Here is a 42,349-nt window from a genome sequence, read left to right as displayed (position 1 = left end):
CAAGCCGGCGCACCAGCAGCTCGCGGATCTTCCTGGCACCCCAGTGCGGTTTGTCCCGCTTCGTCTCCACGATCAGCCGCTCGATCTGCGCCGGCAACTGGTTGGCATAGCGGACTGGGCGCCGCGAGCGGTCGCAAAGCGCGTCCATTCCCTCCTGCCGGTACCGGTCCCAGATCTTGTAGCCGGTCTTGCGGGAGATGCCGAATTCCCGGCACACCCCGCTCATGCTGTCGCCCTCCAGAAGACGGCCGACAAAACGAACTCGCTCGTCCATAACCGAACACTCCTTCCACGGCATCAACACCTCCCGAAAAGCGAGAAGTGTTACCTATGTGTCCGGTACAAAACGTCACCTATCTCTCGGGTCGTTCAAGCCCGGTCGCTCAACGCGCCGGGCTTTTTTTGTTCGGTGCCAATCTCATTCGATACCAATCGTCAGCGCGTGTATGTTGAACAATGCGGCGCCCCGGTAGCTCGGCCAGTCTCAGAACCTGAAGGGTGAGGAGGATCAGGAATTGATCCAGTGGATCAATTCCCCGACGAACGGTTCACCTGCCCCCGCAACCAAAATATAAAGCGCCGCGGCACAAGCCCGGGCCGCGGCACAAGCCCGGCGCTTTTTTTGTTTGTCGCTTAGGATTTTTGCGTTGTTAGTTACGCGATCGCGCACAGCGGGCCGGTTGTTTTCGGGGAGAGTTGAACTATTCGAGTGCAGAGATCTTTCATCATCGACGAAAGCCTTGAGGAAGTCGCTGAACGCGTTGGCGGTACGACGAGCATCGGCAGGCAATTTGCCCCAGTCAATTCAAACTAGCGTTGGTTGCTGCAGCTATTGCTTCCTACGGTCCGGTGTAGACTACGGGCCTCTCAAAGATGCATAAGCTCGGGGTGTCCTCTACCTAACTCCGCAGGCAGGGCGAACAAGAACGAAGAGCCTGCGGTGCAATCCGGCTAAACTGCGAGGGCAGATCAGACGGCCCCCTCGCAGGGGCCGTTGCCAACATAGCGAAAGCCCATACGGCCATGCATGCACGATCAATCCTCCCGGGCGCCGCTGAAGGCGAGATACTCGCCTGTGAAGAAGCGCTGAGCTTCTGGGGTGGAGTCGACCCTGGAACCGGCACGGTGATAGACGTTCATCACCCGCTTCATGGACACATGATCAGCGGTACGATCCTGATGATGCCAGCGACGCGTGGATCCTGCTCAGGGTCCGGTGTTCTGCTGGATCTTGCGCTTTCGAGTCGAGCCCCCGCAGCTCTGATCTTTTCCGAACCCGAGGACGTCGCAACGCTCGGGGCCCTGGTTGCTGCGGAGATGTTCGACCGAAAACTCCCTGTGCTGAGGCTGTCGCGTGACGCCTTTGCAGCGGTAGCGCGGGAGAAGTCGGCTCGCATCACGAGAGAGGTGCTTATTGCCGGTGAGCTTGAGCTGAAGCTTACACCTCCGGCAGCCGCTGCCCTGGAACTGACGGATGCAGACGAGGCATTGCTTTCCTGCGCTAGAGGCGTTGCCGCGCAGCAGGCCATGCGCATCATCTGCGCGATGGCGATTCAACAGGGTGCGACGCGTCTGATCGATATTTCTCAGGCCCATATCGACGGCTGCATCTATGCCAGTCCGGCAAACCTGACCTTTGCTGAAGCCTTCGCTGAACTCGGGGCCAGGGTTTGCGTACCCACCACCATGAACGCGATCTCGGTGGACCGGGAAAACTGGCGCGCGCAGGGCGTTGCTCCGGCTTTCGGCAACCCCGCTCAACGATTAGCTGACGCCTACGTGCGTATGGGATGCGCGCCGAGCTTCACGTGTGCGCCTTACCTTCTGGAGAGTTCACCCAAGGCCGGCGAGGCCATCGCATGGGCGGAATCCAACGCCGTTGTCTATGCCAACAGCGTGTTAGGCGCTCGGACAGCCAAGCATCCGGATTTCCTTGATCTCTGCATCGCTTTGACCGGTCGGGCTCCTCTTTCAGGCGTCTATCTGGACGAACACCGGCAGGCGATGCGCATTCTCGACATCGAGCTGCCCGCCAATTTAGACGACGCCTTCTGGCCCTTGATCGGTTATCTCGCGGGCAAGGCATCGCCGGATCGTATTCCCGTTCTGCGGGGGCTTGAGGGGACACATCCGGGGCAGGCGGAGTTGAAGGCACTCTGCGGCGCCTTTGGCACCACCTCTGCGGCCCCGATGCTGCACATAGAAGGGGTTACGCCGGAAGCCGACGCCATCCATGGCGACGCTGATCATCTTCCCATCACGCTTGGAGATATGCAGGCAGCGTGGCGGATGCTCAACGAGGGTCCAGAGGACGTCGATCTGGTGGCTCTTGGAAGTCCGCACGCCTCTTTGGATGAATGCCGTGAGCTTGCAGCGAGGCTTGCTGGATCCAAGACGGTGATTTCGACGATTGTCGCCGTTGGACGCGACACTCTTCAAGCCATGCGCGAAGAAGGTGTTCTGGAGGCGTTGGAGCAGAGTGGCGTCCAGGTCATTTCAGACCTCTGCTGGTGCTCAATCTCTGAACCTGTCTTTCCGCCTGCAGCGCGAACCGTCATGACGAATTCCGGCAAATACGCCCACTACGGACCGGGACTGTCCGGCCGAGCCGTGCGATTTGGCAATCTGGCGCAATGCGTCAGTGCCGCGTTGACGGGCCGTGCAGCCAAGGAACTTCCGCAATGGGTATCCTGATTGATGCCGTCAGATGAAACGGGTTCCGACGGCACTTTCAGGAGCGGTGATTTTGAGGTTTATTCCAGATCAGCTCAGTTAACGGTGAACCGAATGATTGCTGTCCAGCTTGACCACCTGCATGTCAAATCCAGCGCCTCTGATGTCTCAGCCAGATTTTATGCGGACGCATTTGGAGCCAACATCGTCTCCACGACCGAAGTGAATGGCCGCACGCGCATAGTCCTTGAACTGGGCGGCGTTCGGCTGTTCATCGAGGACGCAGCCGCGGAGGCCGCCAGCGCATCGGCCATCCCTGCCAAGGGGCTGGAACATATTGGGCTGCAGGTGTCCGATCTGGACGAGGCCGTACGGCATCTCGACTCGATCGGAGTAGCGCTGGCCGTCGGTCCGACACAGGGAAAGCCTGGTATCCGGACAGCATTTCTCTACGGGCCGGATGGTGAGTATATCGAGCTGATTGAGCGGCGAAACATTCCGCAGTAGCGAAGCTCCGTAGAGCGGTTCCAGGAAGAGTGGGAACCGGCTTTCCGTCCGGAACCGGGAGAAAACAAAGAGTTGGAACAGTTCAGAGTTTCTGTGAAAGTCTGAACTGTTGTAGCCCTCTCAGGCTTCCTCTTCGATCGATTCCAGATAGCCCAGAAAGCGGCGGCCGCCTTCAATGAGGTCGGCCTTGAATGCCTCCGCCACGGCTGCTGCATCCCGGTTGCGCAAAGCGGAAATGACGTTCAGGTGCTGATGCGGCCCGTCGTAGGTCGGGGGGGCTGAGGGATAGAGAAGCGTCAGCAGCGGTCCGGTCTGCACCCATATCCTTTCGAGGATTTCGATGAGTTGCGGCATTCCCGATTGGCGATAGACCGAGAAGTGGAACTCGTAATTCGCCATGAGAGCGGTCGGATAGTCCTTCTCGTGCTCTGCGCGAATGAGGGACTCATGGCAGCGTTCCAGCCGGTCAATGAAGGCATCGTCGACGTGAGACAGCGCCTTGGCCGCGGCATGGGGTTCCAGCAGAAGCCGGATCTCACGTAGCTCCATATATTCACGCAGGGTCAGCCTGCGGACACGGATATAGTACCCCGGCTTCATTTCCAGCGCCCGGTCCTGAACCAGCTGCAGAAGCGCCTCTCTGACAGGGGTCTCGCTGGTGCCCAGCGATTGCGCCAGCTCCCGGATCTTCAGCCTGTCACCAGGATGGAGCTGGGCCGACATCAACTGGTTCTTCAGGTGAGTGTAGATCTGGGCCGAGAGGCTTCTGGTCTGGATACCAGTTTCTCCAATCATTGGCGGGGTTCCTTGGGCAGACGCAGTGCATTCCAGGCAGCTGGGTAAAGCGAAAAGTCAGGCGCGTCCAGTGCGCGGCCTCCTGACGATAACTCAACCCTTGCTCACTTTTGATACATGATATATCAAAAGTGAAGCTGAATCTGGAGGAGGGTGGTCCCGTGGATGGTGCGAACGATTACGACATGGAACTGCGTCGTCGTGCGCAGGCAGTCATACCTGGTGGCATGTGGGGGCATCAGCATGTCCAGCGGCTTCCCGAGGGATATCCTCAGTACTTCACGCGCGGCAAAGGCTGTCGTACCTGGGATGCAAACGGCCGGGGCTACATTGATTACATGTGCGCCTGGGGCCCGATGATCCTCGGCTACCAGGATCCCGATGTCGAGGCTGCAGCCGCAAGGCAGCGCGAAATGGGCGACGGGCTCAACGGACCCACACCAGCATTGGTCGACCTGGCCGAGCTGATGGTCGAGACCATCCCGCACGCGGACTGGGCCCTCTTCTCCAAGAATGGCACCGATGCCACGACGGCCTGCGTGACCATCGCGCGCGCCGGAACCGGACGGCGCAAGATCCTTGTTGCTCGCGGCGCGTATCATGGCGCAATCCCGTGGTGCACACCCTCCGTGGCCGGCGTTACGGAAGAGGATCGGGCGCACCTGATCCAATACGATTACAATGACATTGCCAGCCTTGAAGCCGCGGTCGACCAGGCCGGGCAGGACCTCGCGGGCATCATCGTTTCCGCTTTCAAGCATGATGTTGGCAAGGAGCATATATTGCCAACCCGCGCCTTCGCCGCACGTGCGCGCGAACTTGCAACGCAGGCGGATGCCGCGCTGATCGTTGACGATGTGCGCGCAGGTTTCCGACTTCACATCGGCGGTAGCTGGGAGCTTGTCGGTGTGCGGGCCGATCTTTCGGCCTGGAGCAAGGCGATCGCCAATGGCCACGCGCTTGCTGCCGTGACGGGCTCCGACCGTTTCCGCAAGGCTGCGACGGAGATCTACACGACCGGTTCCTTCTGGACTGCCGGCGTCTCGATGGCGGCTGCCATCGCAACCATCACCAAGCTGCGCGACACCAACGGCGTTGCCCACATGGAGGCCATGGGGCTCCGTCTGCGCGAAGGGCTGCAGAAACAGGCGGACAGCCTAGGCCTGAAGTTGCGGCAGAGCGGTCCGGTGCAGATGCCGGTGTTCCTGTTCGAAGGGGATGACGACCGGCGGATCGGCAATCGGTTCTGTCTGGAGGCGCTCGCAAGGGGCGTCTTCTTCCATCCCGTCCATACGATGTTCCTGTCGACCGCGCACACACCCGCAATCATCGATGAAACGCTTGAGATCAGTGCCGAGGCCCTGAGGGCGACCGCTAACGCGCTCTAGCGAAAGACTGCAGCGACGATTGACCCGTCCATCAGGACATATATCATGTATCGTGAAGGGAGCGACTGCGATGTCAGACTGGGAGGATCGCCGCAATCTGTCGGTGGAGTACCTGGCCGACCGCGCCAAGTTCGTGCGTCTTGAAACGCTTCGGCTGACGCGGATCGCCGGTGCCGGGCACTATTCCAGCACCTTCTCCTGCGCCGAACTTCTGTCGGCCCTCTATTACGGGCATCTGCGGATCGATCCGCAGAACCCGACATGGCCGGATCGCGACCGGTTCATCCTGTCCAAGGGGCATGCAGCGATCGGGCTGTATCCAATCCTTGCCGACCTCGGCTTCTTCCCACCGACGGAGCTCGACAACTTCACGCGTCTGGGCAGCGCCTTCGGCGATCATCCGGACATGAAGAAGATCACCGGCATCGATTTCTCCTCCGGATCGCTTGGGCATGGGCTTTCCGTCGCCGTGGGCATGGCGCTTGCCGGGCGGATCACCAGGCGAGACTACCGGACCTACTGCATGCTGGGCGACGGGGAGCTCAATGAAGGGCAGATCTGGGAAGCGGCTATGGCTGCCGGCCAGTTCAAGCTCCAGGGCCTTGTGGCAATTGTCGACCGAAACCAGCTGTCGATCGACGGACCGACCGAAAAGGTGATGTCTGTCGAACCGATCCACGAACGCTTTGCCGCCTTCGGATGGGATGTGCGTCGCATCGACGGGCACGACCTGCCTACGATCCTGCAGACACTGGACGACCTCAAACCGGCAGGCCGCGGCAAGCCGCAGATGATCGTCGCCGATACGATCAAGGGCCGCGGGGTGAAGTACATGGAGCTGTCGCTCGACTGGCACGTCGGCAATCTCGTCGGCCAGGACTATGACGATGCCTGGGCCGAGATCGAGGCCGGACTGCAGCCACGCAACAAGGAGAACGCATGATGGGCTCCAAGGGCAATGTCGGACAGGATCAGAGCACGCTCTTTCGCGGAGACGACACGGAACTGCGGCTGAAGGACGAGCGCTCCGTCAGGGGAACGCCGGCGAAAGCCATGCCGGCTTTCATCCTCGGTGAGGAGCTGGCAGACCTCGCGGATAGCGACCCCCGCATCGTGGTCGCCACCGCAGACCTCGCCAACTCCAGCCGGACGCGAGACTTCGCCAACCGGCATCCGGAGCGGTTCATCGATTTCGGTATCGCCGAGCGCAACATGATCACGGCTGCGGCCGGCATGGCTTCGTGCGGCCTCATCCCTTACGTTGCAACCTTCGCGTCCTTCTGCGCCATCCTCGGTGCCGAAGCGATCCGAACCGATTGCGCCTATCCCCGCATGAAGGTGCGCGTCGTCGGTCACCACTCAGGCATTTCGATGGGCTTCTACGGGACAAGCCATCATTCCACGGAGGATCTGGGAATGATGCGCACCATCGCCGACCTCACGGTGGTCTGCGCGGCGGACGCCAATCAGCTGCGCGCCATCCTGCGTGCATCGGTCGAACATCCGGGGGCCATGTACATCCGGCTTGGGCGCGGCCGCGATGCTCCCGTCTATGATGATGTTCCATCCGACTTTGCCTTCGGAAAGGCAATCCGTCTACGTGAAGGAACGGACCTGACGATCATCACCACGGGATCTCAGGTCCACGCCTCGCTGGCCGCAGCCGACCGCCTGGCAGAGGAGGGGATCAGCGTGCGGGTGGTCGACATGCACACGATCAAGCCTCTCGATGCCGAGGCGGTACGGTCCGCTGCGAGGGAGACCGGCGCGATCCTGACGGTCGAGGAGCACAACATCATCGGGGGACTGGGAAGTGCAGTGGCTGAGGTGCTTGTCGAAGAAGCCCGCATCCCATTCCGCCGGCACGGCATCATGGACGAATATTCGCTGATCGGCCCGCCTGCAGCGCTTTACGCGCACTATCGGCTGGACGCGGAGGGGGTAGCTGCGGTTGCCCGTGAGCTTCTGGAGGGAAAAGCCTAGCAACGCGATTTGGGGGCGCGGCCGAAACGACAAAAACAGACGGCAGGGTCTTCGATCATCACATGGGAGGAGTGAATGAAACCGCATTTCACCGGACTGCTAGCGGGGGTTGCGGCGCTTGCCGCGTCGTCGACCTTCATGCTGCCAGCCTTTGCGCAAGAGCAGCCGCTGGTCATCGCGCGCAATCTCGAGATCAACTCGCTCGATCCGCATCGCGCCTTCTGCGACACGTGCCAGATCTATCTCAGCGCCACATATCAGGGCCTGGTCAAGCTGGGGCCGGATGAGAAGTCGGTGGTTCCCGCACTGGCAACCGAATGGACGGCCAACGAGAACCAGACGCAATTCACCTTCAAGCTCGCTCCCGATGCAGTCTTCTCCGACGGCAGTCCGGTAGAGGCCAAGGACGTCAAATGGACGTTCGAGCGCCTGAAGAACGTCAAGGGCGATCCATCCTTCATGATGGCCGGCGTGCAATCCATCGAGACCCCGGACGACAAGACGGTGGTCATCAACATGGAGAGCCCCAACTCCGAATTCATGGGAATTCTGGCAGCACCCTACGTAGGCATCATCAATAGCGATGTGGCCATGGAGAATGGCGCCTCCGCAGGCGAGGACGCGGCAACGGCGGATCAGGCAGAAACCTGGTTCCTCGCCAATTCCGCCGGCAGCGGACCCTATGTGCTCCAGACCTACCGGCCTGACGATGAGCTGCGCTTCGTCCGCAACGAAAACTTCTGGCAGGATTCTCCTCCTATCGGGGAGATCGTGATCGATCAGGTCGCCGATGCCGTAAGCCAGGCGCAGATGCTGCAGAGCGGCCAGGCCGACATCGCCATGCAGGTTGACCCTGACACGGCGTCGACCATCAATTCGCCTGACATCGTCATCGAGACGGTGCCATCCTACAACTTCATCTACGTGGTCTTCTCGCCCGGCGCCGAAGCCAACCAGGTGCCGCTGGATCTCGAAGTCCGGCAGGCTCTGGCCTATGCCATCGATTATCAGGGCATCATCGACTTTACCGTTGGCGGTGAAGGCAAGATGCAGGCGTCGCCCATCCCGAATGGGTTCCCCGGCACCGAGGGTCTTCCCATGCCGGAGGAAAATCTTGAGAAGGCGAAGGAGCTGCTGGCGTCCAAGGGTCTCGACAAGGGCTTCTCGATCGACGCCACCGTCGCTTCGATGAATGTCTATGGGGTGGATCTGGCTCTGCTGATGCAGAAGGTTCAGCAGGACCTGTCGCGCATCAACGTGACGGTCAACATCCAGCCGGTTGCATCTGCCGTATGGCGCGAACAGATCGTCAAGCCGGGCATTCCCTTCTCCGCCCGTTTCTACGCTCCCGACTACTACGGCTCGGCCCAGTATGTGCAGTTCTTCGGTATGATCCCGGACTCCTGGTGGGAGCGCAATGCAGGCGGCCAGGGCAAGGTTGACGTTGTCAACCAGCGTGAGGTCGAGCTGCTTGAAAAGGCGCTTTCGTCTTCGGGTGAGGCGATGGAGCAGGCCTACCACGAGATCGCGCTGGAGATGATCAAGGACCGCATCATTGTGCCTGTGGTCAGCCCGAACCTCGTTCTGGCCTATAGGAACGACATCGAGGGTGTTCGCTACAGCGCGTGCTGCAACCTGCCGCTGGCAGAGATTAGCCGGAAATAAGGGACACCACAGCATAGGGGCATCGCGATGCTCAGTTACATTGCCAGACGCTTGATCGCGATGCCTTTTCTTCTGCTTGGTGTCATTACGGTCGCATTCCTTCTGACCCATTTCACCACGGCGGATCCGCTTACCTCCATCATCGGCGAACGCCAGATGAACAATCCGGCCGTGGTGGCCGCTGCGCGGGAGCGCTGGGGCCTCGACCGATCCCTGCCGGAGCAATACGTCGTCTACCTGAAGAACCTCCTGAGCGGCGACTTCGGCACCTCGTTTCGCACGCGCCAGCCGGTGGCTCAGGATCTTCTGGTAAGGCTGCCGGCCACGTTGGAACTGGTCATCGCCGCCATGATCATCGGCACGCTTTTCGGCATAGCGCTTGGCGTGATCGCTGCCCGTTTCCAGAACCGGGCGCCTGACAACCTGGCGCGCCTCGTTGCCCTCTTCGGCTCGTCCATTCCGGTCTTCTGGTTGGGCCTCGTGGTGCTCTTCATCTTTTCAGTTCAGCTGGGATGGCTTCCCGGTCCCGGACGCATCGACAGCCGCATGCCAGCGCCGCCCTTTGTCACCGGTTTCTATACGATCGACACGTTGCTCGACGGCAATTGGGCAGCGTTTCGGAGCGTCCTGGCGCAGATGATCCTGCCCGCATGTGTGCTGGGCTGGACCGTCACCGGCATCGTCTCGCGCATGGTGCGGGCCTCGATGCTGGATGTGCTGAGTCAGGAGTACATCTTGGCGGCGCGTGCGAAGGGGGCAGGGGAGCTACGCATTCTGCTCCATCACGCCCTGCGCAATGCCATGTTGCCGACGCTCACCATCCTCGGCTTCTCCTTCGCCTACCTGATTACTGGGGCGATCCTGACCGAGACCATCTTCGCCTGGCCCGGAATTGGCTCCTACGCCGTGGCGGCTGCGCGCGGGCTCGACCACCCGGCCATCATCGGCGTGACGATCGTTGGCGGCATGGCCTTCCTGATCTCCAACCTGGTCACCGACATCACCTATGCGCTTGTTGATCCGCGCGTGAAGATCGGCGCGAGGGCTGCGCAATGAGCGAAGTCGCCGGACGCCGTCACCAGATCTCGCTGCCCCAGTGGGCGACGCTCCCCGTTGTGGTTGGCGGGTTCATCGTGATGGCCTGGATCATCATCGGGCTTACGGTGCCGCTTTGGGCGCCCTACGACCCGACCATGCTGGCGGGACGACGGTTCGTGCCGCCGGGTGCCGAGCATTGGCTTGGAACGGATGCGCTCGGCCGTGACGTGTTCACCCGCACGCTCTACGGCGTCCGCCACTCGCTCCCGATCGCAGCTGCGGTCATCGCAAGCGCGGTGGTGATCGGCTGCACACTCGGTGCTATCGCGGGCTTCGTTGGCGGTATCGTCGACGAAGCGATCATGCGGCTGGTGGACGTCACATTGTCCTTCCCGGCCATCCTCCTTGCCATGGCGGTGACGGCAGCGCTCGGACCGGGCCTCGCAAATGCAGCCATCGCGATGATCATTGTCTGGTGGCCGATCTATGCCCGGTTGATGCGGGCTCAGGTGCTGGCCGTGCGTGAGCGCGAACATGTCGAGGCGGCCATTGCCTCAGGCGCAACGCCGTCCCGGGTTCTCTTCAAGCACATCCTGCCGCTTTGCTGGAGCCCGATCATCGTCAACGCGACCATGGATTTCGGTCAGGTCATCCTGCTTGCCGCTAGCCTCTCCTTCATCGGGCTCGGCGCCGTGCCGCCGACGCCCGAATGGGGACAGATGATTTCCGACGGCGCGCTGCACTTCTATCGATGGTGGATCGCTGCCGGTCCCGGCATCGCGATCCTGACGATCGTGCTGGGGTTCAATTTCCTTGGCGATGGCCTGCGCGACTACCTTGATCCGAGGTCGCCATGAGGGAGCCGTTGCTGGAGGTCCGGGACCTCAAGGTCGCGTTCCGCTCGCACGGCCGCGCGGAATTTCAGGCCGTCTGCGGCATCAACCTCGATGTCGAGAGGGGGCAGATGCACGCCGTCGTGGGCGAGTCAGGGTCGGGCAAGAGTGTGACGATGCTTGCGATCATGGGGCTACTGTCTCCATCGGCGCGCGTGTCAGGCTCGGTCCGGCTCGAAGGCGAGGAACTGATCGGCAAGCCTGAGCGGGCGATGCGCCGCATCCGGGGCGCGCGGATCGGCTACATCTTCCAGGACCCGATGTCGGCCCTCAATCCGCTGCTAACGATAGGCGATCAGATTGCCGAGGCAATCCGGCTGCACGATCGCAAGATCACACGACGGAGCGCGCAGGAGCGCGCCGTCGAACTGCTGCGGCTCGTCGCCATTCCCATGGCCGAACAGCGCGCATTGCAATATCCGCACGAATTCTCCGGTGGAATGCGCCAGCGCGTCGTCATCGCAATGTCTATGGCAAACGAGCCGTCGCTCCTGATTGCGGACGAGCCCACGACAGCGCTCGACGTCACCATCCAGGCGCAGATCATGGAACTTCTGGAACGGCTACGGGCCGAGAAGGGTGTTGGTATCGTGCTGGTGACACATGACCTGGGCGTTGTCGCCGGTGCCGCCAGTGCGGTGACGATCATGTATGCCGGCCGCGTCGTGGAGCAGGGATCGGTGGACGAAGTGTTCGCCTGGCCTCGCCATCCATACACGCGTGGGTTGCTTGGAAGCTTGCCGCATCCGGGCCGACCGAAACCTCGGCTTGATGCCATACCGGGTGCGCCGCCTCCCATCACGATGCGACCATCGGGATGCGCGTTTCACCCGCGCTGCGCCTTTGCCGTGGAGCGTTGTCTTACCGAAATTCCGCCGCTTCGTTCCGTCGGGCCTTCCTTGAGCGCCTGCCACCGCGCCGAGGAGCTGCCGCCCCTAACCAGCGCAATGGAAGCTGCCAATGCTGACCGGTAATCAGATCAGCCCAGTGCGGCCAGAAGCACAGGTCCGCCAGCCGCTGTTGTCAGTGAAGGGACTGGTCAAGGACTTCCCCGTCGGGAAGAGCTTCTTCGGTCGGGCTACCGGTCAAGTCCGGGCCGTGTCCGATGTTTCCTTCGATGTTCTGAAAGGTGAGACGCTGGGGCTGGTTGGTGAATCCGGCTGCGGCAAGTCAACGCTTGCCCGGTGTGTCGCGAGGCTGATGCGGCCGACCGCGGGGCAGGTCCTGTTTGACGGCACCGATCTGGCACCTCTTCGTGCGAGTGAGGTGCGGCCGCTGCGCCAGCGTCTGCAGTTCGTTTTCCAGGACCCGCATGCGTCACTGCACCCGCGCATGAGGGTCCGGGACATCATTGCAGAACCGCTCCGGCTTACCTCCATGACAAAGGCGGAGCGTTATGCGCGGGTCGAGGAGCTGCTGGACCTCGTGAAGCTCGACCGCGCGCACGCAGACCGCTACCCGCATGAGTTCTCCGGCGGGCAGCGTCAGCGCATCGGCATTGCCAGGGCGCTTGCCCTGAACCCCGAACTCGTCATCCTCGATGAGCCCGTGTCGGCGCTCGACGTTTCTATTCAGGCGGGCATCCTCAATCTCCTGAAGGACCTGCAGGAAGGAATGGGGCTGTCCTATCTTTTCATCGCACACGACCTCTCGGTCATTCACCACCTGTGCGATCGGATCGCGGTGATGTATCTGGGCAAGATCGTGGAAATCGGTACCCGCGATGGAATCTATGCCAATCCGCGCCACCCTTACACGCAGGCGCTACTGTCAGCTGTTCCGATTGCCGATCCCCAGCAGGAGCGCTCGAGGCGGCGCATCCTGATCTCCGGCGATGTACCGAGCCCCGCAAATCCGCCCTCCGGTTGCCGGTTTCGTACGCGATGCCCTCGTGCGCAGGCTATGTGTGCGCAGGTCATTCCGGAACTACGGCAGGAGGGGCAGGGCAGCCACTTTGCCTGCCATTTCCCCGTCGGGACTCCAGATGGGTAGTTACTCCTCCGCGAAGGGATTGTCCCGCATCTCGTCGAGCGAAATGTAGATCCGGTCGATCGCCTTCTGGGTCAGCGGCTTGCGTGGCAGGTATTCCGGCAGAAAACGCCGCAGATAGGTGATCGCGACCCCGGTGGCTTCCTTGCGAAACTCCTCAGTGATGGTGCCGTGCTTCCCGTAGGAAAGCGCCCACACACCGTCCATTGCCGCACCCCCCACTTCGAGGTGCCGAGCGAAATTGGGAACGTAGGGCATGTGGAAATAGGCCTCGAACATCCGCTCGCGGCTGCGGGCAATGCGTGCATTCCCGCCGAAATCTGCATTGCGGACGGCGACACTCACTCCGGCGCCGAGGAAAAGGCGCAGGGCCGCTGGCCGCGAGTTTTGAAAGGCGGCTGCGCGCGCGTGCTTCATGTCGAGCAGCTCCTGCCATGTCTGCGGCTCGGGATCGGTCAGCGGCTGGATCGACAGCTGATAGATTTCCTCGTTGAAGCGCAGCGCAAGCGCCACGAAGGCTGCATTGCGGTTCGGAAAGAAATGGTAGACGGAAGCGAGCGGCACGTCGGCAGCTTCGGCAATCTGGGCCAGGCTGATGTCTTCGTCGCCGTGCTCTTCCAGCAGCCGTTCGGTTGCATCAAGCAGGAGTTTGTAACGCTCTATTCCGCGCTTGCGCATTGGCCTCGCCGATTGAGCATTGGGTGTAGAGGTCATGCGATTGTCCATGCTTTCAGCTCGCTACGCCATAGCGTCAATGGCGCGAAGCAATATGTCATCGACGCCAAGCTTGCCAGGCTTCAGATAGAGCGAAAGCTCTCGGGGGCTGTCTGCGATGCAGAAGCCCGTGCCGAGCTCGTTTTCCGGAAGCGCGCGCACCTGACCAATCCCGAGCGCTTCCACCACCGCGCCGGATGTTTCTCCGCCAGACACAACGAAACGGGTAATCCCCAGTTCAGCCAGGCGGGCTGCCACGAGAGACAGAATGCGTTCCGCACGCCGGGCGGCCTTGAGCGGACCATGGGCTGCCTGGGCGCGCTCGACATCGTCCGGCCCGGTTGCGGTCGCCACCGCGAAGGGACGCACGTCGATCTCGTCGCGGATCTGTCCCACCAGATCGTTGGCGATGGCCTCTTCGGAACGCGGGTCCAGAAGGTCGATCCGATGGACGGGATAGCTTTCCCCAAAAACGGCGAGATGGGTCGTGGCCACCGGTCCCACGCTGCCAACGATCACTGCCGCAGGACCCTTTGCGTGATCAGGCAAGGGAGGCCGCGCGCCCTTCACATCGCGGGCTGCCAGCTTCGCCACTTCGATAATGTGCGCATCACTGCCGATGGTTGCGCGGTGTTCAACGGCCAGGGCAGCACCTGCGGCAGCATCGGCATCATCCGAACAGTCCATCAGGACGTAGCGCGTTCCCTGCGCGGCGAGCTCGGCCAGAACAGAGAGTGAAGCATCGCTACCGGCGAGCAGGGCGCCATGGTTGAGCAGCCCAACCTTTTCCCGGGTCTGCCGCGACAGGGTGCGAACCATGTCCGGATCGGACATGGGCGTAAGCGGATCAAAGCGCTTGATCGACTCCGAAACCAGGCGGCTCCTGTAGAACAGATACCCCTGATGCACGGTGGAATTGAAACGGGGGAAACCTGCGCTCAACAGAAGCTGCGAAAGGTTATAGCGTTCCGCAAGCAGATCAGCCACTGGCCCGATGTTGCCGTCATCGGTCGAGTCAAAGCTGGCGCAGACCTTGTAGGCGATGCGTTCGACGCCGCCCCGATCAAACAGGTCGGCAATCCTGCTTACTTCCGCGATGGCCTCAGCCGCTGGCGCAAGACGGGTCCTGGTCGCTACGATCACCACCGGCGCGTCCAGGGCATCGCCAAGGCAGTCGGTGTCGAACACCACCGGACATTCGATCCCCGCAGCTTCGATATAGCCCGCGATCATCAGCCCCCCGGTGAAGTCGTCCGCTATGATCCCCAACGCCGGCATGCGTCCTCCCCAAAAACGAGATTATTCGAATATACTTCTGACGATAGGCGCAACTTCCGTTGAACTCTAGCATAATGCGTGCAAGATCAGGATGACCTAATCGAAATCTTTTTCAACAGATGCGGATGTGGGAGGATTGGATGGATGCGGACCAGACGCGTGGCGCGATCGTGGATGCGGTGCGGTTCCTCGAGGAAAAGGGTCTGAACCAAGGTTCGACGGGCAATGTGAGCGTCCGCAACGGCGACGGCGCTCTCATCACGCCGACCGGAGGTCGGTCGAGCTGGCTGAAGCCCGATTCAATCGTGGATATTTCGCTTGAGGGCGAAGTGCGCGGCCCCGGCAAACCGTCGAGCGAATGGTGTTTCCACACGCAGATCCTGAAGACGAGACCGGAGGCCAATGCCGTCGTTCATACGCATGCCGACAGTTGCGTGGCGCTCTCGTGTCTGCGCAAGCCCATCCCGCCCTTCCACTACATGATCGCAAGCTTCGGCGGGAGCACGATCCCGTGCTCGCGTTACGAGCCTTTCGGATCGAGCCGCCTGGCGGATGCCGCGCTGGAGGCGCTGGAAGGTCATTTCGCCTGTCTCCTCGCCAACCACGGCATGATCGTCATGGGTAAGGATCTGCAGCATGCTTTGGACCTGGCAGTAAAGCTGGAGACGCTCGCGCGACAGTATCTATTGGCGCTGCAGGCCGGTGGACCGGTGCTGCTCAACGAAACCGAGATGGCCGAGGTGGCGGAGCGCTACCGCAACTACGGCCTCATTCCGCTGCCTGCCTGAGGAGCCGCCATGCGCATTACGGGTCAAACACGGATCATGTTCATCCTGGCCGATGCGGTGGGCCACATCGTCGGCTCCGATGTCCTCAACCAGGCATTTGAGCGCGAAGGACTCGACGTAGCGGTATCGCCGCTTTCGATCGCTCCGGAAGACCTGAAGATGGCGGTGCAGACGATACGATGCCTGAAAAACGTCATCGGCTTTGGCGTCACGATCCCGCACAAGACGGAGATCGCGCGGTACCTTGATGATGTCACGCCGGAAGCGCAGGCAATGGGCGCCGTGAACTTCGTGCGCCGCTTTCCGGATGGCCGGCTGCTCGGTCACAATGTCGATGGCGCAGGCTTCGTCGTCGGACTGCGCGCTGAGGGCATTGAGGCCAAGGGAAAGCGAATCTTGCAGGCTGGCGCCGGAGGCGTTGGCAAGGCCATTGCGCACGCGGTGGCAGCGGAGGGCTGTGCGTCCATCACGCTCGTCAATCGGGATCTTCAGAAAGCTGCAAGGCTTGGCGGCGAGTTGAGCAACCGCTTCCCCGGCGTCCGGGTCAATGCTCTTGCCGGTTTTGATGGCCTTCAAGCCGGCCAGTTCGACATGATTGTCAATGCAACGGCCCTCGGCATGGAGGAGGGTGACCCGCGTCCTGTCCCCGAACACCTCATCGTGCCAGAGGCGGTCGTTGCGGAAGTGGTGATGCAACCGGCGGTGACAAAGCTGCTGGAGACAGCCGCAACGAAGGGCTGCAAGACGATCCCCGGAAAGGCGATGATGGAACCGCAGCCGGCGCTCGTCGCAAAATTCCTCGAACTGCTATGAGCTGAAAAGGCTTCGGCCGGGCATTGCCCGGCCTGTAGCTTCGCTTACTGGGCGAGCCAGTTCGTCCAGCGCTCACGCAGCATGTCGCGGTTCTCGCCGATCCACTTGAAGTCGGGATCAACGAGAAGCTCGTAGTTTGGCGCGTAGGTTGCGTAGAGCTTCTGTTCCTCCTCGGGCAGCTGCGCCAGGCCCGACTTGGACGAGGTTGCGTAACCGACAGTGCTGATGAACGTCGGGTGCCCTTCAGAATTGCCGTAGAAGAAGTCGATGAAGGCGAGCGCACCTTCAGGATTGGGTGAATTCTTCAGAATGGCGAAGTAGCCCGTGTCGCGGATTGCGCCATCCCAGGCCATGGCAAATGGTGCACCGTCCTTGATGGTGGCGAGCGACCGGCCCGAATAGGACATGGTCATGACGACCTCGTTGTCGCGCATGATTTGCTGGACCTGATTGCCGGTCTTCCACCACACGGCGATATGCGGACGGATCTCGTCGAGCTTCTTGTAGGCGCGGTCGATATCCATCGGGAACAGCTGGTCCTTGGGAACGCCATCTGCAACGAGCGCAATCGCCGGAAGCCACCAGTCACGGTCGCCCGTATCCGGAAGGCCGCGCGGTCCGGGGAAGTTTTCGACATCCCAGAAGTCAGCCCAGGAAGCAGGCTGCTTGTCCTTGAACACTTCTGCGTTGTAGGTCAGCACCATGCCGCCGGTGGTGCGCGCCACGCCCTTCGGCTGGCAGGCGCCGGGTAGCGCTTCTTTGACGACGTTTTCAAGCTTGTCGCATGGGATGTCGAGCAGGATGTCAGCCTTGTCGACGAGGTCCGGGCCGGTTGCGGTGACAATGTCGAACTCGACATTGCCGGTGCGGACCATGCCTTCGGCACGCGCCCACTGGTCCGGAACCTCGATGTCGAAGGGGATCACCTCGGTGCCGGTTTTCTCCTTGAACGGGATGTACATCTGCTCTTCGAGCACGTTGCGCATCAGACCGCCGGTCGTCGCAATGACGATCTCGTCAGCCATTGAGGGCAGGGCAATGCCTGCCAATAGTGTGGCGCCGATCAGCGCCTGAATATGCTTTCGTCCACGCATGTTGTTCTCCTCTCTTGCATCCCCTGTTTGGTTTAGGTGTCCACCGTCACTGCATTTCGGGCAGCAATTCGTCGGAGGATGGCTGCCCCGAGCAGCACCGATATCGAAAGCACCGTCAGGAGCACGGCAATCGCCGGGATCACCGGCGTAAGGTTCTGCTCGATGTCATCGAACATCATCCGCGGCAGCGTCTTGTCGCGGATACCTGCCAGGAAGAAGGCGATGACGGGCTCATCGAACGAGATGATAAAGGCAAAAAGGGCTCCCGAAATCACATTCGGAAGGATGATGGGCAGCGTGATCAGGCGGAAGGCCGTGAACCGCGTTGCGCCGCAACTCATCGCGGCATCCTCAAGGGCCGGATCGACACTGCTCAGCGCCGCGGACACCGTGAAAACGGTGAAGGGCAGGGCGATGATCGTATGCGCCAGCACATAGCCGATGGTTGTGCCTGACAGCCCGGATTGCTGGAAGAACAGGTAGAGGGCAACGGCGAGCGCAATGTGCGGTACCACGATGGGACCGATGAGAAGGGCCTGGAAGATCGTGCCGAGGCTGCCTGCTCCCCTCACGAGCGCATAGGTTGCCATCGTGCCGATGATGGCCGTGCTGACGGCGGTTAGCGCTGCAATCCTGAGCGAGAACCATGTCGCGTCCATCCAGCGCCGGTTGTTGAAGAACTCCTCAAACCATCGCAGCGTGAAACCCTGGGGCGGGAAGGTGAGATACTGCGTCTCGCTGAACGCCATCGGCAGGATGATCAGGATCGGCACCAGGATGAAGGCGAGAACCGCATAGACATAGGCGTTGAGCAGCAGCGTTCGGGCGTTCATGTATGCCCTCCCATCATGCGGTCGAAGCGGAACACGCGGCTGAAGGCGAGCGTCACGGCGGTGACGAAGAGCGTCAGCACCCCCACCAGCGCAGCGGCGAACGGCCAGTCGAGGATTTCGCGCATCTGCTGTGAGATCAATGTTGCGATCATCATTTCCTGCGGCGAGCCGAGCAGCGCTGGCGTGATGAAGAAGCCGAGCGCGGTGAGGAAGACGAGGATCGATCCGCCGATGACGCCGGGCATTGCGATCGGGAGTGTCACCTCCCAGAAGGCGCGCAATGGTCCCGCTCCGCAAATCGCCGCCGCACGGCCATAGTCGGGCGGGATGTTCCGCAAGGCGCCGTAGATGGGCAGGACCATGAACGGCATAAGCACGTGCGTCATGGCAATGACCACAGCGCCCTGGGTGTAGAGGAGACGCAATGGTTCCGAGGTCAGGCCAATCGCCTGCAGTCCCTGATTGATCAGGCCGTTGCGCTGCAGCAGCACGGCCCAGGCGGCGGTGCGCACCAGCACGGATGACCAGAAGGGCAGCAGCACGCAAGCAGCCAGAAAGACTGCCTTCGGACCCCGGGCGTGAGCCATGGCGAGTGCAACCGGAAAGGAAAGGGCGAGAGACAGGAGGGTGACCAGGACGGCAATCCGCAGCGTGCGCATCAGCACGCGGGCGTAGACCGGGTTCTCGAACACACGCTGGTAATTGTCCAGCGTCGGCGCAGGCTCCAGAAAGGAGATCGAGATGAGGCTCAGGAGCGGATAGAGAAAGGCAAAGAGGATGAGCGCGAAGAAGGGCGCCATGAGAAGCATGATGCCGCCCCGCGAGAGGCGGCGGCCATCAGCCTCAAAGAAGCCCGCCGCGCTCATGTGGCCTGCTCCGCGCTGTAGAGCAGGGCAGCATCGGGTGGGCAGGTGAGCCCTATGGCCTCTCCCCGGGAGAGAGAACCCACGGCGTTGCTGGGTAGCCGGACACGCACCTCGGTTCCCCCAGGCATTTCCGCGATCACCAGCGTACCGGCGCCCGCGTAGATGACATCGCAAACCGTGGCCGGCCAGGAGCCGGCGCTGTCCGGCGCCGCGATGGAGAGCCTCTCGGGGCGTATCGCGAGGACCGACTTGCCGGGGCCCACGGGGTCGATCATGGACTTCGCACCGACTTCCATAACCCCTCCGCCGGGCAGGCTAGCCGTGCGGCCGTCCCATTCGGCCGGCAGCATGTTCATTTCGCCAATGAAGCTCGCAGTAAACAGGTTCGAGGGGCGTTCGTAGAGTTCGCGTGCGGGGGAAACCTGCTGCAAACGGCCCGATTTGAGGATGGCGATGCGGTCGGCCATTGTCAGGGCTTCGCTCTGATCGTGCGTAACGAAAACGACGGTGAGACCCAGCTCGGAATGCAGCCGCTTGATCTCAAGCTGCATTTCCTCGCGCAGGTTCTTGTCGAGTGCGGAGAGTGGTTCGTCCATCAGCAGCACGCGGGGGCGGTATACGATGGCCCGCGCAAGCGCCACGCGCTGCTGCTGCCCTCCGGAAAGCTGCTTCGGCATGCGCTGACCGTATCCGGCGAGGCGGACGGTCTCCAGCGCGGCTTCCGCCTGCCGCCGCCGTTCAGCCTTGGAGATCCCACGCATTTTGAGCGGGAACGCCACATTGTCCATCACGCTCAGGTGCGGGAACAGCGTATAGTGCTGAAACACCATCCCGATGTTGCGCTTGTAGGGAGGAAGATAGGTGCAGTCCTGGCCGTCGATGAGAATCCGGCCTCCTGTGGGTCTTTCGAACCCTGCAAGACTCATCAGGATGGTCGACTTTCCCGAACCACTCGGCCCCAGCAGGGCGATGAATTCTCCTGCTGCTATCGATAGTGAAACGTCGTCAACCGCCCTTACGGCACCGAAATACTTGTCGAGGTGCTCGATCTCGATCGAAGCGCCTCGTGATTGCGGTGCTGCTTCGACTGCCATGCACTACTCCCTCTACCGCTCCTGAACGTGAACGCTACACGATATATCAGAAAGCTCAAGTATTTTGATTAAGGTGTGGAATATTGTGGCAATAGCCTCTAATCGCGCGCTCAGGAGCCCAGGAACCAGCCGCGATAGTCGAAGAACATATGACTAATCGCGCTTGACAGTATGCAGGTCCCGTTCGAGATTGCCATGCGGATGGGACCAGCCCGTCAGACCGCACGGACACATGGTGAGGAGAGTAGACGATTATGGAGAAAAAGGAATTCCGCTTTCCTGAGATGGGGCCGCACGCCATCAAGCCCTGGGCGGTGCGCAAGGGATATGGCGACGAGCATTTTCTCTCGGACTATCGCTACCAGTTTCCTCGCGAAGACCCGGAACTGGCGGAAGTTTTCGTCTACACCGACCGCATTTCCTACGATCCGGGAGAGACGGTGGAGTTCCATGTCTCGACCACCGCAGACAAATGGTCGATGCAGATCTACCGGGACGGCTATCGTCCGGAGATGGTGCACGAAAGCTTCGACATGCCGGGTGAGTTCACCAAGACGTCGGAGACCGCCTACATGGACGGCTGTGATTGGCCGGTCCTGCACAAATGGGAGATACCGAAGGACCTGCGGGCAGGCTTCTACCGCGTGGTTTCCACCTGCCTGCGGAAGAGTGGCGAGCGCTTCGTGCAGCATCATTTCGTCGTCGTCCGCCCGACGGCTGAGACTCGTCGCGGCTCCATTCTCCTCATGCTCGCGACTGGTACATGGACAGCCTATAACGACTGGGGCGGCGCCAACCACTATTTCGGCACCTGGGGTCCAAACAAGAATGAGGGTTCTCCGATCCTGAGCCTCAAGCGTCCGTGGACCAGAGGCATGATCTGGCTGCCGAAAGGCGCGGCGCGCATCTCGGTGGAGCGGTTGCCCGACATGAACGATGCGCCGCGCTACCCTTCCAAGGAGTGGGGCTATTCCAGCGGCTGGGGGCAATATTATGCCGCGGCGGGCTGGGCGCAGTTCGACCGCCATTTTGCGGTATGGGCCGAACGCGAAGGCCTGGACTTCGACATCATAACTCAGACCGATCTGCATTATCGGCCGGAAATCCTCGACAACTATTCATGTCTGGTCACCGTAGGCCATGATGAATACTGGTCGTGGGACATGCGGAAGAAGGTCGAAGACTTCGTGGAGCAGGGCGGCGGCTTTGCGCGACTGGGCGGCAACTTCCTGTGGCAGATCCGCCTTGAGAACGAGGGCAGCGAGCAGCATTGCTGGAAGTTCAAGGCTCCCTCCATGGATCCTGTCCGCAATGATCCAGCCAAGCGTCATCTGATTACCGCCTCATGGGAAAGCGAAGCGGTCAACTGGCCGGGCGCCTCCACCGTCGGCGTGAATGGCTGCCACGGCATGTACGGCAGCTGGGGCGGCTTTGCGCCACGCGGCTCGCGCGGCTTCACCGTCTACCGGCCCGAGCACTGGGCTTTCAAGGATACGGACCTGCGCTACGGCGATGTCTTCGGTGCGGAGGCAGGGATTTTCGGCTACGAGGTCGACGGCCTGGATTACACGTTCCGCCAGGGGCTGCCCTATGCGGTCGAGGCGCCGGGCGTTCCCGACAATATCGAGATCCTAGCGATGAGCCCGGCCGTGCTCTTCGAATACGAGCACGAAGGGGAGGGCGCGCGCTACTACGTCCGCGACAGTGACCTGAACGGGCTTGCAGAGCTTGCGCCGGGTGAATTTGCCGAGGCACGGCGGAAGTTCCAATACGGTGCCGGCATGGTTGTCAGCATGAAGCGGGGCAAGGGAGAGGTGCTTACCGCGGGCTCCTGCGAGTGGATCATGGGCCTCACCCGCCACGACGCCTTCACCGAGCAGATCACGCGCAATGCGCTCGGTCGCTTCTCCGCCGGGCTTTCCGAAGCCTGATCATGGTGGTTATGGAGGGCTGCGTTCGATGCAGCCCTCCCTTTCATGTCAGGCGGGTTCACCCATACGTTCGACATATTCAAAATCGATGTCGAATCCGACTCCCGGGATCTGGGGCATGTGGACGTAGCCGTCCTGATCCAGTTCATCGGGTCGGCGACGGAGATATTCCGGTTTTTCCTCATAGTCGATGAAGGGGTGGAGCAGCCCGCGCTCGTACCAGCCGACGTTACGTGCAACAGCACAGACGGTGAGTGCCGCCGGACCGGCGTGGTGGATCTCGCATTCCATGCCGAAGGATTCCGCCAGCGCGCACACCTTCAGCGTTGCGGTGATGCCGCCGAGATCGGCAACGCCCGCCCGCAGGATATCGCAGGCGCCGGCCTTGGCCCATTCCGCGCGGATCTGGTGACGGCCCTCGATCGTCTCCGGTCCGCACACGGCCACGTTGAGGTTCTGCGAAAGCCAGGCGTAAGAGCTGATGGAGCCCTCATACATGGGTTCCTCTAGCCACAGGAAATCGAGCGCCTCGATCTGCTTTCCGAGCCATAATGCGTCGCTGCGGCTGTAACGGTGGAACGGGTCCAGCATCAGCGCAATGTCCGGGCCGACGGCCTCGCGCACGGCAGCACAGGCGGCTGCGTCACGCTTGGGATCGGGCGCGCCGGGCAAGGGCGGGTTCCACGTGTGCAACTTGATGCCCTTGTAGCCCTTCGCCACGAGCTTTTCCGCAAACCGCGCATAGTCGTCGAGCGTCGCGAGGCCGCCTTCATTGGCATCGCCGCACATGATGCTGGCATAGGCCCGAACCTTGTCGCGATAGCTGCCGATCAGCTTGTAAACCGGCATGCCGAACTTGCGGCCGGCGAGGTCCCAGAGCGCCGTCTCCACGATGCCCACTGTCTTGTCCGTAAGGTGTCCGCCGCTCGAGCGCTGGGCGTCCACCAGTTCATGCCACAGCCTCTCGCGCTGGAATGCATCCTGACCGAGCAGAATGGGCTTCAGGTGCCGTTCGACGATATAGGGACGGACTGTTTCAGGCGCAGAGAAACAGTGCCCTTCGGTGCCATCATCGGCGACGATCGTCAGCAGCGCCATCTTGGACGTATAAGGTTCGCTATAATGCTGGTGGCCCTGGCTGTCCCGTTTCTCATGGGACGTGAATGGCACGAGGCGGACACGGATATCGGCAATTGAAGTCATCGTTGATGGAGCTCCCTGATCTCTGCCGCAAAACTAGCCGATGCTCCGCGCTTACCCTTAACTTTGAGCATCGATTTCGGGCTGTGAAACGGGATCTGCGCACTCCATCAATTTCAGCAGCTGAAACGAAATCCCTTCGCCGCTGAGCCCAAAATCCCCGGTGATATCATCCAACGCAAAGTCTTTGGCTGCAGCACGGGAGGTGCTGCGCACACTTCTGGGTAACTGGTGCGGAGCCGTTGGGAGGAAACAATGAGCATTCCGGAAAACGCATTGAATGGACTGAACCGGCGCAATTTTCTGGTTGGCGCCGGCGCTGCGGCAACCGTCTCTACTTTCAGCATAACCGGGCGTGCAAGGGCTGCGACTGCGGGTAAGGTCGTGTTCTACTCGACCATGCCGACGCGCTATGCCGACGACATGGTCAAGGCGTTTCAGGCCTCAGACGTCGGCAAGGAAAGCGGTGTCGAGCTCGAATTCTATTTCGCCAACGGCTACGTGCTCTACGAACGCGCGGTGGCCGAATACACCGCCGGGCGCGTCTCGCACGATCTCATCATGCTCACCGATCCGAGCCTGCTTGTGGCGCTGAAGCAGGATAACAGACTCATGGATTACCAATCGCCCGAGCTCCAGGCCTATTCGGCCGACCAGCGCGATCCGGACGGCCTTTGGTGCAATGGGCGCACGATCCTGACGATCTATGGCTACAACACGCGGCTGGTGCCCGATGGCGCGAGCAAGACCAAGTGGGCGGAATTCCTGGATCCGCGCTTTGACGACGGGCTGATCGGCATCACCAATCCGCTGGAATCCGGCGGCGCGATGCAGAACTACATCAACCTGCGCAACCATCCGGATCTCGGGCGGAAGTTCTGGGAGGAGCTTGCGGCGATGAAGCCGACGATTGTCGGCGGCCCAAGCCCGCTCACCAAGATGAACATTTCCGGCCAGACGGCGCTGGCGCTCAACAACGACTACAACGTCTACGAGCAGAACAAGGAAGGTGCACCGGTCGCGGCGGTCTACCCGACCGAGGTGATCACGGCCTCGATCACGCCCATGGCCATCGTCAGGGAAGCACGCAATCCGGAAGGCGCCAAGGTAGTCTTCGACTGGTGGCTGTCGCAGGAAGGCCAGACCGTGCTTCGCGATGTGAACTCGATCTACTCGGGTCGCACCGATGTGCCGCCGCTCCCCGGAACGCCGGAACTCAAGGATCTGAACATCGCGATCACCACGATCGACGAGCTCGAGGGGACGCGCGACGAGATGCAGAAGGAGTTCAAGGAGCTCTTTAACGTCTAATTTCTGGCTGCCCGGCGATCGACCCCGGGCTGCCCGTTTCAGAAGTTACGAGGACAGGCAGACAGCATGACCGAAGCGGCAATGGCATCTGATAGAGTGACATCGGGTGCCGGAAGAATAGCGAAGAAAATTGACCTGGTGCCACTGGTCATGATGCTTCTGGTGATCTCTATCCTGGCTCCCGTCGCGGTGCTGGTCTATGGGGCGCTCACCAGCAATCCGATCGGCGCGGCGTTCTCCGGTCTGACACTTGAGAATTTTGTCGAAGTCCTCACCAATCCGACCTACCAGCGCGCCTTCTTCAACACCGTCTATGTTGGCGTAGCTGCCACTGCGATGGCGGCACTGCTCGGCATTCCGCTCGCCTGGATCGTCGTCCGCTCCGACGTGCCCTTCGCCAATCTGCTGCGCGTCGGGATCATGATCCCGTTCTTCCTCTCGCCCTTCGTGGGCGCACTCGCCTGGACGCTGCTGCTGCAGCGCAATGTCGGACCGGTGAACCTTGTGCTGACTTCGCTCGGGCTTGGGCAGATCAGCCCCTATAGCGCGCGGATGATCATCTTCGTCATGGGCATCTACTACGCGCCCTATATCTTCATCTTTGTGTCGAGCGCGCTGCGCAACATGGATCCGGCACTTGAGGAGGCTGGCCACCTTTCGGGCCTGAACCGGCGGCAGGTCATCACGCAGATCACGGTGCCGCTGATTGCGCCCGCAGCACTTTCCGGCGTGTTGCTCACCTTCATGGCCTCGGCTGGACAATTCGGCGTTCCCGCCCTTCTCGGCATGCAGGACCGCTTCTTCGTGCTCACCACCTATATCTACCAGCTGATCAACCGCTTTCCGGCTGAATACAATGTGGCGGCAGCGCTCGGCATCGAGATGCTCGTCATCGCCTGTGCGGGCATCTGGCTGCAGAACCGCATCACCCGCAACCGCTCCTATACCACGATGACGGGCAAGGGCTTCCGCCCGCGCATCATAGAGCTCGGGCCGATGCGCTGGCTGGCATTCGCCTTCGTCATCGCCTTCGTGGTCGTCGGCGCTCTTCTGCCGCTCGGAATGCTGCTCTGGGTGTCTCTCGTGCCCTATTACGACGCCACCTTCTCGCTTTCGGCAGTCTCACCCATCCACTACCTGAAGATCTTCAACCAGGCCTTCGTCTGGCGGGGGCTCAAGAACACCCTGTTCCTGGCATGCGCCGGCGCATCGATCGCGGTGATCCTGGCGGTGATCTCGAACTGGATCATCCTGCGCAGCAACACATCCTACCGAAAGCCGCTCGGCTATCTGCTGTTCCTGCCGGCCGCCGTTCCGCACATCGTGCTGAGCCTCGCGCTCCTCTGGACCTATGTGTTCGTGCCGCTGCCGATCTATGGCACGATCTGGATTCTGTTGATCGCCTATGTGACGAGCTACATCACGCAGGCCGTGCGCAACGTCGGCAGCAACTACGTCCAGATCGACAAGTCGCTGGAAGAAGCCGCAACCATGGTGGGGGCGGCGCGTCTCAGGACGTGGATCGAGGTCACGCTGCCGCTCCTCAAGCCCGGAATGGTGGGTGCCTGGACGCTGCTCTTCATCATCTTCGTGCGCGAACTCTCCGCGTCGATCCTTCTCTACTCGCCCGGCAACGAGGTCCTGCCCGTGCTGATGTTCAACATGTGGGGTGAGGGCGACTGGGGCGGCATCGGTGCGCTCGCCATGATCCAGGTGCTGATGATGGGTGCGGTGATCGCGCTCTCCGGTCTTCTGTTCCGGGTCGATATCAGCCGTGCAAGCTAGGAAATGGACATGAGCTTCCTGAAAGTCGATAATCTCATCAAGACCTACGGCGCGTTTCACGCGGTCGACAATGTCTCGATCGACGTGGAGCGGGGGAAGGTCTGTTCCTTCCTCGGCCCGTCCGGCTGCGGCAAGACGACGACGCTTCGCTGCATCGCGGGCCTTGAGCAGGCGGATAGCGGGCGGATCAGCCTCGGCGGACGGACGCTATTCGATTCCGAAAAGCGGATCGCGGTGCCGCCTGAAGAGCGGGATCTTGGCATGGTCTTCCAGTCCTATGCGCTATGGCCGCACAAGACGATCGAGGCGAACCTGTCGCTTGGCCTGCGCATCAAGGGTCTGCCGAGCGGTGAGATCCGCGACCGGGTCAACGAGATGCTGGAACTCGTCGGCATGGCTGGAACGGGCAACCGCTTTCCGGCTTCGCTTTCGGGCGGGCAGCAGCAGCGTGTCGCGCTGGCGCGCGCCATGGCGCTGCGGCCGAAGTGCATCCTCTTCGACGAGCCGCTGTCGAACCTCGACCTCCTGCTGCGCGAACGGATGCGGTTCGAGATCCGCGACCTTCTCGTCAAGATCGGCATTACCGCGGTCTACGTCACCCATGACCAGACCGAGGCGATGGTAATCTCGGACCACATCGTGGTTCTCAACAAGGGCAAGATCCAGCGCGAGGGTAGCCCTTCCGACGTATATAACTATCCCCGCGATCGGTTTACGGCGGAGTTCCTGGGGCGCACGAATATCGTCGCGCTCGACCGTAAGAACAGCAACCCCGGCGCGGGCATCGTGACTGCTGCAAATGGTGTGAGGTTTTCAAGCCTTGATGCGAAGCGGCTCGAAGACCGTTCTGAGACGGGCGAATTCGTGATCGCCTTCCGGCCGGAAACGATGCTGGTGACCGACGAGCCGACTGGTGGGCAGAACTGCATTCCTGCAACGGTGGTGTCCTCGCAGTTCCTGGGCGGAACGACCCAGATCGTGCTCGACATCGGGCAGGGGGTCCATGTCACCGCCATTCTGCTCGGCGATCAGTCACGGACTGAAAACACGCAAGCCTTCGTGAGCGTCGACCCACGCCACGTCCTGGTGCTGAGGGACAGTTCGGCTGCAACGCCCATGGCTGGAACTCCGGCACTGCGGGTTCCTGAACCGGCCTAAACGGGATACGCGCTGGATGCCCGAGATCCTGTGCCCGGGATCACGCGCGCCCATTCGGAGCGCATTGGCCGCGCACTGCTCTCACTACGCGGAACGCAAAGAAGACATTGCTATGCAGCAGTGCATGCACAGGTATGAGTTTCAGGAGGTTGTGTAAGCCGGCGCGCCGGACGAGATAGTGCAGCTTCCGTCACGATAACTTGGGCCAATGGATCTATCCTTCTACGCAGTGGCAATTCCTGCCGTCATTATCCTTGGCATGTCGAAGGGCGGTTTCGTCGGCCTCGGCAATCTTGCTGTTCCGCTGATGGCCATGGCTGTTTCGCCGGTGCAGGCGGCGGCGGTGCTGCTGCCGATCCTGGTGGTCCAGGACGCGATCGGTGTCTTTTCCTTCCGGCGCACCTTTGATCGCTTCAATCTTGCGGTGCTGCTGCCCGGCGCATTCGTGGGCGTAGGGCTCGGCTACCTTCTTGCCGCCCGCGTTTCCGACGACGGCATAGGCTTCAGCGTCGGGCTCATTTCAATTCTTTTCGGGCTGCGGCGGCTGGTCGTCGAACGGATGAAGTCAGGCACCGAAGTAAGGAAGCCGAACATTGTTCTTGGCTGGCTGTGCGGTCTCGGCTCCGGCTTCACAAGCATGATTGGCCACGCGGGTGGGCCTCCCTACCAGATCTTTGTCATTCCTCAGAAATTGCCGCGCGACATGCTTGTGGGGACGACGCTCGTCTTTTTCGCCTCGGTCAACCTGGTGAAGGTGGTCCCCTATTTTGCGCTGGGCCAGTTCACAAGGCAGAACCTGACCATTTCAGCCACGCTCATCCCGGTCGCCGTGCTTTCCACCTGGTTGGGCGTCAAACTGGTCCGCAAGATCCCGACCGAGCGCTTCTACACCCTGATCTACGTTCTCATGATCGCGGTCGGATTGCGGCTGGTCTGGCAGAGCGCTCCCGCGCTGTTCAGCTAGGAACGACCGAAGATATTCTGCGGCTTGCCGTCGAGCCAGGCGACGATGTTCTTGATGCTTTCAGAATAAAAGTGGCCGAGACTTTCGCGACCCCAATTCTGATACTGAAAAAGGGCTGCCGGGATTTGGCAGCCCCTTCAAAACTGGATTGCTGGTCGCCTAAACCGCCGGCACGACGAGATCCGCGACGTTCCCTTCCACATGGAGAGGTGCGCCGGTCATTGCCTGCAGCTCCTCCAGCGAGATGCTGGGCAGCTTCTCACGCAGGACAAAGCGCTTGTCGACGATGTCGACCACTGCAAGGCTCGTGTAGACGCGGGTAACGCATCCAACGCCCGTGAGCGGGAAGGTGCAGGCGTCCACCAGCTTGGGCTCGCCCGTCTTGGTGACGTGCTCGGTGATCACGAACACCTGCTTGGCGCCATGAACGAGATCCATCGCGCCACCCACTGCCGGCACGCCCTTGCTGCCGACCTTCCAGTTTGCGAGGTCACCGTTCTGCGCCACCTGAAAGGCTCCGAGAACGGCGATGTCCAGATGGCCGCCACGCACCATCGCGAAGCTGTCGGCGTGATGGAAGAAGGCTGCACCCGGCTTCAGCGTGACGGCCTTCTTGCCCGCGTTGATCAGGTCCCAGTCTTCTTCGCCGGGAGCCGGAGAGTCTCCGAAATTCAGGATTCCATTTTCCGTGTGGAAGATGGCCTCGCGCCCGGCGGGCTGATACTTGGCCACCATTTCCGGAAAGCCGATGCCGAGGTTTACATAGGCCTCATGCGGAATGTCCTGTGCGACGCGCCATGCGATCTGCGCGTTGGTGAGCTTGCTTTCCTGTCCCATGGCACCGGTCATATGTAGGCTACTCCTGCGCGGATGAGTTCTTCTTCCTGTTGCGGATTGCTGATCTCAACAACCTTGTCGACGAAGATGCCTGGCGTCACCACGTGTTCGGGGTTGATTTCGCCGGGGGCAACGATCTGCGATGCCTGAACGATGGTTGTTGCAGCGGCGGTGCACATCAGGGGGCTGAAGTTCCGCCCTGCCTTGTTGTAAATCAGGTTGCCATGGCGGTCGGCCACATGGGCCTTGATGAGCGCGAAGTCGGCCTTCAGCCAGCGTTCCTGCACATAGGTGCGGCCATCGAATTCGCCCGTCGGCTTCCCGTTCGCCAGTTCCGTTCCAACGCCTGTTGGTGTGTAGAAGGCTGGAATGCCTGCGCCGCCGGCGCGAATGCGCTCAGCCAGCGTCCCCTGAGGCACGAGTTCGAGCTCGATCTCGCCGGCAAGGTACCGGTCGGTAAAGGCGCGCGGATCGGAAGAGCGCGGGAAGGAGCAGATCATCTTCCTGACCATGCCAGCGTCGATCATGGCAGCAATGCCGATGCGCCCGTTGCCGGCATTGTTGTTGACGACCGTAAGGTTCTTGGGTCGGCGATCAATCAGCGCGTGAATGAGCTCAATCGGCGCGCCCGAGCCGCCGAAGCCACCGATCATGACGGTTGCGCCGTCATTGATGGAGGCAACGGCAGCGGCCGCGCTTTCTACCGTCTTGTCCATGTAGAGACTCCCGATCAACACAAACTTCCTAGCTATGGATAGATCGCTCTGCCCATTGCAGCAACCGCTGCTGTGCGTTATTTGACTTTTGTTCGTATAACGCACAACCCTGGAGCGGCTCGCGTTGAAGTATGAAGAGGAAAAGGGGTCCGATTTCGTCAGCGGCTTCGCCAAGGGCCTGAGCGTCATCGAGGCTTTTGGCGATGATGCCCGGCGCATGTCGATCACCGACGTTGCGCAGAAAACCGGGCTCGACAGGGCGTCCGCCAGAAGGCTGCTCCTCACGCTGGTGACGCTTGGATACGCCACGCACGACGGCAAGTTCTTCGCGCTGACACATCGCATCCTGCGGCTGGGGCAGTCATATCTTTCCGCGACGACCCTGACGACGGTTCTGCAGCCCTATCTGGATGAGCTCTCCGAGACGTCCGGCCAGAGCTGTTCGGCATCGGTCCTCGATGAAACCGAGATCGTTTACATCGCGCGAGCCTCGCAGCGCCGGGTCATGTCGATCAACCTCAATCCGGGCAGCCGGCTCCCCGCCTACTGTTCGTCCATGGGAAGGGTGCTGCTCGCAGCACTCCCCGACGAGCAGGTTCGCCAGCTTCTGGGAAATGTTCCGCTGGAGCCGCATACCGAGCTGACCATCACGGATATGGACGAATTGATCGAGGAACTCGGCCGCATCCGGGCGCAAGGCTATGCGCTGGTCGACCAGGAGCTGGAGATGGGGCTGTGTTCGATCGCCGTGCCTTTGCTGAACAAGCGGGGGCAAACGGTGGCTGCCATCAATATCGGCGCGCCGGCTGCGTCAGTCCCGGCTTCGCAGCTGGTGGAGCAGATCCTGCCCATGCTGAAGCGGGTGGCCGATAGAGCAAGGCTGGATCTGGTGTAGCACCAGACAGAGCCCCCAAATCTGCAGTGGCCGCCGTGCGCCGCCCGAAAACTACCTCTCGTAAACCCTGCGGAAGAGGATCGTAAGCGCGGTGAGCACCATGCAGATTGCGATGACCACCCCTCCGAAAACGAAGACGGCTCTGCCAACACCAAGATGATTGGCGAGCCATCCAAGGCCCAGGCTACCCATGACGGAGGAAAGATATCCGACCACCATATAGGTGGAGGTCAGCGCAGAAAGGTTATGCGAAGAGGCCCCCCGCGTCAGCCTTTGCATGCTGCCGAGAACGACACAGCCATGCCCGAATGCCGTCAGGACGACGCCCGCCGCGAAGATCAGAGGAGAATTCAGATCAAGATTGATCATGACCGAGGCGTAGCTGAGCGCGAGGGCGACAAAGCCGGCAGGGATTGTAACACCCGGATCGAAGCGCTGGATCACCAGCTGCAGGAGTGCTGAGAGCACAAGAAATGCCGCGAAGCTCGTACCGCTCACGATCGGACCGGTCATATGCAGCGTTGCCTCGACGAAGAGGGGTGACATCGAGGCATAGAAGCCGAATGCGGTGAAGCCCATTAGCGGAGCGCCGCAATTCAGGACGAACCAGAGCCGTCTGCCTGGCTCGGGCAGAGTGAGCCGCGGGATGAAATCGCCTGCCTGGAGCGCGACCCTGCCCGTGGCGCGATCCCGCTCAGGGAAGAACATGATCAGGCCAAAAAGCGCGATTGCGCCGCAAGCCAGGGAGGGCCAAAAGGCGATCACCAGCGGGTTGCCTGCAAATTGCCCGATCGCGCCGCCGATCAGGGGGCCCACTCCAAACCCGGCTGCGAAGATGAGGCTCAAGATCAGCGGGACCTTCGGCTTTCTCGTCTCGGAGACAGTGTCGCGCAGGGCGGTGGCGCCAGCAATCGTGATGAGGCTTGCCGCCACACCCACCAGGAACCGTGCAACAAGAAAGGTCGACAGACCCGATGCGAGCATGCTGAGCAATGTGCCAAGCGTCGAGGTCGCTATCGCGCCAATGAGCAGAAGGCGGTGACTGAGCTTGTCGGGCAGACGGCCGAGAGCCAGAAGCCCGAACAGAGCTCCAAGCATGTACACCACATAGGTCAGGGTGATGTCGCTCGGACGCAGATTCCAGGCATTCCTGTATATGCCATAGAGCGGAGTGATGAGCGCTGTCCCCATCATGCCAACGACCATGGTGAAGCCGACCCAGAAGGCGGGGGAGAATAAGCGGTTCATCGAGAGAGCAGGCCCTGAAGCATGGAAACTCCGCAGTGAGCAGCCCGCGGGCCACTCAGGACATGGATACATAAACCAGCAGTTGCAGGAATCGAAACAACACGCTTGTTGCCAGATGCGGCAGACTATTCATCTCGTCAAGGAAATGGTGAGGGACAGGATCCGACAGCCAGTACTCTGAGGATTCTGGGTTACAATAGCGAAGTGGTCTGTGTCTCAACAAGGCTACCGCGCACGGATCGTCGCATGCGTGAAGAACAACTCGCGCAGGCTGGATCGCTGGGTTAAACATAAGGGATCCAACAGCGACGCCTTCACGTCGTGCATATCCTTGGGAGCCAAGCTTGACCGGCGATTCCACCGACATCTCTGCCAGTCAACAAATCTCGCGTGTGGCCGGTTTTCCCGCGCATCCGGACCGCAACGCGGCGATTGCCGAGGTGCATTCGCGTCCGCCGCCGCTTCTTGATTCACCCTGCGTGCTCGTTCAGCTCGCCTTCATCACCGGGGGCAATACGGCCGCTGACACAGCAGCCATCAACGATCTTTGCAGCCGCCAGGGCGAGGCTCCGCCAGCCGATAGCGAGCGCCACCACATTCTGCGCTGTGGCACCGGCACCCTCTACTGGGAGCGGCATAGTGAGTTCTCCACCTATACGTGGGAGACCTCGCTCGGCGCGTGGGAGCATTGGAAGAGCAACTCGCCCTTCAACGAAGGGTTCGTCCCGCCCGGACCGCTGATGTCCGGTGTACGGCTTGAGATCCTGCGTGCAGAACCTGGCTCGGCTCCGCCAGACTTCCGGCTCGACCACGAAAGCCTCTGTCACTCTCTGGTTGAAGACGGTAATGCCTCGATCCTCACGGATTTCCGGCAGGATACGGATGGTCTCACCCGGATGTATATACTTGATCACGGCCTGTCTGCGAGCCGGCGAGGCGTACTTGCCCAGCGTCTGATCGAGATCGAGACCTACCGCACCTTCTGCATGCTGGGACTGTCGCTGGCAAATTCCCTTTCGGGGCCGCTGCGGCAGATGGAAAACGATCTGCGCGAGCTGACGGCGGCGATCCGCGTTACCGGCCGGGACAACAGCGACGCTCTTCTTGCCCGGTTGACGGCACTTGCCGCCGAACTCGAGGCACAGGCCGCTTCGAGCCTCTTCCGCTTCGGCGCCAGCCGCGCCTACTACGAGATCGTCAGTGAACGTTTGCAGGCGCTGAAGGAACAACCCTATGGTGGCGCTGACAGTTGGGCGCAGTTTCTGACGCGGCGTGTTGCGCCGGCCATGCGCACGTGCCGCTCCGTCCAGGATCGGCAGGAAAACCTGTCGCGCAAGCTTTCGCGCACTACACAGCTTCTGCGTACCTGGGTCGATGTCGAAGTGGAGAAGCAGAACCGCAATCTGCTCGCTTCCATGAACGATCGCGCGCGGTTGCAGCTGCGCCTGCAGCAGACGGTGGAAGGCCTGTCGGTTGCGGCCGTGTCCTACTACGTGGTGGGGCTCGCGTCCTATCTGCTGGGCGGCCTGCCGCAGGTGGACGGATGGCTGCCGCCGAAGACACTTCTGGCCTTTGCCGTGCCCTTCGTCGTGCTGGCCATCTGGCTGGTTGTCCGCAACATCAGGCGCAAGCATACGGCAGATCTTGAATGATCTGCCGGCTGCTGACGAAGCGGCCAGGCAAATTTTCCGCGAGCCATTGAACTGGACGCATTGGCTCTCTATCTCACCAGAGCGGACCGGGCCCCTCTGGCGGGAGTTCATCTCACGTCATGTCGGCCGCATCGGAACAATCCGATGCCGTGGTGGTCCGACGCTCACCGCCAAATCCCCGGTTGTTCCGATCGATAACATCAATCGTGAGGAGCAATCCCGTGGAATTTCTATTTGCCGATTGGCTCGGTACCCCCGCCTGGTTCTGGCTGGCCTTCCTTGGCCTCGTCGTTGCGCTTACCGCCTTCGATCTCGGCTTCCTGCATAAGGAAGATCGCGAGATGGGCATAGCGGAGAGCCTGAAACTATCCGCATTCTACATCGGCATCGCGCTGCTTTTCGGCGTTGGCATCTGGTATGCCCGCGGAGCCGAACAGGGCATGCAATATTATACCGGCTTCTTTATCGAGAAGGCCTTGTCGATAGACAATGTCTTCGTGATCAGCCTCATCTTCTCCTATTTCGCCATTCCCGCGAAGTATCAGTACCGCGCCCTTCTGTGGGGCATCATGGCCGTCATCGTCCTGCGTGGCCTGATGATTGCCGGTGGCGCCGCGCTCGTGAGCGAGGCGTACTGGGTCATGTATCTCTTTGCCGCCTTCCTGATCTTCACCGGCGTGAAGATGTTCTTTGCCGGTGATGAGCCGATGGATGTGGGGAACAACCCGATCGTGCGGTTCATCTCGCGGCATATGCCGGTGACACAGGAACAGCATGGCGAGCGCTTTTTCGTGAAGACTGTCAATCCCAAGACGGGCAAGCTCGTAACGGCGGCAACGCCGCTGTTCCTCGCGCTCGTGGTGATTAATCTCGCTGATCTGGTCTTTGCTGTCGACAGCGTGCCCGCGATCTTCGCCATCACCACGGATACGTTCATCGTTTATGCGTCGAACATCATGGCGATCCTCGGCCTGCGTGCGCTCTACTTCGCGCTGGCTGCGATGGTTCACCGCTTCCACTACCTTAAGTATGCGCTGGCCGCCGTGCTGGTATTCATCGGCGCGAAGATCTTCGTCTCGGACTTTGTACTTGATGGTGACAAGTTCCCGCCTGCGCTCAGCCTTGGCGTTACGCTCGGCCTGATCGCGACAGGCATTGTCTATTCGCTGTTCAAGACGCGAGAGGCGGATCAAGCGGCCTAATCTTGCAGGGAAAGCGTTGTGGCGGCCTCATGCGCCGCCACAGCGGCATTTTCTACCCAGGGACGTGGTGAAACAATCTTTTCATGATAGGGGTGGCAGGAAAGGGTCGCTCGTGAGGATTCGCCATGTCGCCGGATATCAACCCAGCCTTCCTGACCAGGGTGCGCAACGAGCTTCAGCACATGCACCCGGCCGAGCGCCGTCTGGCCGAATTCGTCCTCACCTTTCCCGGAGAAATCGCCAGCTATTCCGCTTCCGAAATGGCGCGGCTGGCCAACGTCTCGAACGCAACGATCTCACGCTTCATCCAGCGGCTTGGGTACGCCAACTATGACGACGCCCGTCGTCGCGTGCGTGCCGAGAAGGAAAGCGGTGCCGCCATATTCCTTGGCGCCGCCAATGCAGATACGCCAGACCAGCGGCTCGCCTCGCACCTGGAACAGGCGCAGGCGAACATGGCGCGGACTTTTGCCACCATATCAATGCAGGAGATCGACGCGGCTGCGCTGGCGATGATCAATGCGCGGCGGACCTGGATCATCGGCTTCCGCACAGCGCAGTCCTTCGCTACCTATCTGCGCTGGCAAACGCTTCAGGTGATCGACAACGTCACCGTGTTTCCGGGTGCGGGCGAAACGCTGGCCGAAAGCCTCGCCGGTATTGGTCTGGACGACCTCGTCATCGTTTTCGGATTGCGTCGCCGCGTTGCCTCTTTCGATGCGGTGCTGGAGCAGGTGATCCGCTCAAAGGCGACTGTCCTCCTGATCTCTGATGAATCCCTCGAACGCCGTAGCGATGTTGCCTGGCACGTGCAGTGCCAGACCCCGGCACCGGGGCCGCTGTTCAACCACGTTCCGGTGATGGCCTATTGCCATATCCTGGCGACGCGCGTCGTGGAGCTTTCCGGCAAGGCCGGACGCCGGCGCCTGTCCTCGATCGAGGTTGTGCACGACCAACTGGGTGAGCTTTAGCAACTCCATACTGCCTGGAAATGCGCCGATAAAGGTGCGATCAGCCCAAGAAACGATCACAAGCTGAACGGCAAAGGATACGCCCACCTCATGCAGGCATCCCAACCTGTTGATTTTCCATGAAAAGAGATTTTCATGAAGAAATGGCACGAAAGGTGCTTATCACCCTATGGATGGGCACGACCCAGGACCGCAAAGAGGGGAATAAGAAAATGACCGCACTCCGCCGTAAGTTTCGCACCAGCCTTTTGAGGCCGGCACTCATGTCAACCGCGGCTATTGCCATGCTGGTGGGCCTGTCCGCGCCGACGCTTGCGGGCGGGACCCTGCGCATCGCCATGACCGCTTCCGACATACCGCTGCCCAATGGCCAGACCGATCAGGGCGCGGAAGGCATGCGCTTCATGGGTTATACGGTGTTTGATGCGCTGGTAGGCTATGACCTGTCCTCGCCGGACAAGCCCGTCACTCTGATACCCGGCCTTGCAACCGAATGGTCCGTGGATCCCGCAGACACGACCAAGTGGACCTTCAAGCTGCGTCCGGGCGTCAAGTTCCACGATGGCTCGGACTTCAACGCTGAAGCAGTCGTCTGGAACCTGGCCAAGATCCTCGACAAGGACGCACCGCAATATGATGAGCGTCAGGCTGCCCAGGGTCGCGGGCGCATTCCGTCGATCGCCACCTACAAGGTCGTTGACGATATGACCGTCGAGATCACGACGAAAGCCCCGGAAGCGCTCATTCCGTACCAGATGGCCTGGATCGTCATGTCGAGCCCGGCCCAGTGGGAAAAGGTCGGCAAGAACTGGGACGAGTTCCTGAAGGCGCCCTCCGGCACCGGACCCTTCAAGGTGGAGAGCTATGTTCCGCGTGAGCGCGCCGTACTCGTGCCGAACACGGAATATTGGGACAAGGATCGCATCTCGACGCTCGACAAACTGGTGCTGATGCCGGTCGCTGACCCATCCGCCCGCGTCGCCGCACTGCGTTCCGGTCAGGTCGACTGGATCGAAGCGCCGCCGTCGGATTCCATCGAGAGCCTGCGCGGCGCCGGTTTCGAGATCACCTCGAACGTCTACCCGCATGTCTGGCCGTGGCACTTCTCGCTGCTAGAAGGCTCGCCCTGGACCGACATCCGCGTGCGCAAGGCGGCGAACCTTGCGATCGACCGCGCCGGCATGAAGGAGCTGCTGGGTGGCATGATGGTCGAGGCGAAGGGCATGGTGCCACCGACCAGCAACTGGTTCGGCAATCCCGAGTTCGAAGTGAAGTATGACCCTGAGGCAGCGAAGGCGCTGCTGGCCGAGGCCGGTGTCTCGTCCGAGAAGCCGATCTCTGTAAAGGCTATCATCTCGCCATCCGGCGGCGGCCAGATGGAACCGATGCTGATGAACGAGCTCATCCAGCAGAACCTGGCCGAGGTGGGCATCAATGTCGAGTTCGACGTCCGCGACTGGAACGCACTGCTCGCCAATTGGCGCGCCGGCGCGAAGGATCCGGGCACGGCTGGTGCTACCGTAACCAACAGCTCCTATTTCAGCCAGGATCCGTTTACCGCACTGATCCGCCATGTCGACAGCACCCTAATCCCACCGAACGGCACGAACTGGGGCTATTACTCGGATCCTGAAATGGATGCGCTGATCGATCAGGTGCGCAACGAGTTTGATCCGGAGAAGCAGGTCAAGGTCATCCAGACGATGCATGAAAAGTTCGTCGATGAGGCTCTGTTCCTCTTCGTCGCGCATGACGTTGCGCCGCGCGCGATGACATCCAAGGTCAAAGGCTTCGTGCATCCGCAGAACTGGTTCGCCGACCTGACCTCCGTCACCGTGGAATAACAAGTACTGGCCCGCCCGTTAGCCGGCGGGCCTCTTCTCCAGCCGGAAGGAGCGTGCTCCATGCCCGTGTACATCCTCAAACGTGTTGCCTATGCGGTGCCGGTGGCGCTTGCCGTCAGCATGATCTGCTTCCTGCTGGTGCATCTGGCTCCGGGCGATCCGCTGTCGCTCGTGCTGCCTGCCGACGCCAATCAGACGACAATCGATGCAACCAAGGCAAAGTACGGGCTCGATCAGCCTCTGCCGGCGCAGTACTTTCTCTGGCTCACCAACGTGGTATCGGGCGATTTCGGCACCTCCATTGCCACGGGCCGACCAGTGGTCAGCGAAATCGCCAATGCGCTGACCTATTCGCTGCTGCTGGCGCTGATCGCCTCGGTGCTCGGCCTGGTCGTGGGAACGCTGCTCGGCACGGTTGCCGGCTACTGGAACGGTACGGCGATCGACAAGATTGCCTCGGCCGTCGCGATCTCGGGCGTTTCGCTACCGCACTATTGGCTCGGAATCGTTCTGGTGGTGATCTTCTCGGTCAATCTGAACTGGCTGCCAGCCATGGGTGCCGGCGAAAGCTGGTCGGCTGAGCGGCTTAAATTCATGGTGCTGCCCGCGATTACGCTTGCTGCCATGCCGGCCGGCATCATCACGCGCTCGGTCAGGGCGCTTGTTGCCGACACGCTCGGCAAGGAATTCGTCACTGCCTTGGAGGCGAGGGGGCTCACCCAGACGCAGATCTTCCTGCATGTGGTGAAGAATGCTGCGCCGACGGCCATAGCGGTCATCGGCGTGCAGCTTGGTTACCTCATGGCGGGCTCGATCCTGGTTGAAACGGTCTTCTCCTGGCCGGGCACAGGCCTGCTGCTCAACACTGCCATTCTTCAGCGCGACATCCCGCTTCTGCAGGGCACGATCCTCGTGCTCGCGCTGATCTTCGTCGCCCTCAATCTGCTGGTCGACATCGTCCAACCCATGTTCGATCCAAGGATGAAACGCGGATGAGCGCTGACACACTTGCAAGCGGCAACGCAATGCCCCTCAGGGCTTCGCGCGGCTATTGGTCCGGCGTCTGGCTCCGGTTGCGCAGAGACCCGGTTTCGATGGCCTGCCTCACCGTTCTGGTCCTGATCATCCTCGCGTCCGCCTTCGCGCCACTCATTGCACCCGGTGATCCGTCCGTGGGCAGCGTCGCCCGGCGGCTTCGACCGGTCGGCACGCCCGGCTACATCCTGGGGACGGACGAACTCGGTCGCGATATGCTAACCCGGCTGCTTTTCGGTGGTCGCATGTCCCTGACGATGGGAATCCTGCCCGTCGCGCTCGCTCTCCTCATCGGCGGAACGCTCGGCACCATCGCTGGCTTCGTCGGCGGACTGACCAACGCTATCATCATGCGCGCTGCCGACATCCTGTTTGCCTTCCCATCGGTGCTGCTCGCGGTCGCGATTGCAGGGGCGCTCGGCGCAGGATTCGTCAATTCGCTGGTTGCGCTGACTGTTGTCCTGATCCCCCCTCTGATCCGCGTCTCTGAAAGCGCCACGACACAGGTGCGATCGCTAGACTTTGTGGAAGCCGCTCGTGCCAGCGGTGCCGGCGCCTTTACCATCATCCGCGTCCACATTCTCGGAAACATCATGGGGCCGGTGCTGGTCTACGCCTCCAGCCTGCTTTCGGTGGCCATCATTATGGCCGCAGGCCTTTCCTTCATCGGGCTTGGCGCCCGGCCGCCGACACCGGAATGGGGCCTGATGCTCAATACGCTCCGCAATTCGATCTACAGCCAGCCGCTGATCGCAGCCCTTCCCGGCGTGATGATTTTCATCGTCTCGCTCAGCTTCAACCTGCTGTCCGACGGACTGCGCAGCGCCATGGATGTGAAATGATGGAACAGGCGACAACCTCGTCCCGCTACATTCTGGAAGTCGCTGGCATGACCAAGCACTTTAATGTCGGCGGCAGCTTTGGGAAATCCCGCAAGGTGGTGCAGGCCGTCTCCGACGTAAGCTTCCGCATCCGCGAGGGCACGACACTCGGCATTGTCGGCGAATCCGGCTGCGGCAAGTCCACGACCGCGCGCCTCATCATGGGCCTGATCGGCATGGACTGTGGAGACCTTCTCTTCAACGATCGCGCCATTGGCCGCTCGGCTCGTGAGATGAAGGCGTTCCGACGCCAGGTGCAGATGGTGTTTCAGGACTCCTCGGCTTCGCTCAACCCGCGCATGACGATCGAGGCGTCGATCATGTTTGGCCCGATGGTTCATGGCGAGGATCGTGCGGAGGCCCGGCGCAACGCGCATCATCTCCTGGAACGTGTCGGCCTCGACCCCGCACGGTTCGCTGGACGCTACCCCCATGAACTGTCGGGCGGGCAGCGCCAGCGGGTGAACATCGCCCGTGCACTGGCCCTTAAACCGAAAGTGGTGATCTTCGACGAGTCGGTATCCGCTCTCGACAAGTCCGTCGAGGCGCAGGTGCTCAACCTGCTGATTGATCTCAAGCGGGAGATGAACCTCACCTATATCTTCATCTCTCACGACCTCAATGTGGTGCGCTACATCAGCGACCATGTGATGGTCATGTATCTGGGCAAGGTCGTGGAGCATGGGCCATCCGAGGCGCTCTTTGCAAATCCGGCCCACCCCTACACCCGCGCCTTGCTGGCTTCGATGCCAAGCCTCGATCCGGAAAAGCGCACACTCTCGGCGCCGATCGCAGGTGATCCGCCAAGCCCCATCGACCCGCCGCAGGCGTGTCGGTTCCATCCCCGCTGCGCGCTTGCCCGGCCAAGCTGCTTGGCCATCAATCCGGCGCTCTTCGATGCAGGCCCTGAACATGTCGCGGCCTGCCATCGAAGCGATCCAAAATCGCCCTACTGGACGGAAGGAGAAGCGCAATGAGCGCCTTCACAGCGCGTGAACCCTTGCTCTCCGTGCGCGATCTGACCGTCGGCTTCAAGACGGACCGGGGTCCAATCACCGCGCTCGACCGCATCAGTTTCGACCTGGGACGCGGCGAAGTGCTGGGACTGATCGGCGAATCCGGCAGCGGAAAGAGCGTGACTATGCGTGCGCTGCTGCGCATCCTGCCGCAGAAGCGCACGACGATCTCCGGCTCCATCTTGATGGAGGGGCGCGATGTGCTCGCTCTCAAGCGCCGCGAGCTTGCCAGCTATCGCGGCAATGACGTGGCGATGATTTTCCAGGAGCCGTCGCTAGCCTTCGATCCGGTGTTCACCGTTGGACGGCAGATCGCGGAGACGGTGGTGCGCCACAAGCAATGCTCATGGGACGCTGCCTATGCGCGTGCTCTTGAAATGCTGGAGCTGGTGCGGATCCCTTCCGCCAAGTCCCGGCTCGACAACTATCCGCACGAGATGTCCGGCGGCATGAGACAGCGCGCCATGATCGCGCTGGCGCTCGCCTGTTCTCCCAAGCTGCTCCTCGCCGACGAGCCCACAACGGCACTCGACGCGACCGTCCAGATCCAGGTGATCCTTCTCCTGCGCGAACTGCAGAAGGAACTCGGCATGGCGACCATCTTCGTCACCCACGATGTCGGCGTTGCCGCAGAGATTTCAGACAGGGTTGCGGTCATGTACGCCGGACGTATCGTTGAGATGGGGTCGGCCGCAGATGTCCTGAAGTCGCCGGCCCACCCTTATGCCCGTGGTCTTCTGTCTTCCACCATCCATGGGGCCATGGCCGGAGAGCGCGTCGAAGCGATTCCCGGCATGCCGCCAGATCTTGCCAACATGCCTTCGGGCTGCGCTTTCAGTCCGCGTTGCGCCATGGCAATGCCCGAGTGCCGGAACGTCATCCCAGCACCTGCATCGGTCGGGGCGGGCAGAAGTGCCGCCTGCATCCGGGTGGGGAGTGTGGCCGCGTGATCCGTCTTGCTCTTCTCAATCCCAACGCCAATGCCAAGACCACCGCGCGCATGACCGCCGTAGCGCGGCAAGCCGTTGGGCCCGCCGTCTCCATCGAGGGCTTCACTGCCAGATCCGGGCCGCTGGTCATTGCGGACGAAGAGGCGCTGGAGAAAGCGGCTCGGCTTGCAATCGAGCGCGGTGAGGAACTGGCCGCCGAAGGTTTCCGCGGCATTCTCATTTCCGGGTTCGGCGATCCGGGACTGGACAGGCTGCGCCGGCGCATATCGATTTCCGTCACCGGCATCGCCGAGGCCGGAATGAAGGAGGCATCGCTCAAGGGGCGAAGGTTTTCCATCGTTA

The 42,349-nt window shown here is 61.3% G+C and carries 40 protein-coding genes (1 of these 40 cut by a window edge); 27 read left to right on the top strand and 13 right to left on the bottom strand.

Annotated features, from left to right (window positions below; translation table 11 throughout):
* On the bottom strand, positions 1-298 hold a 298-nt coding region (locus IEX27_RS18190; RefSeq protein ID WP_188722514.1), incomplete at its 3' end, for a helix-turn-helix domain-containing protein.
* A 210-nt stretch (positions 299-508) separates the two neighbouring features.
* Positions 509-790 carry a hypothetical protein gene (locus IEX27_RS18185; RefSeq protein ID WP_188722513.1) on the bottom strand — a complete coding sequence of 94 codons (282 nt, stop codon included), beginning with the start codon at positions 788-790 and terminating at the stop codon, positions 509-511.
* A gap of 233 nt (positions 791-1,023) precedes the next feature.
* Between IEX27_RS18185 and lhpI the strand changes: the two genes are divergently transcribed.
* Both lhpI and IEX27_RS18175 read left to right on the top strand, forming a co-directional pair.
* Positions 1,024-2,694 carry a cis-3-hydroxy-L-proline dehydratase gene (lhpI, locus tag IEX27_RS18180; protein ID WP_188722512.1) on the top strand — a complete coding sequence of 557 codons (1,671 nt, stop codon included), beginning with the start codon at positions 1,024-1,026 and terminating at the stop codon, positions 2,692-2,694.
* A 93-nt stretch (positions 2,695-2,787) separates the two neighbouring features.
* Entirely contained in the window at positions 2,788-3,180 is a 393-nt protein-coding gene (locus IEX27_RS18175; protein WP_188722511.1) for a VOC family protein, read from the top strand.
* Between the two features lie 120 nt (positions 3,181-3,300).
* Here the strand turns inward: IEX27_RS18175 and IEX27_RS18170 are convergent, their stop codons facing one another.
* A complete protein-coding gene (locus IEX27_RS18170) occupies positions 3,301-3,975 on the bottom strand; it encodes a GntR family transcriptional regulator (RefSeq protein ID WP_188722510.1) in 675 nt (224 codons plus the stop codon).
* Between the two features lie 185 nt (positions 3,976-4,160).
* On the opposite strand from IEX27_RS18170, the gene IEX27_RS18165 reads away from it, so the two are divergent.
* The 8 genes from IEX27_RS18165 (at position 4,161) to IEX27_RS18130 (ending at position 12,934) form a co-directional block, all read left to right on the top strand.
* Positions 4,161-5,363, top strand: coding sequence for an aminotransferase class III-fold pyridoxal phosphate-dependent enzyme (locus tag IEX27_RS18165; protein WP_188722524.1), 1,203 nt, complete (start codon positions 4,161-4,163; stop codon positions 5,361-5,363).
* A gap of 70 nt (positions 5,364-5,433) precedes the next feature.
* Positions 5,434-6,306, top strand: a complete 873-nt coding sequence (locus IEX27_RS18160) for a transketolase (protein WP_188722509.1) — start codon at positions 5,434-5,436, stop codon at positions 6,304-6,306.
* The gene (locus IEX27_RS18155) at positions 6,303-7,346 is read left to right on the top strand and encodes a transketolase family protein (RefSeq protein ID WP_210315559.1); all 1,044 of its coding nucleotides are present in this window, start codon (positions 6,303-6,305) and stop codon (positions 7,344-7,346) included. The genes IEX27_RS18160 and IEX27_RS18155 overlap by 4 nt, the downstream gene beginning before the upstream one ends.
* Before the next feature lie 75 nt (positions 7,347-7,421).
* A complete protein-coding gene (locus tag IEX27_RS18150; protein ID WP_188722508.1) occupies positions 7,422-9,011 on the top strand; it encodes an ABC transporter substrate-binding protein in 1,590 nt (529 codons plus the stop codon).
* A gap of 27 nt (positions 9,012-9,038) precedes the next feature.
* A complete protein-coding gene (locus tag IEX27_RS18145) occupies positions 9,039-10,067 on the top strand; it encodes an ABC transporter permease (RefSeq protein ID WP_188722507.1) in 1,029 nt (342 codons plus the stop codon).
* Complete coding sequence (locus tag IEX27_RS18140; protein ID WP_188722506.1) at positions 10,064-10,906, top strand: ABC transporter permease; 843 nt, start codon at positions 10,064-10,066, stop codon at positions 10,904-10,906. The genes IEX27_RS18145 and IEX27_RS18140 overlap by 4 nt, the downstream gene beginning before the upstream one ends.
* Positions 10,903-11,916, top strand: a complete 1,014-nt coding sequence (locus IEX27_RS18135; protein ID WP_188722505.1) for an ABC transporter ATP-binding protein — start codon at positions 10,903-10,905, stop codon at positions 11,914-11,916. The genes IEX27_RS18140 and IEX27_RS18135 overlap by 4 nt, the downstream gene beginning before the upstream one ends.
* Positions 11,903-12,934 carry an ABC transporter ATP-binding protein gene (locus IEX27_RS18130; RefSeq protein WP_188722504.1) on the top strand — a complete coding sequence of 344 codons (1,032 nt, stop codon included), beginning with the start codon at positions 11,903-11,905 and terminating at the stop codon, positions 12,932-12,934. Before IEX27_RS18135 ends, IEX27_RS18130 begins: the two co-directional genes overlap by 14 nt.
* On the opposite strand, the gene IEX27_RS18125 is transcribed toward IEX27_RS18130, so the two are convergent.
* Together IEX27_RS18125 and IEX27_RS18120 are read right to left on the bottom strand one after the other, a co-directional pair.
* Positions 12,935-13,645 (bottom strand): TetR/AcrR family transcriptional regulator, encoded by a 711-nt coding sequence (locus IEX27_RS18125; RefSeq protein ID WP_188722503.1) that lies wholly within the window; start codon positions 13,643-13,645, stop codon positions 12,935-12,937.
* A 24-nt stretch (positions 13,646-13,669) separates the two neighbouring features.
* The gene (locus tag IEX27_RS18120) at positions 13,670-14,923 is read right to left on the bottom strand and encodes a four-carbon acid sugar kinase family protein (RefSeq protein WP_188722502.1); all 1,254 of its coding nucleotides are present in this window, start codon (positions 14,921-14,923) and stop codon (positions 13,670-13,672) included.
* A gap of 140 nt (positions 14,924-15,063) precedes the next feature.
* On the opposite strand from IEX27_RS18120, the gene IEX27_RS18115 reads away from it, so the two are divergent.
* Entirely contained in the window at positions 15,064-15,711 is a 648-nt protein-coding gene (locus IEX27_RS18115) for a class II aldolase/adducin family protein (protein ID WP_188722501.1), read from the top strand.
* Positions 15,712-15,720: 9 nt separating this feature from the next.
* On the top strand, positions 15,721-16,524 hold the full coding sequence (locus IEX27_RS18110) for a shikimate dehydrogenase family protein (protein WP_188722500.1): 804 nt from the start codon (positions 15,721-15,723) through the stop codon (positions 16,522-16,524).
* 44 nt (positions 16,525-16,568) lie between these two features.
* Here the strand turns inward: IEX27_RS18110 and IEX27_RS18105 are convergent, their stop codons facing one another.
* From IEX27_RS18105 to IEX27_RS18090, 4 genes are read right to left on the bottom strand one after another with little or no spacing between them, the layout of a single operon-like run.
* Positions 16,569-17,618 carry an extracellular solute-binding protein gene (locus tag IEX27_RS18105; protein ID WP_188722499.1) on the bottom strand — a complete coding sequence of 350 codons (1,050 nt, stop codon included), beginning with the start codon at positions 17,616-17,618 and terminating at the stop codon, positions 16,569-16,571.
* A 32-nt stretch (positions 17,619-17,650) separates the two neighbouring features.
* Positions 17,651-18,451, bottom strand: coding sequence for an ABC transporter permease (locus tag IEX27_RS18100; RefSeq protein WP_188722498.1), 801 nt, complete (start codon positions 18,449-18,451; stop codon positions 17,651-17,653).
* A complete protein-coding gene (locus IEX27_RS18095; protein WP_188722497.1) occupies positions 18,448-19,317 on the bottom strand; it encodes an ABC transporter permease in 870 nt (289 codons plus the stop codon). The genes IEX27_RS18100 and IEX27_RS18095 overlap by 4 nt, the downstream gene beginning before the upstream one ends.
* The gene (locus tag IEX27_RS18090) at positions 19,314-20,411 is read right to left on the bottom strand and encodes an ABC transporter ATP-binding protein (protein WP_188722496.1); all 1,098 of its coding nucleotides are present in this window, start codon (positions 20,409-20,411) and stop codon (positions 19,314-19,316) included. Before IEX27_RS18090 ends, IEX27_RS18095 begins: the two co-directional genes overlap by 4 nt.
* A 254-nt stretch (positions 20,412-20,665) precedes the next feature.
* Here IEX27_RS18090 and IEX27_RS18085 point away from each other — a divergent pair, with 254 nt between their 5' ends.
* Positions 20,666-22,342 (top strand): N,N-dimethylformamidase beta subunit family domain-containing protein, encoded by a 1,677-nt coding sequence (locus IEX27_RS18085; protein WP_188722495.1) that lies wholly within the window; start codon positions 20,666-20,668, stop codon positions 22,340-22,342.
* A 48-nt stretch (positions 22,343-22,390) separates the two neighbouring features.
* Here IEX27_RS18085 and IEX27_RS18080 read toward each other — a convergent pair whose 3' ends face one another.
* Positions 22,391-23,545 (bottom strand): enolase C-terminal domain-like protein, encoded by a 1,155-nt coding sequence (locus IEX27_RS18080; RefSeq protein ID WP_188722494.1) that lies wholly within the window; start codon positions 23,543-23,545, stop codon positions 22,391-22,393.
* A gap of 252 nt (positions 23,546-23,797) precedes the next feature.
* Here IEX27_RS18080 and IEX27_RS18075 point away from each other — a divergent pair, with 252 nt between their 5' ends.
* The 4 genes from IEX27_RS18075 to IEX27_RS18060 all read left to right on the top strand — a co-directional run bounded on the left by IEX27_RS18075 (position 23,798) and on the right by IEX27_RS18060 (position 28,760).
* Complete coding sequence (locus tag IEX27_RS18075; RefSeq protein WP_188722493.1) at positions 23,798-24,853, top strand: ABC transporter substrate-binding protein; 1,056 nt, start codon at positions 23,798-23,800, stop codon at positions 24,851-24,853.
* Positions 24,854-24,934: 81 nt separating this feature from the next.
* Positions 24,935-26,638, top strand: coding sequence for an ABC transporter permease (locus IEX27_RS18070; RefSeq protein WP_188722492.1), 1,704 nt, complete (start codon positions 24,935-24,937; stop codon positions 26,636-26,638).
* 9 nt (positions 26,639-26,647) lie between these two features.
* A complete protein-coding gene (locus IEX27_RS18065) occupies positions 26,648-27,796 on the top strand; it encodes an ABC transporter ATP-binding protein (protein ID WP_188722491.1) in 1,149 nt (382 codons plus the stop codon).
* 208 nt (positions 27,797-28,004) lie between these two features.
* Complete coding sequence (locus IEX27_RS18060) at positions 28,005-28,760, top strand: sulfite exporter TauE/SafE family protein (protein WP_188722490.1); 756 nt, start codon at positions 28,005-28,007, stop codon at positions 28,758-28,760.
* Between the two features lie 159 nt (positions 28,761-28,919).
* Here IEX27_RS18060 and IEX27_RS18055 read toward each other — a convergent pair whose 3' ends face one another.
* Both IEX27_RS18055 and IEX27_RS18050 read right to left on the bottom strand, forming a co-directional pair.
* Complete coding sequence (locus IEX27_RS18055) at positions 28,920-29,609, bottom strand: CoA transferase subunit B (RefSeq protein ID WP_188722489.1); 690 nt, start codon at positions 29,607-29,609, stop codon at positions 28,920-28,922.
* Positions 29,606-30,313 carry a 3-oxoacid CoA-transferase subunit A gene (locus tag IEX27_RS18050; protein ID WP_188722488.1) on the bottom strand — a complete coding sequence of 236 codons (708 nt, stop codon included), beginning with the start codon at positions 30,311-30,313 and terminating at the stop codon, positions 29,606-29,608. The genes IEX27_RS18055 and IEX27_RS18050 overlap by 4 nt, the downstream gene beginning before the upstream one ends.
* Before the next feature lie 124 nt (positions 30,314-30,437).
* Here IEX27_RS18050 and IEX27_RS18045 point away from each other — a divergent pair, with 124 nt between their 5' ends.
* The gene (locus IEX27_RS18045; protein WP_188722487.1) at positions 30,438-31,208 is read left to right on the top strand and encodes an IclR family transcriptional regulator domain-containing protein; all 771 of its coding nucleotides are present in this window, start codon (positions 30,438-30,440) and stop codon (positions 31,206-31,208) included.
* Between the two features lie 51 nt (positions 31,209-31,259).
* On the opposite strand, the gene IEX27_RS18040 is transcribed toward IEX27_RS18045, so the two are convergent.
* Positions 31,260-32,456, bottom strand: a complete 1,197-nt coding sequence (locus IEX27_RS18040) for an MFS transporter (RefSeq protein WP_188722486.1) — start codon at positions 32,454-32,456, stop codon at positions 31,260-31,262.
* A gap of 344 nt (positions 32,457-32,800) precedes the next feature.
* Between IEX27_RS18040 and IEX27_RS18035 the strand changes: the two genes are divergently transcribed.
* The 9 genes from IEX27_RS18035 to IEX27_RS17995 form a co-directional block, all read left to right on the top strand.
* Positions 32,801-34,108, top strand: a complete 1,308-nt coding sequence (locus tag IEX27_RS18035) for a DUF3422 family protein (RefSeq protein ID WP_188722485.1) — start codon at positions 32,801-32,803, stop codon at positions 34,106-34,108.
* Between the two features lie 221 nt (positions 34,109-34,329).
* The gene (locus IEX27_RS18030; protein ID WP_188722484.1) at positions 34,330-35,310 is read left to right on the top strand and encodes a TerC family protein; all 981 of its coding nucleotides are present in this window, start codon (positions 34,330-34,332) and stop codon (positions 35,308-35,310) included.
* A gap of 125 nt (positions 35,311-35,435) precedes the next feature.
* On the top strand, positions 35,436-36,281 hold the full coding sequence (locus IEX27_RS18025) for a MurR/RpiR family transcriptional regulator (protein WP_188722483.1): 846 nt from the start codon (positions 35,436-35,438) through the stop codon (positions 36,279-36,281).
* Positions 36,282-36,544: 263 nt separating this feature from the next.
* A complete protein-coding gene (locus IEX27_RS18020; protein ID WP_244630445.1) occupies positions 36,545-38,125 on the top strand; it encodes an ABC transporter substrate-binding protein in 1,581 nt (526 codons plus the stop codon).
* Positions 38,126-38,185: 60 nt separating this feature from the next.
* On the top strand, positions 38,186-39,121 hold the full coding sequence (locus tag IEX27_RS18015; RefSeq protein WP_188722481.1) for an ABC transporter permease: 936 nt from the start codon (positions 38,186-38,188) through the stop codon (positions 39,119-39,121).
* The gene (locus IEX27_RS18010) at positions 39,118-40,002 is read left to right on the top strand and encodes an ABC transporter permease (RefSeq protein WP_188722480.1); all 885 of its coding nucleotides are present in this window, start codon (positions 39,118-39,120) and stop codon (positions 40,000-40,002) included. Before IEX27_RS18015 ends, IEX27_RS18010 begins: the two co-directional genes overlap by 4 nt.
* Positions 40,002-41,018, top strand: coding sequence for an ABC transporter ATP-binding protein (locus IEX27_RS18005; RefSeq protein ID WP_244630444.1), 1,017 nt, complete (start codon positions 40,002-40,004; stop codon positions 41,016-41,018). The genes IEX27_RS18010 and IEX27_RS18005 overlap by 1 nt, the downstream gene beginning before the upstream one ends.
* The gene (locus tag IEX27_RS18000; protein ID WP_188722478.1) at positions 41,015-42,007 is read left to right on the top strand and encodes an ABC transporter ATP-binding protein; all 993 of its coding nucleotides are present in this window, start codon (positions 41,015-41,017) and stop codon (positions 42,005-42,007) included. Before IEX27_RS18005 ends, IEX27_RS18000 begins: the two co-directional genes overlap by 4 nt.
* Positions 42,004-42,349 carry the 5' portion of an aspartate/glutamate racemase family protein gene (locus tag IEX27_RS17995; protein WP_188722477.1) on the top strand. 320 nt of this gene lie beyond the right edge of the window, so only the first 346 of its 666 coding nucleotides appear in the window; the start codon lies at positions 42,004-42,006; its stop codon lies beyond the right edge, outside the window. Before IEX27_RS18000 ends, IEX27_RS17995 begins: the two co-directional genes overlap by 4 nt.

Origin of the sequence: Nitratireductor aestuarii, assembly GCF_014641695.1 — a bacterium.
GTDB classification, from domain to species: domain Bacteria; phylum Pseudomonadota; class Alphaproteobacteria; order Rhizobiales; family Rhizobiaceae; genus Chelativorans; species Chelativorans aestuarii.
The sequence above is the reverse complement of the archived record's forward strand: the minus strand, read 5'-3'. Positions and strand labels throughout refer to the sequence as shown.

Excerpts from the sequence above, each read along its gene's own strand:
- IEX27_RS18010 (WP_188722480.1), top strand. The coding sequence starts at position 39,118 with ATGAGCGCTGACACACTTGCAAGCGGCAACGCAATGCCCCTCAGGGCT.
- IEX27_RS18125 (WP_188722503.1), bottom strand. The coding sequence starts at position 13,645 with ATGACCTCTACACCCAATGCTCAATCGGCGAGGCCAATGCGCAAGCGC.
- IEX27_RS18065 (WP_188722491.1), top strand. The coding sequence starts at position 26,648 with ATGAGCTTCCTGAAAGTCGATAATCTCATCAAGACCTACGGCGCGTTT.
- IEX27_RS18015 (WP_188722481.1), top strand. The coding sequence starts at position 38,186 with ATGCCCGTGTACATCCTCAAACGTGTTGCCTATGCGGTGCCGGTGGCG.
- IEX27_RS18115 (WP_188722501.1), top strand. The coding sequence starts at position 15,064 with ATGGATGCGGACCAGACGCGTGGCGCGATCGTGGATGCGGTGCGGTTC.
- IEX27_RS18170 (WP_188722510.1), bottom strand. The coding sequence starts at position 3,975 with ATGATTGGAGAAACTGGTATCCAGACCAGAAGCCTCTCGGCCCAGATC.
- IEX27_RS18095 (WP_188722497.1), bottom strand. The coding sequence starts at position 19,317 with ATGAGCGCGGCGGGCTTCTTTGAGGCTGATGGCCGCCGCCTCTCGCGG.
- IEX27_RS18120 (WP_188722502.1), bottom strand. The coding sequence starts at position 14,923 with ATGCCGGCGTTGGGGATCATAGCGGACGACTTCACCGGGGGGCTGATG.
- IEX27_RS18005 (WP_244630444.1), top strand. The coding sequence starts at position 40,002 with ATGGAACAGGCGACAACCTCGTCCCGCTACATTCTGGAAGTCGCTGGC.
- IEX27_RS18050 (WP_188722488.1), bottom strand. The coding sequence starts at position 30,313 with ATGGACAAGACGGTAGAAAGCGCGGCCGCTGCCGTTGCCTCCATCAAT.
- IEX27_RS18085 (WP_188722495.1), top strand. The coding sequence starts at position 20,666 with ATGGAGAAAAAGGAATTCCGCTTTCCTGAGATGGGGCCGCACGCCATC.
- IEX27_RS18105 (WP_188722499.1), bottom strand. The coding sequence starts at position 17,618 with ATGCGTGGACGAAAGCATATTCAGGCGCTGATCGGCGCCACACTATTG.
- IEX27_RS18060 (WP_188722490.1), top strand. The coding sequence starts at position 28,005 with ATGGATCTATCCTTCTACGCAGTGGCAATTCCTGCCGTCATTATCCTT.
- lhpI (WP_188722512.1), top strand. The coding sequence starts at position 1,024 with ATGCATGCACGATCAATCCTCCCGGGCGCCGCTGAAGGCGAGATACTC.
- IEX27_RS18165 (WP_188722524.1), top strand. The coding sequence starts at position 4,161 with ATGGAACTGCGTCGTCGTGCGCAGGCAGTCATACCTGGTGGCATGTGG.
- IEX27_RS18070 (WP_188722492.1), top strand. The coding sequence starts at position 24,935 with ATGGCATCTGATAGAGTGACATCGGGTGCCGGAAGAATAGCGAAGAAA.
- IEX27_RS18000 (WP_188722478.1), top strand. The coding sequence starts at position 41,015 with ATGAGCGCCTTCACAGCGCGTGAACCCTTGCTCTCCGTGCGCGATCTG.
- IEX27_RS18160 (WP_188722509.1), top strand. The coding sequence starts at position 5,434 with ATGTCAGACTGGGAGGATCGCCGCAATCTGTCGGTGGAGTACCTGGCC.
- IEX27_RS18135 (WP_188722505.1), top strand. The coding sequence starts at position 10,903 with ATGAGGGAGCCGTTGCTGGAGGTCCGGGACCTCAAGGTCGCGTTCCGC.
- IEX27_RS18110 (WP_188722500.1), top strand. The coding sequence starts at position 15,721 with ATGCGCATTACGGGTCAAACACGGATCATGTTCATCCTGGCCGATGCG.
- IEX27_RS18100 (WP_188722498.1), bottom strand. The coding sequence starts at position 18,451 with ATGAACGCCCGAACGCTGCTGCTCAACGCCTATGTCTATGCGGTTCTC.
- IEX27_RS18075 (WP_188722493.1), top strand. The coding sequence starts at position 23,798 with ATGAGCATTCCGGAAAACGCATTGAATGGACTGAACCGGCGCAATTTT.
- IEX27_RS18040 (WP_188722486.1), bottom strand. The coding sequence starts at position 32,456 with ATGAACCGCTTATTCTCCCCCGCCTTCTGGGTCGGCTTCACCATGGTC.
- IEX27_RS18175 (WP_188722511.1), top strand. The coding sequence starts at position 2,788 with ATGATTGCTGTCCAGCTTGACCACCTGCATGTCAAATCCAGCGCCTCT.
- IEX27_RS18080 (WP_188722494.1), bottom strand. The coding sequence starts at position 23,545 with ATGACTTCAATTGCCGATATCCGTGTCCGCCTCGTGCCATTCACGTCC.
- IEX27_RS18055 (WP_188722489.1), bottom strand. The coding sequence starts at position 29,609 with ATGACCGGTGCCATGGGACAGGAAAGCAAGCTCACCAACGCGCAGATC.
- IEX27_RS18025 (WP_188722483.1), top strand. The coding sequence starts at position 35,436 with ATGTCGCCGGATATCAACCCAGCCTTCCTGACCAGGGTGCGCAACGAG.
- IEX27_RS18145 (WP_188722507.1), top strand. The coding sequence starts at position 9,039 with ATGCTCAGTTACATTGCCAGACGCTTGATCGCGATGCCTTTTCTTCTG.
- IEX27_RS18150 (WP_188722508.1), top strand. The coding sequence starts at position 7,422 with ATGAAACCGCATTTCACCGGACTGCTAGCGGGGGTTGCGGCGCTTGCC.
- IEX27_RS18140 (WP_188722506.1), top strand. The coding sequence starts at position 10,064 with ATGAGCGAAGTCGCCGGACGCCGTCACCAGATCTCGCTGCCCCAGTGG.
- IEX27_RS18130 (WP_188722504.1), top strand. The coding sequence starts at position 11,903 with ATGCTGACCGGTAATCAGATCAGCCCAGTGCGGCCAGAAGCACAGGTC.
- IEX27_RS18155 (WP_210315559.1), top strand. The coding sequence starts at position 6,303 with ATGATGGGCTCCAAGGGCAATGTCGGACAGGATCAGAGCACGCTCTTT.
- IEX27_RS18090 (WP_188722496.1), bottom strand. The coding sequence starts at position 20,411 with ATGGCAGTCGAAGCAGCACCGCAATCACGAGGCGCTTCGATCGAGATC.
- IEX27_RS18020 (WP_244630445.1), top strand. The coding sequence starts at position 36,545 with ATGTCAACCGCGGCTATTGCCATGCTGGTGGGCCTGTCCGCGCCGACG.